The organism is Spirosoma panaciterrae DSM 21099 (assembly GCF_000374025.1).
In the GTDB taxonomy this organism is placed as follows: domain Bacteria; phylum Bacteroidota; class Bacteroidia; order Cytophagales; family Spirosomataceae; genus Spirosoma; species Spirosoma panaciterrae.
This window is the reverse complement of sequence record NZ_KB893172.1, coordinates 608,221-665,891: the sequence shown is the minus strand read 5'-3', so window position 1 is coordinate 665,891 and position 57,671 is coordinate 608,221. Positions and strand designations below refer to the sequence as shown.

51 protein-coding genes (2 of these 51 only partly in view) are annotated in these 57,671 nt (G+C 48.1%); 22 read left to right on the top strand and 29 right to left on the bottom strand.

What is annotated here, in order from left to right; genetic code table 11:
- From B153_RS0102730 to B153_RS0102720, 3 genes are all read right to left on the bottom strand, one after another.
- Window positions 1-742: the beginning of an ABC transporter permease gene (locus B153_RS0102730; protein WP_020595131.1), read on the bottom strand. The gene continues 1,925 nt to the left of window position 1, outside the view; only the first 742 of its 2,667 coding nucleotides appear in the window; its start codon is at window positions 740-742; its stop codon lies off the left edge, out of view.
- A gap of 162 nt (window positions 743-904) precedes the next feature.
- A complete protein-coding gene (locus tag B153_RS0102725; RefSeq protein WP_020595130.1) occupies window positions 905-1,834 on the bottom strand; it encodes a bestrophin family protein in 930 nt (309 codons plus the stop codon).
- 125 nt (window positions 1,835-1,959) lie between these two features.
- Window positions 1,960-3,450, bottom strand: coding sequence for an aminotransferase-like domain-containing protein (locus B153_RS0102720; protein ID WP_020595129.1), 1,491 nt, complete (start codon window positions 3,448-3,450; stop codon window positions 1,960-1,962).
- Between the two features lie 167 nt (window positions 3,451-3,617).
- Here B153_RS0102720 and B153_RS0102715 point away from each other — a divergent pair, with 167 nt between their 5' ends.
- The 4 genes from B153_RS0102715 (at window position 3,618) to B153_RS0102700 (ending at window position 5,889) form a co-directional block, all read left to right on the top strand.
- Window positions 3,618-4,241 (top strand): pyridoxamine 5'-phosphate oxidase family protein, encoded by a 624-nt coding sequence (locus B153_RS0102715; protein WP_020595128.1) that lies wholly within the window; start codon window positions 3,618-3,620, stop codon window positions 4,239-4,241.
- Between the two features lie 42 nt (window positions 4,242-4,283).
- On the top strand, window positions 4,284-4,928 hold the full coding sequence (locus tag B153_RS0102710) for a LysE family translocator (RefSeq protein WP_020595127.1): 645 nt from the start codon (window positions 4,284-4,286) through the stop codon (window positions 4,926-4,928).
- 26 nt (window positions 4,929-4,954) lie between these two features.
- Window positions 4,955-5,296, top strand: a complete 342-nt coding sequence (locus B153_RS0102705) for a cupin domain-containing protein (RefSeq protein WP_020595126.1) — start codon at window positions 4,955-4,957, stop codon at window positions 5,294-5,296.
- Between the two features lie 104 nt (window positions 5,297-5,400).
- Entirely contained in the window at window positions 5,401-5,889 is a 489-nt protein-coding gene (locus tag B153_RS0102700) for an OsmC family protein (RefSeq protein WP_020595125.1), read from the top strand.
- Between the two features lie 126 nt (window positions 5,890-6,015).
- Here B153_RS0102700 and B153_RS0102695 read toward each other — a convergent pair whose 3' ends face one another.
- From B153_RS0102695 to B153_RS0102665, 7 genes are all read right to left on the bottom strand, one after another.
- Window positions 6,016-7,002, bottom strand: coding sequence for a glycosyltransferase family 8 protein (locus B153_RS0102695; protein WP_020595124.1), 987 nt, complete (start codon window positions 7,000-7,002; stop codon window positions 6,016-6,018).
- 230 nt (window positions 7,003-7,232) lie between these two features.
- Complete coding sequence (locus tag B153_RS0102690; RefSeq protein WP_020595123.1) at window positions 7,233-7,970, bottom strand: universal stress protein; 738 nt, start codon at window positions 7,968-7,970, stop codon at window positions 7,233-7,235.
- Window positions 7,971-8,050: 80 nt separating this feature from the next.
- Window positions 8,051-9,001 (bottom strand): SPFH domain-containing protein, encoded by a 951-nt coding sequence (locus tag B153_RS0102685; RefSeq protein WP_020595122.1) that lies wholly within the window; start codon window positions 8,999-9,001, stop codon window positions 8,051-8,053.
- Between the two features lie 96 nt (window positions 9,002-9,097).
- A complete protein-coding gene (locus B153_RS0102680) occupies window positions 9,098-10,273 on the bottom strand; it encodes an MFS transporter (RefSeq protein WP_026261866.1) in 1,176 nt (391 codons plus the stop codon).
- A 256-nt stretch (window positions 10,274-10,529) separates the two neighbouring features.
- On the bottom strand, window positions 10,530-12,272 hold the full coding sequence (locus B153_RS0102675) for a serine hydrolase (protein WP_020595120.1): 1,743 nt from the start codon (window positions 12,270-12,272) through the stop codon (window positions 10,530-10,532).
- 138 nt (window positions 12,273-12,410) lie between these two features.
- Window positions 12,411-15,470 (bottom strand): DNA polymerase I, encoded by a 3,060-nt coding sequence (polA, locus tag B153_RS0102670; RefSeq protein ID WP_020595119.1) that lies wholly within the window; start codon window positions 15,468-15,470, stop codon window positions 12,411-12,413.
- A gap of 214 nt (window positions 15,471-15,684) precedes the next feature.
- A complete protein-coding gene (locus tag B153_RS0102665; protein WP_020595118.1) occupies window positions 15,685-16,686 on the bottom strand; it encodes a fasciclin domain-containing protein in 1,002 nt (333 codons plus the stop codon).
- Between the two features lie 228 nt (window positions 16,687-16,914).
- Between B153_RS0102665 and B153_RS0102655 the strand changes: the two genes are divergently transcribed.
- Window positions 16,915-17,430, top strand: coding sequence for an acyl-CoA thioesterase (locus B153_RS0102655; RefSeq protein ID WP_020595116.1), 516 nt, complete (start codon window positions 16,915-16,917; stop codon window positions 17,428-17,430).
- A 105-nt stretch (window positions 17,431-17,535) separates the two neighbouring features.
- On the opposite strand, the gene B153_RS0102650 is transcribed toward B153_RS0102655, so the two are convergent.
- The gene (locus B153_RS0102650; RefSeq protein ID WP_020595115.1) at window positions 17,536-18,018 is read right to left on the bottom strand and encodes a nuclear transport factor 2 family protein; all 483 of its coding nucleotides are present in this window, start codon (window positions 18,016-18,018) and stop codon (window positions 17,536-17,538) included.
- Window positions 18,019-18,156: 138 nt separating this feature from the next.
- Window positions 18,157-18,657, bottom strand: a complete 501-nt coding sequence (locus B153_RS0102645) for a hypothetical protein (RefSeq protein WP_020595114.1) — start codon at window positions 18,655-18,657, stop codon at window positions 18,157-18,159.
- Between the two features lie 223 nt (window positions 18,658-18,880).
- Between B153_RS0102645 and B153_RS0102640 the strand changes: the two genes are divergently transcribed.
- Entirely contained in the window at window positions 18,881-19,315 is a 435-nt protein-coding gene (locus B153_RS0102640; RefSeq protein ID WP_020595113.1) for a hypothetical protein, read from the top strand.
- 14 nt (window positions 19,316-19,329) lie between these two features.
- Here the strand turns inward: B153_RS0102640 and B153_RS0102635 are convergent, their stop codons facing one another.
- Window positions 19,330-20,658, bottom strand: a complete 1,329-nt coding sequence (locus B153_RS0102635) for a rhamnogalacturonidase (RefSeq protein ID WP_020595112.1) — start codon at window positions 20,656-20,658, stop codon at window positions 19,330-19,332.
- Window positions 20,659-20,909: 251 nt separating this feature from the next.
- On the opposite strand from B153_RS0102635, the gene B153_RS0102630 reads away from it, so the two are divergent.
- From B153_RS0102630 to dnaE, 4 genes are all read left to right on the top strand, one after another.
- On the top strand, window positions 20,910-21,938 hold the full coding sequence (locus B153_RS0102630) for a PD-(D/E)XK nuclease family protein (RefSeq protein ID WP_020595111.1): 1,029 nt from the start codon (window positions 20,910-20,912) through the stop codon (window positions 21,936-21,938).
- Window positions 21,935-22,231 (top strand): DUF6922 domain-containing protein, encoded by a 297-nt coding sequence (locus B153_RS0102625; protein ID WP_020595110.1) that lies wholly within the window; start codon window positions 21,935-21,937, stop codon window positions 22,229-22,231. Before B153_RS0102630 ends, B153_RS0102625 begins: the two co-directional genes overlap by 4 nt.
- Window positions 22,232-22,239: 8 nt before the next feature.
- Window positions 22,240-22,800, top strand: coding sequence for a nucleotidyl transferase AbiEii/AbiGii toxin family protein (locus tag B153_RS0102620; RefSeq protein ID WP_020595109.1), 561 nt, complete (start codon window positions 22,240-22,242; stop codon window positions 22,798-22,800).
- 166 nt (window positions 22,801-22,966) lie between these two features.
- Complete coding sequence (gene dnaE / locus B153_RS0102615; protein ID WP_020595108.1) at window positions 22,967-26,602, top strand: DNA polymerase III subunit alpha; 3,636 nt, start codon at window positions 22,967-22,969, stop codon at window positions 26,600-26,602.
- A gap of 5 nt (window positions 26,603-26,607) precedes the next feature.
- On the opposite strand, the gene B153_RS0102610 is transcribed toward dnaE, so the two are convergent.
- On the bottom strand, window positions 26,608-27,369 hold the full coding sequence (locus B153_RS0102610) for a hypothetical protein (protein ID WP_020595107.1): 762 nt from the start codon (window positions 27,367-27,369) through the stop codon (window positions 26,608-26,610).
- 51 nt (window positions 27,370-27,420) lie between these two features.
- On the opposite strand from B153_RS0102610, the gene B153_RS0102605 reads away from it, so the two are divergent.
- Both B153_RS0102605 and trxA read left to right on the top strand, forming a co-directional pair.
- The gene (locus B153_RS0102605; RefSeq protein WP_020595106.1) at window positions 27,421-27,759 is read left to right on the top strand and encodes a XisI protein; all 339 of its coding nucleotides are present in this window, start codon (window positions 27,421-27,423) and stop codon (window positions 27,757-27,759) included.
- 128 nt (window positions 27,760-27,887) lie between these two features.
- Window positions 27,888-28,232: a thioredoxin gene (trxA, locus tag B153_RS0102600; RefSeq protein WP_020595105.1), complete on the top strand. Its 345-nt coding sequence runs from the start codon at window positions 27,888-27,890 to the stop codon at window positions 28,230-28,232.
- 93 nt (window positions 28,233-28,325) lie between these two features.
- Here trxA and B153_RS0102595 read toward each other — a convergent pair whose 3' ends face one another.
- Both B153_RS0102595 and B153_RS0102590 read right to left on the bottom strand, forming a co-directional pair.
- The gene (locus B153_RS0102595; RefSeq protein WP_020595104.1) at window positions 28,326-30,053 is read right to left on the bottom strand and encodes a pyruvate dehydrogenase complex dihydrolipoamide acetyltransferase; all 1,728 of its coding nucleotides are present in this window, start codon (window positions 30,051-30,053) and stop codon (window positions 28,326-28,328) included.
- Between the two features lie 214 nt (window positions 30,054-30,267).
- On the bottom strand, window positions 30,268-31,461 hold the full coding sequence (locus B153_RS0102590; protein ID WP_020595103.1) for a class I SAM-dependent rRNA methyltransferase: 1,194 nt from the start codon (window positions 31,459-31,461) through the stop codon (window positions 30,268-30,270).
- Between the two features lie 140 nt (window positions 31,462-31,601).
- On the opposite strand from B153_RS0102590, the gene B153_RS0102585 reads away from it, so the two are divergent.
- Window positions 31,602-32,471, top strand: coding sequence for a sugar phosphate isomerase/epimerase family protein (locus tag B153_RS0102585; protein WP_026261863.1), 870 nt, complete (start codon window positions 31,602-31,604; stop codon window positions 32,469-32,471).
- A 99-nt stretch (window positions 32,472-32,570) separates the two neighbouring features.
- Here B153_RS0102585 and B153_RS0102580 read toward each other — a convergent pair whose 3' ends face one another.
- Window positions 32,571-33,596 carry a zinc dependent phospholipase C family protein gene (locus B153_RS0102580; RefSeq protein WP_020595101.1) on the bottom strand — a complete coding sequence of 342 codons (1,026 nt, stop codon included), beginning with the start codon at window positions 33,594-33,596 and terminating at the stop codon, window positions 32,571-32,573.
- A 91-nt stretch (window positions 33,597-33,687) separates the two neighbouring features.
- Between B153_RS0102580 and B153_RS0102575 the strand changes: the two genes are divergently transcribed.
- The 3 genes from B153_RS0102575 (at window position 33,688) to radC (ending at window position 35,324) form a co-directional block, all read left to right on the top strand.
- Window positions 33,688-34,086, top strand: a complete 399-nt coding sequence (locus B153_RS0102575; RefSeq protein ID WP_026261862.1) for a Dabb family protein — start codon at window positions 33,688-33,690, stop codon at window positions 34,084-34,086.
- Between the two features lie 104 nt (window positions 34,087-34,190).
- Complete coding sequence (rpsT, locus tag B153_RS0102570) at window positions 34,191-34,457, top strand: 30S ribosomal protein S20 (RefSeq protein WP_026261861.1); 267 nt, start codon at window positions 34,191-34,193, stop codon at window positions 34,455-34,457.
- 171 nt (window positions 34,458-34,628) lie between these two features.
- On the top strand, window positions 34,629-35,324 hold the full coding sequence (gene radC, locus B153_RS0102565) for a RadC family protein (RefSeq protein WP_020595098.1): 696 nt from the start codon (window positions 34,629-34,631) through the stop codon (window positions 35,322-35,324).
- 48 nt (window positions 35,325-35,372) lie between these two features.
- Here the strand turns inward: radC and B153_RS0102560 are convergent, their stop codons facing one another.
- The 3 genes from B153_RS0102560 to B153_RS0102545 form a co-directional block, all read right to left on the bottom strand.
- On the bottom strand, window positions 35,373-35,951 hold the full coding sequence (locus B153_RS0102560; protein WP_020595097.1) for a pseudouridine synthase: 579 nt from the start codon (window positions 35,949-35,951) through the stop codon (window positions 35,373-35,375).
- Window positions 35,952-36,011: 60 nt separating this feature from the next.
- The gene (locus B153_RS0102555; RefSeq protein WP_026261859.1) at window positions 36,012-36,788 is read right to left on the bottom strand and encodes an exodeoxyribonuclease III; all 777 of its coding nucleotides are present in this window, start codon (window positions 36,786-36,788) and stop codon (window positions 36,012-36,014) included.
- Between the two features lie 654 nt (window positions 36,789-37,442).
- The gene (locus tag B153_RS0102545) at window positions 37,443-38,663 is read right to left on the bottom strand and encodes a nucleoside permease (RefSeq protein ID WP_020595094.1); all 1,221 of its coding nucleotides are present in this window, start codon (window positions 38,661-38,663) and stop codon (window positions 37,443-37,445) included.
- A 189-nt stretch (window positions 38,664-38,852) separates the two neighbouring features.
- On the opposite strand from B153_RS0102545, the gene B153_RS0102540 reads away from it, so the two are divergent.
- Entirely contained in the window at window positions 38,853-39,572 is a 720-nt protein-coding gene (locus B153_RS0102540; protein WP_020595093.1) for a LolA-like protein, read from the top strand.
- Window positions 39,573-39,716: 144 nt separating this feature from the next.
- Window positions 39,717-41,906 (top strand): M28 family peptidase, encoded by a 2,190-nt coding sequence (locus B153_RS0102535; RefSeq protein ID WP_020595092.1) that lies wholly within the window; start codon window positions 39,717-39,719, stop codon window positions 41,904-41,906.
- Between the two features lie 579 nt (window positions 41,907-42,485).
- Here the strand turns inward: B153_RS0102535 and B153_RS37535 are convergent.
- From B153_RS37535 to mutS, 4 genes are all read right to left on the bottom strand, one after another.
- Entirely contained in the window at window positions 42,486-43,052 is a 567-nt protein-coding gene (locus B153_RS37535) for a T9SS type A sorting domain-containing protein (protein ID WP_211221646.1), read from the bottom strand.
- 180 nt (window positions 43,053-43,232) lie between these two features.
- Window positions 43,233-43,817 (bottom strand): DUF6242 domain-containing protein, encoded by a 585-nt coding sequence (locus B153_RS34510; RefSeq protein WP_020595090.1) that lies wholly within the window; start codon window positions 43,815-43,817, stop codon window positions 43,233-43,235.
- Between the two features lie 1,068 nt (window positions 43,818-44,885).
- Entirely contained in the window at window positions 44,886-45,389 is a 504-nt protein-coding gene (locus B153_RS0102520; protein WP_020595089.1) for a Rad52/Rad22 family DNA repair protein, read from the bottom strand.
- Window positions 45,390-45,410: 21 nt separating this feature from the next.
- On the bottom strand, window positions 45,411-48,071 hold the full coding sequence (gene mutS, locus B153_RS0102515; protein WP_026261858.1) for a DNA mismatch repair protein MutS: 2,661 nt from the start codon (window positions 48,069-48,071) through the stop codon (window positions 45,411-45,413).
- A 136-nt stretch (window positions 48,072-48,207) separates the two neighbouring features.
- Between mutS and B153_RS0102510 the strand changes: the two genes are divergently transcribed.
- A complete protein-coding gene (locus tag B153_RS0102510; protein WP_020595087.1) occupies window positions 48,208-48,972 on the top strand; it encodes a DUF7003 family protein in 765 nt (254 codons plus the stop codon).
- Between the two features lie 88 nt (window positions 48,973-49,060).
- Here B153_RS0102510 and B153_RS0102505 read toward each other — a convergent pair whose 3' ends face one another.
- Complete coding sequence (locus B153_RS0102505; RefSeq protein WP_020595086.1) at window positions 49,061-49,357, bottom strand: helix-turn-helix domain-containing protein; 297 nt, start codon at window positions 49,355-49,357, stop codon at window positions 49,061-49,063.
- Window positions 49,358-49,367: 10 nt separating this feature from the next.
- Window positions 49,368-49,718 carry a type II toxin-antitoxin system RelE/ParE family toxin gene (locus B153_RS0102500; protein ID WP_020595085.1) on the bottom strand — a complete coding sequence of 117 codons (351 nt, stop codon included), beginning with the start codon at window positions 49,716-49,718 and terminating at the stop codon, window positions 49,368-49,370.
- 67 nt (window positions 49,719-49,785) lie between these two features.
- On the opposite strand from B153_RS0102500, the gene B153_RS0102495 reads away from it, so the two are divergent.
- From B153_RS0102495 to B153_RS0102485, 3 genes are all read left to right on the top strand, one after another.
- Complete coding sequence (locus B153_RS0102495; RefSeq protein ID WP_020595084.1) at window positions 49,786-50,319, top strand: RNA methyltransferase; 534 nt, start codon at window positions 49,786-49,788, stop codon at window positions 50,317-50,319.
- 73 nt (window positions 50,320-50,392) lie between these two features.
- Complete coding sequence (locus B153_RS0102490; protein WP_020595083.1) at window positions 50,393-50,842, top strand: hypothetical protein; 450 nt, start codon at window positions 50,393-50,395, stop codon at window positions 50,840-50,842.
- A 284-nt stretch (window positions 50,843-51,126) separates the two neighbouring features.
- On the top strand, window positions 51,127-51,921 hold the full coding sequence (locus B153_RS0102485) for a sensor histidine kinase (RefSeq protein ID WP_245564818.1): 795 nt from the start codon (window positions 51,127-51,129) through the stop codon (window positions 51,919-51,921).
- A gap of 83 nt (window positions 51,922-52,004) precedes the next feature.
- Here the strand turns inward: B153_RS0102485 and B153_RS0102480 are convergent, their stop codons facing one another.
- The 3 genes from B153_RS0102480 to B153_RS0102470 form a co-directional block, all read right to left on the bottom strand.
- Window positions 52,005-55,775 carry a PVC-type heme-binding CxxCH protein gene (locus tag B153_RS0102480; RefSeq protein ID WP_020595081.1) on the bottom strand — a complete coding sequence of 1,257 codons (3,771 nt, stop codon included), beginning with the start codon at window positions 55,773-55,775 and terminating at the stop codon, window positions 52,005-52,007.
- Between the two features lie 89 nt (window positions 55,776-55,864).
- Window positions 55,865-56,980 carry a Gfo/Idh/MocA family protein gene (locus tag B153_RS0102475; RefSeq protein WP_020595080.1) on the bottom strand — a complete coding sequence of 372 codons (1,116 nt, stop codon included), beginning with the start codon at window positions 56,978-56,980 and terminating at the stop codon, window positions 55,865-55,867.
- Between the two features lie 65 nt (window positions 56,981-57,045).
- Window positions 57,046-57,671, bottom strand: partial view of a sugar phosphate isomerase/epimerase family protein gene (locus B153_RS0102470; RefSeq protein ID WP_051097202.1) — the 3' portion only. Its footprint extends 241 nt past the window's final position; only the last 626 of its 867 coding nucleotides appear in the window; the start codon falls outside the window, past its right edge; its stop codon occupies window positions 57,046-57,048.

Here is a 57,671-nt window from a genome sequence, read left to right as displayed (position 1 = left end):
ATAGCGTTTTTCCCATCGGGTCGTCGGTTCCAAATACCGCCTTGGCCATGTCTTCGCTAATCACGATACTGCTCAGATCGTGCAAGGCGCTGGTACGGCTTCCTTTGATCATCGGAAATGAAAACATCGTCAGAAAATCCGGATCGGTCAGCGTAATCAGCTTGTCGTAGTAATTGCCTTTGTATTCGACCAGACTTTTCCGGCCCTGAACCACCTGGGCTCCGGCTTCCAGTTCGGGGAAATCAGCTTTTAACGCGGGCAGTAACGCCAGGGGCATGGTGCCCGATTTGCTGGGTTTTTCAGGGTCGTTCGAGAAAAAATAGGTTTGAAAAAGCTGGTCGCCATCCTCGTGAAACGAATCGAAGGTGAGTTGCAAATAGCTCGTCAGGAACAAAAACGTACAGATACAGAAGGCTACCGCCAGCCCAACCACGTTGATGGCGACATGACCTTTACTTCGCCAGAGTGTACGCAGCGCAATTTTGAGATAATTCGATACCATAGACGGATGGAGTGATGAGGGTTGTGGGTATTCACTTGACTGTGAACGTCGGCACCGAACGAAGGGAGGAACAGCCGAAATTACATTCAGCACGTATCGCAAACTAGCCTGTGGCTCACCCGCCCGCTGATACCAGTAGGTGTAGAGTTCGTCCAGATCGCCCTGTACTTCTTCCAGGGTTTCGGATGGATGTAGCCAGATCAGTAGCTGCTCAACCCAGCGCGGTGGTGATCGACGCATAGTACTAAATCATTAGTCTATATTTTATCGTACAAATCAATTGCCAGAAATAAAAACAGTCTTATACTGGCTAAAAAAGCCTTTTACGCCATCATGCTCAGGTTGAGCCTGTCCGTAAGCGGACAGGTTTCGTCCCGAAGCGGACAGGGGCAGCAACCCCTATTAATTGACTTTTATGAAGTCGACTTCCTGTTTGGGGGCTTCGCTGGTCAGAGGGGGTACGCCCAAAATCTCATGCATATTTCGGCGAATGGTCTGGGCGATCTGGTTAAGGGGAAGGTCGTTGCAATCCAGACCGAATGGTTCTTCGATTTCGTCGCCAATCATCTCAATCCCGATCAATGCATAGGCAGCCAGGGTAGTGGCCGGTATGGCAAAATACCCATACGATTTTACCAGAACGAACGGAATCAGCAACACATAGACCGTAATGAATAGCTTAATAAAAAAGCTATATGAGAACGGAATCGGTGTTTTTTTGATGCGTTCGCAGGCCCCGGTTATGTCGAGCAATGCCTGATGATAGAGCCGAATCGTGATCAGGTCGGCATCGTTCACAAGATTGTCCTGACGCAATGCCTGGGTCCGGCGAAGGATCAACGCAGCAATCCGACTCGGAACGTGAGTATATTGAGATAATGATTGACCTTCATTGCCATTGTCCGTATCATCCAGTTCGGCAAAATCTACACCAGCCCGTAAATGGCCTTTCAGTGCCAGCGCAAAGTTGGACAGGGAACGGGCGAAATAGGTACGGTTGGCGGTAGCCTCGTCGGGCAGCAGCGAATCGAGCAAAACGGCCAGGTTTCGGCTATAATTGACCAGGGCTCCCCATTGCCGACGACCCTCCCAGAACCGATCATAGGCGGTATTGGTACGAAAAACCAGCAGTAAGCTGAGGGTGATGCCCAATAGGGAAAACAGGGTACCGTCGAAGGGTAAGTGAACATCTATAACGTGCTGATCGACCAGCGTGAGCAAAACTCCGTAAACACTGACAAAGCCCACCCGCCGTAACAAGACCTGAATGCTATAACTCGTATGGAAATGCCGTAGGGCGCCTGCCCAATCTTTAGCCTGATAAATGATCACGGATTCTAATGGAAGAAGGTTAAGTCGTAATATACTCACGTAGCCGAAAACTCAGCTCGCTTTCCTCTGAAAAGCGTTTCGAAAGATTAGTGAATGGCCAGTAAATTCCAGGGTATACCTCGCCCCTACTCAAGCACTTTCTTCAGAACGGCTACACTTTGTTCCAGTTCATCGTCGGTACTCGACGCAAAGCCTAACCGTGTGCCGTTGAGCTGTTGACCCGGCGGATTATGGAAGGTCCCACTAGCCATCGATAGCCCCTGCCGACTCGCCCGAAGGGCCAGCGCATCCATATCGATGGATGAATCGAAAGTTGTCCAGACGGCCATTCCACCATCGGGTTTCGTAAACTGAACTACATCCTTCAGTTCGGTTGAGAGCAAATCACAAAAATGGTCTCGTCGGGTATGGTAGGCCCGGAGCGATTTCCGGAAATGGCGTTTCAGATCACCCGTTTTAAACAACTGTCCGATGGCAAATTCGAGCATGGGGTCGCCCTGTCGGTCAATGATGCGTCGGAGTTGAGCCAGCGCATCGATCAAGGCTGTTGGTGCTACGACGTACCCGATGCGAAAAGCGGGCGCCACCGATTTGGTCAACGATCCCACATAAACGACCATGCCCCGCTGATCGGCACTGGCCAGCGGCAATATCGGTCGACTGAGGTAATGAAAATCATAGTCGTAATCATCTTCCAGAATCGCAAACCCATACTGTTCAGCCAGTTGCAGCAACCTCACCCGTCGATCAGCGCGTAAGGTTACGGTTGTCGGGTAATGATGATGGGGAGTCACAAAGACCATCCGGATGGGCCGGGCGACGCTTTGCTGTTTCTGACAGAGATCGGCCAGTGCATCTACATCCATACCATGCTGATCGACGGGAACGGTTTGGATCGCCCCCCCCGTTTTGCGAATGTTTATGGTGGCCCCGAACCAGGTCGTTTCGCCCGTTACGACCACATCACCAGCCTGCAGAAGCGTCTGACAGGTCAGGTGCAGGCCCATGATGCTCCCCCGCGTAATCAGGATGTTATCTGGTTTGGTACGCAGCCCACGAGTTTCGTTCAGGTAGTTCGACAGTTGTTCCCGCAAAAGTGGATGCCCTTTGGTATCGGCATAGCCAAAGTGTTGCTGCGGATTGCCCCATCGAAAATACGAACGGTAAGCGCGACCTAATTCTTCCATCGGTGCCAGCCGAATATCGGGAAAACCATCGTCCAGATGAAGCCCTGCCGAATAGGTTAACAAAGGCCGAACTAGCAGTAGGTTTGTTTCGAATGAGTATCCGGGTCTATCGAGCGATGAATCGGCAACAGCTACGGGCTGATTAGGCAGCAGCGGTAGTGGCTTTAGGTCGGTAAAATGCGTCGCTACATACGTGCCACTCCCCGACCGACTTTCGAGCCATCCCTGCGCCATTCCTTCCTCGTAGGCCGCTACAATGGTCTGGCGATTCAACTGGAGCCAGTCAGCCAGTTGGCGCGTACCCGGTAGTCGTTGCCCCGGTGCCAGTGTACCCGCCCGTATGAGTTGCCCCAGTTGATTACTCAGTTGCACAAACACCGGCGTTGTCGAGGCTTTATCGATTTGAACAAGGGATTTGAACGGCAGCATAACCGGACTAGTACGATTCTAAAAACTGGACGAGATCAATAGTCCGGTAAAGAACGACATTTGTTTCGAAAAAGTAATGTAGATAGCTGACGTTCCAGTCCCTCGTCGGCTCTGTTTTTAACCATGCGGACAAGAGGCTGGAACCCCAGCCCGGCCGCTTTACTTATATGCAAACTAACCGCACAACACCCAGCCGCCTAGCAAAACGCGCTCAGTATGATGAAGCCACCATTCATCCGATTCTGGACGAAGCTCTGTTTTGCACAGTCAGTTACGCCATTGATGGACAACCGATGGCGATCCCTACCGCTTTTGCGCGGAAAGATGATAAACTTTACATTCACGGATCGGTAGGTAGTCATTTTATCCGAAGCATCGAACGGGGAGCGCCCGTTTGCATAACGGTGATGCTGGCCGATGGGCTGGTACTGGCCAAGTCGGCCTTTCATCACTCGGTCAATTACCGCTCGGTTGTCATTTTTGCCAATGCCGAAAAAGTGACCGACGAAGCCGAACGGATGGAAGCCCTGGCACTCATCACCGACCACCTGATTCCGGGTCGCTGGGAAGACCTCCGCCCGACTACCGATAGCGAAATGCGTAAAACCACCGTGCTGTCGTTCGCGCTGAATGAGGCATCGGCTAAACTTCGAACGGGTGGCCCCAACGATGATCCTGAAGATGAGCAATTACCTACCTGGGCAGGTGTTGTACCCCTGAAAATCGTTCGTCAGACCCCCATCCCTAAAGAGGGTGATGCACTCCTGCCATTACCCGATTATCTTGTGTAATACTTATCCGGGCCAGGTTCCGGCTTGGCCCAGACACTTCTTATGCTACCCATCAACGAATTACTGCTATTTAGTTTAGCGGCTCTGGGGCTTGTCTTAACACCCGGCCCGAACATGATTTACCTGATCTCCCGCTCCATCACCCAGGGCCGACGGGCGGGCATTGTGTCATTGGCTGGTGTATTAACAGGATTCTGGGTGCATATTCTGCTGGTTTCGGCAGGCCTTACCGCCATTTTTATGGCGATTCCTATTGTTTATGAGCTTCTGCGATGGCTGGGTGTTGGCTATCTTTTGTATCTGGCCTGGGAAGCTATTAAACCGGGAAGCGTTTCTCCATTTGAGGTCAAAAACGTCGTTGGCACTTCCTCCCACGATTCCACAGGAAAGCTTTTCCGAATGGGGTTTCTGACCAATGTGCTCAATCCAAAAGTGGCGGTATTTTATGTATCCTTCTTTCCGCAATTCACCCGCCCTGAGTATGGCTCGTTATGGACGCAGAATGTTCAGTTAGGCATTACCCAACTGCTCATCAGCGCGACCGTCAATCTACTAATTGTCTTGTCGGCAGCTCGGATGGCCCGTTGGTTTCAAGCTCGTCCGTCTTATATTAAGCTCCAGAAATGGCTGATGGCCAGTATTTTGACTAGCCTTGCCGTTCGGATGGCTATTGATAAAGGGAAATGAGTTATCTCAGCAAATCAGAATCGTGTATGACTCAACTAACCAACATCTTGTTTTCGCCCGAAGATGGCGTTCGTCAACTCAAAACGGTTTCTACCGAATTTGTCGAATTATTCCGGCATGGTAGCTTGGTGGTTGAATACTACAAGCCTGATCGGATCGACAAGCAGCAACCTCATGAGCGCGATGAGGTGTATGTGATCACCTCGGGTAACGGTACATTCGATTATGCAGGTCGTAAAATGTCTGTAAAATCGGGCGACCTGCTTTTCGTTCCGGCGGGGGTAGAACACCGATTCGAGAATTTTACCGATGATTTTGCCACCTGGGTATTATTTTATGGCCCTATTGGTGGCGAAAAAAATAACTAGTCATTTGATCGTCGTACAGGGGTTATTGATGGCCATTCAATTGTCACTAATGGTTAACCGAATCATACTGAATGACTACCAAAAAACAACCTAACAACCACTGAATGACCATTGTTATGGCGAAACAACATCAATACGAAATCAAGACTACCTGGACGGGAAACACCGGCGAGGGCACCAGTGGTTATCGGGGATACGAACGATCGCATGTGATCTCGGCAGCCAACAAGCCCGACATTCCCGGTTCATCGGACCCGGCTTTTCGGGGCGATAAAACCCGCTATAACCCGGAAGAATTATTAGTGGCTTCCCTATCTACCTGCCATATGCTCTGGTATCTGCATGTATGTACGGATGCAGGCGTTGTGGTAGTCGACTATACCGATACGGCTAAAGGTACGATGGTCGAAACCGCCGATGGAGGAGGCCATTTTACGGAGGTTACATTGTATCCGTCGGTCGTGGTGGCCGATGCGTCGATGGTTGAGAAAGCCAATGCGCTTCATCAAAAGGCCAATCAGCTTTGCTTCATTGCCAATTCCTGTAATTTCCCGGTTCATCACCAGCCAACCTGTCGCGCCGTAAACCCATAAATCATCCCAATGACTATCCGTCCGTTTACCCAGGCGATATTGATCCACGTCTGGCAATTTTTTCGGAAGAATGTGCCTACAGCCTTCGGAGAAAACGAACAGGACGAACTCAATCACACCTCCCAATCAGCAGGCCGCTACAGGATCATTCCGTTTGCCGAGGTAATTCATACGAACCACTTGCTGGTTCTGTCTTTCTTTGGCGCTCTTAAATGGGTTCAGTCGATCGATCAGATGATAGAATCGTTTGCCCACTTTGCGGCTTTGCTTGAGCAGCACATGATGCCAACCGCTAACGGGTGTATAGCCTCGCCAGGCGGTCTGGTTCAAATATGAAAAGAACTCCTCCTGATAGGCTTTATTAAACGTGTAAGTGCGATAAATAGGCTTTGTTCCTGTAAAATGAATCACATACGGATCGGCTTCATCGCTTTGTGCGTAGGCGTTCCAACGCCTATCGAGTTCGAACCACTGATTCGCCAGAACAACATTCAACCCATACTGATCAGCAAATACCGCATATTTGGCATTCTGCGCGAGGCATGTCAGTACCCGCTCAGTGATGTGCTGCTTTCGCCAGCGAATGGGATCAATCACCAACAATCCCGAATTAAAAATGGGAGTTTGCGGATGTAAACCCAGTTCACGATAATTTTGGTAGCCTCCCCATGAGCTACTAATCAATTCGGCCCGATCGCGTACAGCCCCCAGCAGTTTATCCCCCAGATCGATTGTCCATAAGGCGGTAATGTCCTGGTGAGCAATCATATCTACATCCAGATACACAACTCTGGTTAGGTGCTGCGGAATAAAAAACGGGATAAACAGCCGAACATAGACATTTAGAGGAAACGTAGACTGGTCGATGGGCAAAGCCATACCGGCTGGCACGGCTTCATCGATGGTTAACCAATGTACGTTAAAAACCGCTGGATTTATAGACTGTAGCAGTTTCTCCCGGTTTGCCGAATCGATACCATCATTGACCAGATAAAGATCAAATTGAGCAGGTGCTGACAGGTTGATTTCAATCGATTTGAGTAACGCGGCTACTAAGAGGACAAACCTATTGTCGCAAATAGTAACAAGCGGTAGAGGTTGATTCGATGACATGCGTGGATCAGGTTACTATGTAAGGCAATCAGCAGCGCATCGGCATGTAGATGTTTAATACTCTTTATCAGATCAAACAACCAGAATTATCTTTTGCGCTAGCATTCATCTGTTAGACCCCCGATTCCAGAAATAGATACTTTATATTTACTAAAAGGCATAAGCAGGCACAATGCCATATGGATTACCAAGGCGAAGTAGTCATCTTACACTCTCAGCCACTCCCTACTCTATTCGGGCTGATGGTAAACCAGCACAGGAACGTCCGACTTCTCGATCAGCGACGCAACAGGATTGGGATGCAACAGCTTATCCAGAAAACCGCCTTGCTGGTATAACTGAATAACAAACAGATCGGCATGAACGGTATCGAGCTTATCGTCAGTTACAATCAGCAACTCAGCTCCAAAGGCATCTACCAGCGATTCGGTCTGGTCTTCTACCCGTGCCCGCGTTGTTTGTGGTTGCATGGCGTATACGATCGTACGCACCTGCACGGGCCGAATAGCCTCACCCTGGTCCGTAGTTGGCACGATCAATACGGGGCATCGGGCTTCGCTGGCCACATCGGAAACGGCACTTCCAGCCAGCCGGTCGAAGAAGGTGCTTAAATCACTTCGGCCCATCACGATTAAATCGGCCGAGTGCTCACGAGCGGCTTCCAGAATACTGTCGTCCACCAACCCAATTCGCCAGTCTGCCTCAACCGACAACCCGTCAGCCCGTAATGTATTGGCCAGTTCATTCAGTCGCTGTCGGCTTAAATCTTCCAGTTCCACGGCAGCCACAGCGCCCAGCCCCGGATCACTAATACCGCCAACCGTTGGAAAGGTGGTATCGGGAACCATAGGTTGATAAACATGCAGCAAGATGACCGTAGCCCCCGTTTTATGGGCAAACAGTCGCACCCATTCCTGAGCAGCTATCGTATTGGTTGAAAAGTCGGTAGGGAAAAGCAGGTTTGTCATAGAATGGTCGGTTTACTGTTTACAGTAGTTTGTAAGACGAACAGTTCAGTAAACAGTAAACCGTATACTATAAACTATGTTCAACGTTTTCCTGTCAGATTGGCCCCGTTGGTATCATCGCCGTTTAGCTTTTGAATGGCCATGAGTTGCTGCATGGTTTTTTCCATACCGTCGGTCGATCCATCCAGGAAAATGACATTACCTTTTCCATTTTCGGCAAAATGCTTGATCGCTTCCGTCCAGATCGAGAACAGAATCAGCGACGCATCCAGTTTAGCTTCGTTCATTACCCGCGCTGATTCGGCCATCCCTTTGGCCACTTCTTCACGGAATAGAGCCACCCCCTGCCCACGCAGTTGTGAAGCTGTTTTTTCAGCTTCGGCCGAAATTTGAATGGCGTTTCCTTCGGCCTGAGCGGCTTTGGTCTTGGTAATCAATAAAGCCTGTCCTTCGTTTTCGGCAGCGGCTTTGAGGTTCGACGAGGCTACCACCTGCGCCATCGAGCGCATGATAACTTCATCAAACGCGATGTCGTTTAGTTGCAGATCGATCAGGTGATACCCCCAGCTTTCGAGCAGGGTGTCGAGTTGGGCTTTTACGTGTTCGATGATTTCGGAACGTAGCCCCAGAATTTCCGACTGCCGTTTGGTCGCCACAAAACTGCGGATCGATCCTTCGATAGTCCGAATCAATGCCTGCATAAACGAGGCTTCATCGATAAACTTAAACGCTACGTTCTTGATGGTTTCTTCGGCCTGATTCAGTACCGAATAGACCAGCATGGCTTTGAAATTGACATTGGCCTGATCGGAGGTGATGGCCTGGAACGCCAGTTCGACGGATCGGTTCTGAATGGAAATACGGCGGTAGATAAATTCGATAAACGGGATTTTGAAATTCAGACCCGGCGTCATAACACGGGTGTACTTCCCAAAAACCGTAACAACAGCCACCGTACCCTGGCGGACAATCACTACCGAAAGATAAAGGACGATAATCGCCAGAATAAACAGCACTAACAGAAAGTCCATGTAAAGGTGAAAAAGGGGTTAGACAAAAAACGGATTCCGTCTCAATGTACGGAATCCGTTGATGTTGTGTGCAAACTATTGCTCAAACGGTAAGCCCTAATGGCCGGCTGCCAGCGCATATTCATCTGCGTTTTTATGGCGAAAATAGACCATCATGGCCATGCCAAAGCCCGTCAGTGCAAGCATGGCGCCAACCCACATGGGTGAGGTATAGCCCATTCCGGCCGCAATGGGCAACCCACCCAGATACGCCCCCAGTGCATTACCCATGTTGAAGCCAGCCTGACTTACCGACGAAGCCAGCATTTCGGACCCATTGGACGCCCGAATCATCAGAATCTGAATTGGCGCCCCCAGCGAAAAGGCAATAGCGCCCGTCACAAACGTCATAATCAGTAACGGAACTTTGAAAGGAGCCACAAAATAGACAATCGTCAGTGAAAGCACCATCAGCAGCAGAAACAATGCCGTGGCTTTACTGGGCGAAATTAAATCGGCGGTGCGTCCTGCAATCAGGTTTCCGACAGCCATACCCAGCCCCGCCAGCACCAGAATCCAGGTGATCTGGCTGCTTTCAAAACCCGCAACTTCGGTCAGCAAGGGAGCAATGTAGCTGAACCAGGCAAACAGCCCACCCGTACCGATAGCCGTAATACCCAGAATCAGCCAGGGTTCTACGTAAGTGAATAATTTCAGGTCTTTCCGTAGGTTCGATTCGCCCACTACCGGCATAGCCGGAAGCAATTTATAGATGCTGGCCATCGTAACCAGCCCAACACCGGCAATGATCAGAAACGTAATTCGCCAGCTCAGGGTATGCCCAATGTACGTTCCGAGCGGAACCCCAATGATATTCGCGACAGTAAGTCCGGCAAACATCATCGAAATGGCCTGCGCTTCTTTACCACGCCCCGCCAACCGACTGGCTACTACGGCTCCAACGCCAAAGAAAGCACCGTGGGGTAGGCCCGACAGCAGCCGCGTAATCATCATGGTTTGGTAGTTCGGGGCAAAGGACGAAAGCGCATTACAGAACGTAAACAGCGCCATAAGGCCCAGCAGAATCTTTTTGGGCGGGTAGTTTCCGGCAATACCGACCAGCAAGGGAGCCCCCAGCACCACACCCAGCGCGTAGGCCGAAATCAGGTGACCCGCCGTAGGGATCGAAATATGTAACGAAGTGGCAATATCAGGCAGAATCCCCATCATTACGAACTCAGTCATACCGATTCCGAAGCCTCCGATGGAGAGAGGCAATAAGCTTTTTTTCATTTTGCAGCGTTCTATTTTCTAACAGCTCGTGAGTATGTCATCTTAAAAAAACTCACACAACTACCCGCACAGCGAACAGTATACTATCAGGCAAATAGAAAAAGTACAAAATCGTTCCTCAGCCTACGAATGTTCAAATTTATTGGTCAGTGAATCCAATTATGAGACCGTAATAGAACCCAGATTTTTATGATCGTTATGATTGATTAAGCCTTACCTCAAAAACTCCGTTTTCTGAGCGTCAACAATATGCATTTTAGTTTTTAGCCACTCGTTTCCCCGGCATATCACGGCCATTCTGATGAAGAATCAGTTGATCGATTTCGCCCTTTTCGTTCCGAACAAACGACACCTTGGCCTCCACGACTTTCAGGTAAAATTTGGTCTGGGATTCGGGGAAAAGTTCAAATCGCTGCTGCCCGGTTGCCTGGCCAAACAACTTGTTTCCCTCGCGTGTGATGACTATAGCAAAGGTCGGAGCTAGTTGATACGTTCCTACATACGATTCCAGCGTGGCTTCGTCCACAGTTGCGTCTTTGGGAGCGTCTACGATTTCGCCTAACTCCTTCAGTTTGTCGATACCGCCCGTGTTGCGGGGGTTAAGCTCCAGCGATTTTTTGTAATCCCGAATGGCAGCCGCTTTATCACCCAGTTTCATATAGGCTTCGCCCCGACTGTCATACACATTGAACGATTGCGGAAACGACTCTACGTTAAGCGTAAACACGTTAATGGCTTGCTGTACCTTGCCATCACCCAGTAGTTCGTACCCCAGACCGTTTAGTTCGTTTTCGCTCAGGCTATAGGCTTTATCGGCCTTCAGGGCCATAAATGTAGCTCGCAACTTATCGAGCGGATCAGTCAAAGCGGGTTGACGTAATGCGTCGGCAATCGGTTTTTTAGGGGCTTCAACAGGCTGATCGTAGAGAATGTTCAGGATATTTTTCCGAATACTTCCCAGCGGTGCACCACCTGTATTGTTCAGCAGTACCACCAGCTGTTTATCTTTAGGTATCCGACTAATGATGGTGTTGAAGCCATTGATTCCTCCCGTGTGTTCGAGCAGGAGCAGACTGTCTTTCAGCGAGCCAATTTTTGCTTTACTCACTCCCCATCCATAGGCGTAATGGCTCAGGAATGGCGTAAACATGACCGTTTTCGACTTGGCCGACAGCAGTTTTTCGGTATACAGGGCCTGATCCCAGCGGTACAAATCGTCTACAGTAGAATACATCGACCCAGCCGCGTAGGGAATCGTCATGTCCAGGTACGGGGCATTCACATAACTACCTCCCCGTTTTTCGTAGCCCGATGCCCGTTTCGGAATAATTGGGTCGGCCAGGTCATAGCCCGTGTTCAGCAGTTGCAGGGGTTTCAGTATGTTTTCCTGCAACACATCAGCATAGGATTTCCCCGTCACTTTCTCGATGATAACGCCCAGCAGGAAGTAGCCTGAGTTATCGTACGAAAACGTTGAACCCGGCTCAAATTCGAGTGGCATATCGGAGAACTTCTTCACAAAGGCATCGGGCGTATACGGGTCACGGCTCATCTTCTCAAAAAACCCAGGAAACCCCGTATAACTCGGGATACCGGATGTATGGGTCAACAAATGGTGAATTGTCACTTTATCACCCGTTGCTTTCGGGTATTCGGGTACATAATCGGTCACTTTCCCGTCGAGCTTGATCTTTCCTTTTTCGACCAGTTGCATGATCAGCATCGACGTAAACTGCTTGGTGATGGAACCAAGCCGGAATTTGGTATCGGGCGTATTCGGAATATTCCACTCCATGTTGGCCATTCCGTAGCCTTTTTTGAAAATTACCTTACCCTGTTCAGCCACCAATACCGTTCCGTTGAACTGGCGATTGGCTACGTATTGTTTGATCAAAGCATCGATTTTGTCAGCTTTTTGCTGGGCCACTACGGGCAAGCTTACCAGTAGAACAATTGCGATCAGGAGCTGAATAGGCAGAAGCTTCGTTTGGTGTTTCATATAATTTGGGCGGGTACGTGAAGGCCCCCCAAAATAGTCTTTTTATACGTGTCGACCTCGGTGCGGTTATTTTTCGGCAATAAAAAACCTGCTCTAACACAGAGATTAAAGCAGGTTTTGTTTTCGTTAAAGCAATAGCTAGTGTGCCAGCAGCCAGTTTTCACCTACGCCGATGCCGGTTTCCATCCGAACAGCCATAGGGATGGCGTTTTTCATGATGTCGTCAACGTGCACACGGAGCAGGTCGATTTCGTCGCGGTGGGCATCGAATACCAATTCGTCATGAACAGTTAGGATCATTTTGGATTTTAGGCGCTCCTGTAGCATAAACTCGTGAATCCGAATCATGGCTATCTTGAGCATATCGGCAGCACTTCCCTGAATGGGCGCATTGACGGCATTTCGTTCGGCAAACATCCGGTCGGTCTGGTTGCGGGAATTAATATCGCGCAGGTACCGTCGACGCCCCAGAATCGTTTCGGCATAACCGAATCCGCGTGCTTTTTCGATGCACTGATCGATGTAATCCTTGACGGCCGGAAAACCCGCAAAATACTCTTCGATGATCTGAGCCGCTTCTTTGCGCGGAATCTTTAACCGTTGCGACAGACCGAACGACGAAATACCGTAAATAATCCCGAAGTTGATCGTTTTGGCCTTCCGGCGCATGTCGCTCGTCACCTCGTCTAAACCTACATGGAAGACCTTACTGGCCGTTTGGGTGTGAATATCAACACCATTGTTGAACGCATCCAGCATGGTCTTATCACCACTGAAAGCCGCCATGATCCGCAATTCAATCTGCGAATAGTCGGCCGACATAATCAGAAACTCCGGTCCACGCGGCACAAACGCCTTTCGAATTTCCTGTCCACGTGGCGTACGGATTGGGATGTTTTGCAGGTTCGGGTTCACTGACGATAAGCGCCCCGTGGCCGCTACTGCCTGGTTAAAGGAGGTATGTATTCGGCCAGTCCGTTTGCTAATCAAGGTCGGCAACACATCGACGTAGGTATTTTTGAGCTTGATCAGTTCGCGATAGTCCAGAATCTTCCGGGCAATCTCGTGTTCCACTTCCAGCTTCGACAGGATTTCTTCGCCCGTAGCGTACTGGCCTGTTTTAGTTTTTTTAGCGTTCTTATCGAGCTTCAGCTTCTCAAACAGGACTTCGCCCAACTGTTTCGGCGACCCAATATTAAACGGATCACCGGCAATATCGAAGATTTCCTGCTGCACCTGCCGCATATCCGTTTCCAGCGTTGCCGACAGGTCGGCCAGGGCATTGGTATCAATCGTTACGCCTTCCAGTTCCAGATCGGTCAGCACCCGAACGAGTGGCATTTCGACCTGATCGAACAGCTTATGCAGGTTGTCTTTTTCAAGCCGGGGGGCAAAGGTTTCTTTCAGTTGCAGGGTAATGTCGGCATCTTCAGCGGCATAATCAACCACTTTCTGGACGTCTACTTCCCGCATGGTAAGCTGGCCTTTACCTTTTTTGCCAATCAGCGATTCGATCTCGACCGGGCTATAGTTCAGGTACGTCATCGCCATCATGTCCATGTTATGGCGCATTTCGGGCTCGATGAGGTAGTGGGCAATCATGGTATCGAACAGTTTACCCTGTACGTCCACACCGTACTTTTTCAGCATCAGCAGGTCATATTTCAGGTTTTGCCCAATCTTGCCGATAGCTGGGTTCTCTAGAACTGGTTTAAACTGATCGACAATAGCCTGGGCTTCGGCCCGATCTTCGGGTACGGGTACATAGAAAGCCTCACCTGTGCGGTAGGCAAAAGATAACCCAACCAGGTCGGCCTCCACAGGGTCGATAGCGGTCGTTTCCGAATCGAAACAGATGCTTTCCTGAAGACTTAAATAATGTACCAGACTGGCCCGTAGCTCAGGAGTATCGACTAATCGGTAATCGTGTTTGACCGACAGAATCGTTTTTCGGCGTTCGGGTTGATTCTCATCCAGTTCGTAGTCGGGATACACATCCAGATAGGCGGGTTCTTCCGTCACCTCCGCACCGGGCTTATCATCCGTCGTAATGGTCTCGGTAACCTTGGCTGGTGTAGCTTCTGAGCCTGATGCGACCGGCACCTTAACCGACGTTCGTCTTCCCTTCTCCTGTTTGGGTAGATCCGATGTGGTTTTACTATCAAAATCAAACGGCAAATCATCCGCTCCCGATGGATTTACCGCACTCATATTAGGAAACGGCAGAAACGCAGGGCGGTCCGGTGAATCGAACAGATTCATCTGACCCGGGTTCCCAGTGGCTTTGAAGGCAGCAGGTAACGGTTTTTCATCGTAATCCCCTCCCAGCAACCGGGTTTTCATCTGCCGGAATTCCAGCTCATCAAGCAAAGCCGACAATTTCGGTTTGTCGTATTCCGTATGTCGGAGCTTGTCCTCATCGAAGTCGACAGGAACGTCCAGATGAATGGTAGCGAGTTGTTTCGACAGCAAGCCTTGCTGGGCAAAGTTGACAACGTTTTCTTTTTGTTTACCTTTCAGTTGATCGGCGTTGGCAATCAGGTTTTCAATCGATCCGAAATCGGCAATAAGCTTCTGCGCTGTTTTCTCGCCAATGCCTGGAATACCGGGAATATTATCGACCGAATCACCCATAAGGCCGAGCATATCCGTCACCTGCTCGATCCGTTCGATCTGCCATCGGTCCAGCACGTCCTGCACACCCAGCTTTTCGGCTGGTTTTCCCATGAAAGCAGGCTTGTAAATATGAATATGCTCCTCGACCAACTGGCCGTAGTCTTTATCGGGCGTCATCATGTATACCTCGAAATCGGCCAGTGCCGCCTTTTTGGCAATGGTACCGATAATATCGTCGGCTTCGTACCCCTCCAGAATCAGAATCGGGATATGCATGGCCTCCACGATCCGTTTGATATACGGCATGGCTACACTAATATCCTCTGGCTGCGACTGACGGGTGGCCTTATACAACGGAAACTGCTCATGCCGGAAGGTCTTTTTGGCCGAATCGAAGGCGACACCGATATGGGTAGGTTTTTCTTTGGTTAGTACCTCGATCATGGCGTTCATAAAGCCGAACACAGCGGAGGTATTGACACCCCTCGACGAAATCCGGGGTGCTTTATTAAAGGCAAAATGAGCGCGGTAAATCAATGCCAGCGCGTCTAATAAAAAGAGTTTTTTCTGTGGTTTGGCCATTCGACAGGGATCACAAATCAATTCACCAAAGGTCGAAAGTCTTACGGATAATCACGCGCTTTCGAGTAAACAAATTGATGAATTCAGGCGAGAAATTACGTACTCATAAAACACCTTCCGGCGGATTTTGATTCCGCCAAAAGCAAACGAGCCGCCCAAATTGAGCGGCTCATTTCATAACGCGAACAGCCTATCGGAAGGCTGTAACAAGGCATTACTGAGGTAATAACAATCGGTCGATGATATGCACTACACCGTTGGTAGCGGTAATATCGGGCCCCGTAATATTGGATGCCGTGCCTCCATTTCCTTTACCCGTTACGGTCAAGGCCGTTGTGCTGATACCAGCCGTAATCGTCCCACCCTGCAAAGTTGACAGGCTGGAACCGTTGGTGATCAGCGGTGTATAGGTGCGACCACCGATCAGATGATAACTCAGAATATTGGTCAGGGCCGGAACGGTAGCCTTCGCAATAGCGGCCGAATCAAAGCCAACCGCTTTGAAGGCGGCATCGGTAGGCGCGAAAACAGTGATCGGCCCAGTGGCTGTCAACGAACTCACGGCCCCCGTTTTGGCCACCGCAGCCTGAAGCAATTTAAACGACGCCGAAGGAATCAGGAGTGGAATATTCTGAATCGTGGCCACAACATTACCAAAAGCAGGTGGTATCAACACCCGATCAATGGCATAAACCACCCCGTTACTGGCCTGGCCGTCGGCCTGCAAAATATGCGCTCCATTAACCGAAATCGTACTAGATGTGACGGATGTGGTAGTCGAAGAGGCCGACGTTACTTTCGAAATATAGACAGGTGCGCCAGACAGCGTTTGTTGTGGTGAATTTATGCCTACCGGCAGATCGGCGGAGGCTAGTCGGGTGTTGAGTACGTGGTATTGAAGAATGGTTTTTATCAGGTCTGTCGGAGCAGCGTTAATGGCATTGACATCACTGTATCCCAGCAATTTAAAGGCGGCATCGGTAGGCGCAAATACGGTATAGGTTCCGGCCTGATTCAGCGTAGCATCAAACCCAGCCTTGGCAACAGCCGCTTTCAGCAAGGTAAACTGACTGCCCGTACTTATCAATTCATTGATGGTCGAAAGCGTCGGAGGGTTGCTGTCGTCTTTTTTGCAGGATGAAAAGAAAATGGTCAGAACGATGGTGAAGGTGCCTAATAAGCCCCAGCTTCGCAGAAAGGGTGCCTGCCGTTGCATGCGCATGATTGATTTGGAATTGGTGAATATGATCAAAACAGGGTATTCGTATTCAAAGAACGACAATCCACTAGTTTTGTTTGGTAGCCAGTTATTGATTATAACCGTTTTATAATTGCTTTGTACTACAGAAGCGAGGAGTAAGAATGGCTGACGCATCAACAGGTTTTGTGCGTGAGCCATTCTCGCTCCTCACTCCTCGCTTCTAATGACTAACGACTACAGAAAATGCCTCAACCAAAATTTGCCCGCGAATCCTTGACGGTGATGACCGAAATGGTTTTGCCCAATGATACCAATACCTTAAACAATCTGATGGGCGGGCGGCTGCTACACTTCATGGACATTGCCGCAGCCATTGCGGCTCAAAAGCATTCCAATCGTATTGTGGTGACGGCTTCGGTCGATAACGTTTCGTTTTCGGAACCGATCCGACTGGGCAATATCGTTACCATGAAAGCGCAGGTGACCCGTGCTTTCAGTTCGTCGATGGAGGTATTTATCGAAGTATGGGCCGAAGACATTCCAGCCGGGATTCGAGTCAGCACCAACAGCGCGTTTTATACCTTCGTAGCTGTCGACCAGAGCGGCCGCCCCATCGAAGTACCCGCTGTAATTCCTGAAACCGATGATGAGAAATCCCGCTATGAAAGTGCGCTCCGCCGACGGCAGCTCCGGCTGGTTCTGGCCGGGCGTATGAATCCACAGGATGCTACGGAGTTAAGGGAGTTTCTTAGAGTCTGAACCGGGATTTATGTGATTTAACTGACTGACTTTGATTTTTCTAACAGCCTTCGAAGAAGGCATAATCAAAGTCAGTCAGTTAAATCACATAAATCCCGGTTCAGACTAGTTAGCCAGTCGAAGCGACTGCCAGGCAACCATTTGCCACTGCCCGCCTTTTTTTACGTAGACGGATAGATAACGGAGGTGATTATTGATTTCATTGCCATTGCTGGTGGCTTTGAGCAAACATACACCATTAATAACGGCCGTGTTGCCGTAAATGCGTGCGTTTTGTTCTTCTATGTCAATGGCGCGGTAAACCGTTTTTCCACTCCGAATCGACTCAACAAATGAAGCTTTGGTATCCGAGGCACCGCTTGAGTGGTTATAAACCAAATCATTGGCTAGTACACGATCCAGAACCGTCATATCCTTATCGATCTGGGCCGTAAACCGTTTCTTTTCAGTATCGATAACGGCCTTTTCATCAGCCGATACGGCTTTGGTAGTCGTTGAGGTAGTCGCAGCAGCCGATGGCGCTACGGGGGCTTGTGCCCATAGGCAATGGAAACAAACTGCTAAACAAAAACTTAAAATGTATTTCATAGCGAATAGTCGATCGGTTAAAACGGATTGGTTCGTTTCCCTTCAAAGGATCCCCCCCGGCGATTCTACCGTCTTCCCCGAGCTGCATAAAAAAACCGGCCATTGGCCGGTTTGTAATCGGGTATCCGATGGCTCCAATCATTTCATGGTGCCCGTAACGTCTCCTCGTTTGGTGAGCGTCACTCCGAGTTGAACGGTTTCGGCTGTTGTATTCAACGTAAACGTTTTCTCTTTTACCACAAACTGCCCCTGCGCTACATATTGAGCGTCGTAGGTTTTACCACCAAAGGCAAGCGGTTCACTGGTTTTATTCACAATCGTAAACGTATCATTGGTCAATTCGGCCGTAAGGGTCTGTTTAGTAGCCCCATTGAAGAGCATATCCAGCGTAACCTGATTGGCTTCCTGTGCTTTAGATACGGTAACCTGTACAGTCCCGACTTCAGGATCACCGGCAGGCAGCGTATTATTTATGTACAGGGTTGATCGGTAGTTTCCCGTATACACCCCCTGGTATTGATCGCGGGGATCAACCACGTCAGTACCTCCATTTTTTTTACAGGATGTGGCCAGAAAACCAATAGCGAATAAGGCTATTAACGTAGTGCAAAAGGATCGAACGGCGTAGCGAGTAGCCATGATAATAAAATTATAGTGATGGGTTTGTTCACAGCTTTTCTATCAAACGCTGTGCCATGTTTTTTAGGTATAAACAGGCCTAAAAAGTGTGAATTTACGGACAATTTTAAGATTATAGCCCACGTGTATCAACGATCACTAAGAATGAATGGGCCACTGTAGACCGTTTCAATAGACATTTTTATACGATCAGCGTTATCTTATTAAAACCATCTGTACAACGATGAAAACGGCCCTATCCATCACGCTTTTTCTGGTAAGCACCCTGTTTACGAATTGCCGGAAGTCGGCGAACGATCCGCAAATGGCTGTGTGCCAACCACCTGCAACCTTGGTAGCCAAGGCTCCCTGCGAGAGCGGCTACCCAGGTGCCCTACTGATCGCTTCTGAGTATCAGGGCAACGCGTCCAATCAACTTATCTACGACATTTATGTCCAGAAAGACACGCTCGCTAATGATCTGACCAAAAGCACGTATAAAAACGCGTCCAATGAGCGGATTATCATCTCCGAAACCATACTCCAAAATGCCCCCAAATTCGTTGTTCAGGTCTCTATCAACTGCAGTGGCAAAGACGCCCCATCTCAATTGTTCGCGTTTGTGAAACGCCCCACAGCCAGTACAGGCTGCTACGTATGGGCCTTACAGAAACAATAATCTGGCCGCCCTTTTCACTCAACAAGGGTATTATTTACGCGCACATTTTTGAGTGTAAAGCCCCAGACAAGGCGTTTGTCGATGGCGGTATTTTTACTTTCTACGTTGACATTTTCAAAAGTAAAGTTGGTCAGTTTGTCGTTTTCGGAGATCGCCACATCAAAAAACGTATCACACGTCAGCTCGATATTTTTGAGGGTTATGTGATCGGAATACGAGATTGGTATGTCTTTACGGCCCTGTAAGTCAAAAAACTGTGTCCAGGGTTTTGCATACAGCAGACTATGGGCCTGCCCTTTTATATTTTCTACGGTGATGTATTCATAAAGCTGTGGCGTATCGGGCCGCATCTTAAGCCACAACACCCGACTGGCTTCACGGACATGGCAGTTGCGCATGAGGATGTTCCGGTTGTGAATGGCCTCACTGCCGCAGGTCAGGGCCGAATGGCAAAATCCAAACTCACAATCTTCAATGATAATGTTGGTATTAGCGCCATTGTTTGGTACCTGGTCGGCCCAGGGGCCTTTGCCCCCTTTGAGCGCAATCGCATCATCGTTTACCGACATATAACAGTCTTTGATGAGCACATTCGTACAGGCATCAATGTCAATCGCATCGGTACTTGGGGCTTTTACAGGCTTGTAGGGCGAATAAATATGAGCATTTAACACTTTCACGTTCTGGCACTGGTAGTAATGGCTCGTCCAGAAACCTGCATTGTGCAGCTTGACATCCTGCACCTGTACGTTATTACATTTCCAGATAAATACCAACCGAGGACGCGACACTTCCAGATTGGTGCAGTTCGGGTTTTCTTTGCGTCTGTCCCAGAAAGCCTCCCAGAACCGCAATCCATTGCCATCAATTTTGCCTTTTCCAGCGATGGTAAAGCCATTGACCTGATAGGCATTGACTAGAGCGGCAAAATAATCCAGGCTTTGCCCTTCCATTCGGGATGGCAGTTTCGGATAGTCGTCAATGTTGTTGGACCCTTTCAGAACCGCCCCCTCGGATACGTACAAGTGCGTTTTGGGTTTGAAGAAGAGCGCTCCACTCATAAAGGTTCCCTTCGGTATCACCACCACCCCTCCTCCCCGTTGAGCGGCTGCATCGATAGCCTTCTGAATCGCGCCGGTCTGAACCAGCGTACTGTCCGATTTTACGCCATAGTCTGTAATCACATACGCTTTTCCAAGCTGCGCAATGGATACTTTTTTTACCGTCCTGAACCAGTTGCTTATTACGGTCCCGTCAGGAAAAGCTTCTTTGCCGGGTGTTTGAGCCACATTCCGTGTACTTCCGATAAGGGTAAAGGCGAGTACAACCAGTAGTTTTTTCATAACGAATCTGTTCTGTCCGTACGACCTACGGCTTTTCAAGCTGCAAGATGCACAGCCTTACTGAATCAGCCATCCTGCACTTTCGGGTAGCTTATCATAATGGTTGTAGGGTGAGATAGCTAGCCCTTGTGTTTTACGAATGCAGATGAATACCAAAGTGCTTGCTGAAAGGTACATAGAGATTGTATGTAAAAATAGGTACTTTGGGTAATCCTTTACGAAACTTAAACCCTCAATTATATATTTCAATCATGTCCCACCAAACTCAACCTAATTTATTTTCCTACGCAACCAGTGAACTATCGCAGGACGCATTTATTTGTTGGTTAGCTGCTTGGGCTGATCCAATATTTGGAGGCTTTGAGCTACATCAAATCGCTCGTGAATTCCTACTCTCTCTCATTCATAAGCATAAGACAAATTACACTCTGGAAAAGATTCAAACAGTTACGGTACTACGTCAGGTTGAAAAATTAGATATACTCATTGAAATCAATAAGGACAATAGCTATGAAAAACTGGCCATTTTGATTGAAGATAAGACTCATACTGACCACCATTCAGGTCAATTGGGTCGTTATTATGATAATGCAAAAAAGGATTATACTGTAGAGCAGATAATACCCATTTATTTCAAAACTGGTTATCAGTCAAAATTTGACGTAGGACAGTATAAAACGTACCTACGAAAAGAATTTTTAGAGCTTTTACAAGTAGGTAAGTCAACGATTAAAAACGCCATTTACTGCGATTTCCTTTCCCACTTGGAAAACATGGAATATGCTGTTAATCAATATTCAAACACAAGTCTGTCTGATTGGAGCGACAATGATTGGCGAGGTTTCTTCATGCAGATATATAATAGCCGCGAGCAATTTTATACTATTGGCGAAGATGACAGAGCCAATTGGAATTACGTAGCAAATCCAGCCGGGGGCTTTTTCGGCTTCTGGTGGTATTTTAAACCTCTTCAAAACGAATTATACACACCATATTTACAGTTAGAGAACAATTCTCTATGTTTCAAGATTGAAGTCAATGACGAAACAAAGCGCTCAATGGCTCGTGAAAAAGCATTCCAGAAATTAATGGCCGCAGCTATTCAGCTCAATAGTATTCGAGTCGAACGACCTAAGCGTATGGGCAATGGCCGATATATGACCGTTATGCGTTGGGATGGTGATTATCGACAGAAACGAAACGGCCTTCTTGACTTTCAAGAGACATTAGAAAACCTGAAAAAAGCCCAAGAGGTTCTAGATAAAACATTTCCACAATGACCATTCCTCCCAACCTCTCCCCCACTGCTTTTTGGGATGTGGATATAAAGAAACTGGAGTATGAAACCAATGCCCGGTTTATTATTGAAAAGGTCATGAACTACGGACTCTGGGCTGATATCCTTGAAATCCTGCGCTATTACGGTCATGAACGAGTAAAAACAGAGGTGATGCAAGCTGCCTATTTAAAGAAGAAGTCGCTATCATTCTGCTGCGCTATTTTTGATCTCAACCCCCAACAGTTCCGATGCTACACCCGTCAACAGTCGAGCCAGATACCCTGGAATTACTAAAGCGGCTTATGAGCCTGCCCTTTCTCGAGCAGTTTGCTTTGGCTGGTGGTACAAATTTAGCTTTACAATTCGGCCATCGTCTGTCCATTGACATTGACTTATTTACAAACCAGTCTTTTCCTGAACAAGAGATTTTTGATGAGCTATTAGCCGTATTCCCTACCTTGATTAAAACGGATGAAGGCCGTAATACGCTCAGTTTATTTATAGAAGGCGTTAAAGTTGATCTTCTGGCTCATCGTTATCCATTGCTTAAACCTTTTACATTCGATGAAGGCATACGTTTCTGGTCGGTTGAAGATGTTATTGCCATGAAGTTAGGGGCAGTTAGTGGGCGGGGAGCAAAAAAGGATTTTTGGGATATAGCCGAACTGCTTAACCACTTTGCTTTGACGGATATTCTCCAGTTTTTTGTAGCTAAATATCCGAATAGCGACCCCGGCTATGTGATTCGTTCACTCACCTATTTTGACGATGCAGAGCCACAGGCAGACCCTGTTACCGTAAAAGCCATCACATGGTCGCAAGTGAAAGACAAAGTCCTACAAGCTGTTCGCTCTTTAGTATAATTTGACAAGAACGCTTATCAGAATCAGACGCTTATCAGAACCTGCCCAAAAATCCTTACGTTTCTTCGTCACTCTCCCCGTCAGATTGCCTATTTTTACCAAAGGAACAAAATCAGTTTATCCTTAAATTTGATAAATCCCGCCGGGTTGCCGGTGCTATTCAACTATGCAATTCTCCCATCTCCACTGCCATACCCAATACTCCCTGCTCGACGGTCAGGCCGACATTAAAAAGCTGATCAAGAAGGCAAAAGCCGACAACATGCCTGCGGTAGCCATCACCGACCACGGCAATATGTTTGGGGTGTTCGAGTTTGTGGCTGAAGCCAGTAAGCAGGGCATCAAACCAATCGTCGGGTGTGAGTTTTATGTAGTGGACGACCATACGCGCAAACAGTTTACCAAAGAGCAAAAAGATATTCGCTATCACCAGTTGTTATTGGCGAAGAGTCCACAGGGCTACAAAAATCTGGTAAAACTCTGCTCGCTGGGCTATATGGAGGGTCTCTATGGTAAATATCCTCGCGTAACCAAGGCGCTGATTGATCAGTATAAAGAAGGGCTCATTGCCACCACCTGTTGCATTGGGGCCATCGTACCGAAAACGATCCTGAAAAAAGGGGAAGAAGCGGGTGAAGCCGAATTCAAGTGGTGGCTCGATCGCTTCGGCGAAGACTATTACGTCGAATTACAACGTCACGAAATTCCTGATCAGATCAAAGCCAACGAGGTACTGGTCAAGTTTGCCCGAAAATACAACGTCAAGATCATTGCGTCGAACGATTCGCACTATGTAGACCGCGACGATTGGGTGGCCCACGATATTCTGCTGTGCGTGAATACGGGTGAAAAACAGAGTACGCCGTCGATGAAGGAATTCAACGACGACGAGGCTATGCCTAAAAACACCCGCTTTGCGTTCTTCTCCGATCAATTCTATTTCAAGAATACCCAGGAGATGAGTACGTTGTTTCATGATCTGCCCGAAGCCATCGACAATACCAACGAGATTGTCGATAAGGTCGAGATCCTGAAACTCAAGCGGGATATTCTGCTGCCCAACTTCCCGATTCCGCAGGAGTTTCAGCTCCATGCCGATGATGTGGCCAACCAGTGGGAATACCTCAAACACTTAACCTACGAAGGGGCCCGAAAGCGATATGGCGAAATTGAAAGCCATGTCCAGGAACGCCTTGACTTTGAGCTGTTCACCATCAAAACGATGGGATTTGCCGGTTACTTTCTCATCGTATCGGACTTCATTAAAGCCGGTCGCGATCTGGGGGTAATGGTCGGTCCAGGCCGGGGGAGTGCGGCTGGGAGTGCCGTGGCCTATTGCATCGGTATTACGAACATCGACCCGATCAAATACGACTTGCTGTTCGAGCGGTTCCTTAACCCCGACCGGAAGTCGATGCCCGATATCGATACCGACTTTGACGATGAAGGTCGGCAACGGGTTATCGACTATGTAGTCGACAAGTATGGGAAACAGCAGGTAGCGGCTATTGTCACCTATGGTACGATGGCTGCTAAATCAGCGATCAAGGACGTAGGCCGGGTGATGGACTTACCCCTTCCCGATGCCAATGCACTGGCCAAGCTAGTTCCCGACAAGCCGACCTACAACATGACCCTCAAACGAATCTTTGAGGACCCAATAGACGGGCCGGGCGGATTGGCGAGCGTGATTCAGCCTGAAGAGGTCGAGAATGTGAAGCGGATGCGGGCTCTCGAATCTGGTGATCAGAACGTAGGTCGGTCGATGAAACTGATCGATACAGAAAAGGTTCAGAACGTATTGCAGCAAGCGCGTCGACTGGAAGGAACCGTACGAAACACGGGCGTTCATGCCGCCGGGATCATCATTGCTCCCGATGATCTGTCGAACATCGTTCCGGTATCAACATCAAAAGATACCAACCTGATTATCACCCAATATGAGGGGAAAGTAATTGAAGATGCGGGGGTTATCAAGATGGACTTTCTGGGTCTGAGAAACCTCACCATCATCAAAGAATGCCTGCGGCTTATCAGGCAAAACTATGGCGGCTTTGTCATCAACGGAGTAGAAACTGACATTGACGACATTCCACTCGACGATCCAAAAGTGTACGAACTGTTCCAGCGGGGCGAAACTAACGCCATTTTCCAGTTCGAATCCGACGGAATGAAGAAATACATGAAGGATCTCAAGCCTGACCGTTTTGAGGACCTCATTGCGATGAACGCCCTGTATCGCCCTGGCCCGATTCAGTACATTCCGACGTTTATCAACCGGAAGCATGGCCGCGAGCAGGTTGTTTATGACCTTCCTGAAATGGAGGAGTACCTGGCCGAAACCTTCGGGATTGCGACTTATCAGGAGCAGATCATGTTGCTGTCGCAGAAATTGGCCAACTTCACCAAAGGCGATGCCGACGTGCTGCGGAAAGCCATGGGGAAGAAGGACCGGGCCACACTCGATAAGATGAAGAGTAAGTTTATGGACGGCTGCGGAGCCAATAAGCTTCCTCTTAAAACGTGCGAAAAAGTCTGGACCGACTGGGAGGCCTTTGCTTCGTACGCGTTCAATAAGTCGCACTCGACCTGTTACGCTTTCGTAGCTTATCAAACCGCTTACCTCAAGACATATTACAAAGCCGAGTACATGGCGGCCGTCTTGACGAGCTGTCTGGGCAACATCGAAAAAATTACCTTCTTCCTCGAAGAGTGTAAGAATATTGGCATCCCCGTACTTGGCCCCGACGTAAACGAATCCGAGCGGGTATTTGGCGTAAACAAAAAGGGAGAAATCCGGTTTGGCCTCGGCGGTATTAAAGGGGCTGGCGATGCGGCAGTAGAAGCCATCATCGAAGAACGCAAAGCCGGCGGATCGTTTAAAGATATTTTCGATTTCGCCATTCGGGTCAATCTCCGCACTGTCAACAAGAAAACCCTCGAATCGCTCGCTTATGCGGGAGCGTTCGATGCCTTAGATGAATACCATCGGGCGCAGTATTTCGAGATTCCGGTCGGGGAAACCAGTGCGTATCTGGAGAAAATTATCCGTTACGCCAACAATTACCACGCTGAGAAAGCCGCAGCCCAGCAATCACTATTTGGCGCTTTAACAGGTGGCGGACCCATGTTACCCCGCCCTAAACCGCCAGTAGTACCTGAATGGAATCAGATCGAAAAGCTGAAATTCGAGAAAGATGTGGTTGGGTTCTATATCACCGGCCACCCGCTGGATGAATTCAAACTCGAACTGGAAGGGTTTTGCAATTGCACACTCGACAAAATTTACGAAGTCAAGGCTCCCGAAATTAAAGTGGCGGGTATTGTATCGGCCCTGCAAACGAAAATTGCCAAAAACGGTAATCCCTTCTGTATCTTCAAGATTGAGGATTACAGTACCTCCATCGAGATGGCCCTTTTTGGCGATGATTACGTTCGGCTTGGCCAGTATATTGAAGTCGGGCGGTTTCTGCACATTACAGGTAAAACGCAGAACCGCTGGAATTCCGAGAATCTGGAGTTCAAACCCATCACCATCCGGCTATTGAGCGAAATGCGCGAAAAATTCTGCAAGGAAGTCCGCGTATCTCTAACGCTGGATTCGGTGAATGCCCAGTTAATCAGTCAGATCAATGAATTGGTTAATGCGCATCCAGGTACATGCTCCCTATCGCTCAATGTAATTGATCCCGACGAACGAATCGAGGTCAGTTTACAGGCACGAACCCTGAAGGTCTTCCCGGCTAACACCTTCCTGCGAGCACTGGAAGCCATGGACGGGGTGACGTGCAAGGTGGCGTAAAAACTTTAAGTAAGGTCATCTTTTAGTATGGTTTTAATTAAATCAACTTCCTGCTGAATTCTAAATTCTCTTTTTTGATTGCTCATGTAGTGTGTAAATTGACTACTTAATACTACAGGGACTTTTAACGTTTTGTAATGGACTACGATTACATTAGGTGTGTCGGTACTTTCAACAGTAAATTGAGAGAATAATCTATTTAGCAGTTTAGAACGTTTTGTAAAGAATCGAGTTACTTCTCCATTAGCGGCAATAATAATTCGAGGAGCTTGAATTACAAGCAACTCAAAAAAAAGCCGGATCTGATCTGCGGCAAATTCTCGCTGCTCTAGCTGCGTAATTAATTGCGTAAACTCATGTTGTACTGACTGGCGAAGCTGAAATAGATCCGCTTGCTCCCAAGGCATATTAAGTAATTGTGCCGTCTGACGATGTCTATCAAAATACCTTAAACTATCGTGATGTAAACGTTGAATTTCCTGAAAGTCAGATATTTTTGAGCGAATTGTAAGAATATCGAATCTAAAAAAATTATCAACGTCATTATTAGTCATGAGACTATCAGCAAAACGAGAGCCTTGTAGAACTCGGCGAATATGTTGAGCATTATAAGATGGATTTATACCCACAAACAGTAAAGAATTGACATTCGGCTCAGGATAAATCATCGGGACAATCATTGATTTATCCTGAGCAGACCATTGTTCAAATAATAGATTGTGCCATTCATTTAATAAAGGCGAAGAGCGTTCATAATTTTGCTTCATATTTAATATTCGGTTTTGATAGATCTATTTTAATAAAAAAACGGTAGTGCGATGGATAAAGTAGCAAAATATCGGCAAATCATCGAAGAGCTTTTACATGAGTATGCTTCTGTTAAAGGAAGCCTGACACCTGGTATTAAATCGCAGCCCATTATTGACCGTCCAAACAATCATTATCAACTTTTGAGAACAGGCTGGCATAATAATCGATTTGTGTATACCATACTCTTCCATTTCGATATCATCGACAGTACGGTTTGGATTCAGCAGAATAATACTGATATTTTAATAGCTGATGAATTAATTAGTCGGGGAGTCGAAAAGGGGGATATTATCTTAGGATTCATATCTGAACAAGCACGCCAGCACAGTAAGTTAATCACAGCTTAAATTAGTTGTAGCTTAACTCTGCGAGCACTGGAAGCCATGGACGGGGTCGTGTGCAAGATTCGGAACTAATCGGGCTGAAAACGGTTTATGTGGGAGAAACAAGTTAAACTAATAAACTATTTTCACTCATGGCAGCAGGATCACTTGCCGTAGAAGCAACCGACGCGAACTTCAACGAACTCATAAATTCTGATAAACCTGTTTTAGTAGACTTCTGGGCTGAATGGTGCGGTCCCTGTCGGATGGTGGGCCCGGTTGTTGAACAACTCGCCAGCGAATACGAAGGGAAAGCCGTTGTCGCCAAAATGGACGTAGACCAGCATTCGCAGGTTCCAGCCAAATTTGGTATCCGTAGCATCCCAACGCTGATGATTTTCAAAAACGGTCAGTTAGTCGATAAAGTAATCGGTGCTGTTCCCAAGAACGTACTGGAGCAAAAACTGCAAGGTGCTCTGGAGCCCGCAGCGATATAATTAGAAGAGGAGAAAAGGGAAGAGGGGGAAGAAAGGGAGTAAGTGGTATGATCCATCCTCCCTTTCTTCCCCCTCTTCCCTTTTTCTCCTTTTTTATACCAGCATCCGCATCGGGTCTTCGAGGAGTTGCTTCACCGTTTGCAGGAAAGCCGCCCCCGTAGCACCATCTACTACACGGTGGTCACAGGAAAGCGTCACTTTCATCACATTAGTTGGTTTAGCCACTTCGCCTTCGAATTTCACGGTCTGCTTGATCGTACCAATGGCCAGAATGCAGGAATCTGGTGGATTGATGATGGCCGTAAATTCGTCGATGCCAAACATACCCAGGTTCGAGATCGAGAACGTGCTCCCCTCCCAGTCTTTGGGCTGTAGTTTTTTATCTTTTGCTTTACCAGCCAGATCTTTCACTTCGCCCGAAATGGTCGACAGCGTTTTCTGATCGGCATTACGAATGACCGGCACCAGCAGCCCTTCATCGACGGCTACTGCAACCCCAATATTAACATACTTATACTTACGGATTTTATCGCCCAGCCACGACGAGTTCACGTTGGGGTGTTGTTTCAATGCCAAAGCAGCCGCTTTGATCACGAAATCGTTGAACGACACTTTTACGGGGCTTACGGTGTTGACGGTTCCACGCAGTTCCATCGCCTTGTCCATGTTGATTTCCATGGTCAGGTAGAAATGCGGAGCCGTGAACAGACTTTCACTCAGGCGACGAGCAATGGTTTTCCGCATCTGGCTAACCGGAATATCCTCGTACTCGCCCCCTGCTGGCGTTGGTACAGACGGAGCAGCAGGCGCTGGAGCCGCAGCCGGTGCGGAAGCAGGCTGTGCCGCTGGTTGAGCAGGTGCAGGCTTGGCAGCCGGAGCAGTTCCGGGAGTAAAGGCTTCTACATCGCTTTTCACGATACGGCCTTCGGGGCCAGTTCCATGAACCTGCGACAGATTGATCCCTTTATCGGCCGCAATCGCTTTGGCTAATGGAGATGCCTTAATCCGACCATTTGAATCGGCTACATCACCAGCCCCCCCTGCCTGCGACAGATCTGTATCGGCATTGGCGGGTACACTGGCCTGCGGATTTTGTTGAGCGGTAGCGCTTCCTCCTTCGCCCGTTGCGGCTGGGGCAGGCGAACCACCGCCTTCCAGCAGTACTTTGAAGTTGGCTCCTTTTTCACCAACAACGGCAATAACATCGTCAACAGCAACTGACGATCCTTCTTTTACGCCAATATAGAGCAACGTTCCCTCTTCGTAGGCTTCAAGGTCCATCGTTGCCTTATCGGTTTCAACTTCGGCCAGTACATCGCCCGATTTCACGGTATCGCCCTCTTTTTTATGCCAGGCTACGATGGTTCCCTCGGTCATGGTATCGCTCATCTTCGGCATGCGTATAACCGAAGCATTCACTTTCTCGGCTGGAGCGGCCGAAACCGCCTTCTGGTCGGGCAGGCTGGTAGTTGCTTCGTTGCTGGCACTGTTGGCCGGAGCAGGCGCTGGAGCCGGACTAGGGGCTGGAGCCGACTGCTGGCTTCCCCCACTGGACCCGTTGAGTAATGCTTTATAATCTTCACCTTCTGCACCAATAACGGCCAGTACGCCATCGACGGGAACAGATGCTCCTTTTTCAACACCAATATAGAGCAGGGTACCTTCCTCATACGATTCAAGGTCCATCGTTGCCTTATCGGTCTCAACTTCGGCCAATATATCGCCGGACTTTACTTTATCGCCCACTTTCTTGTGCCACTCCGCAATGACGCCTTCGGTCATGGTGTCGCTCATTTTGGGCATTCGAATTAATTCAGCCATAATTTAGCTATGTGTATATCGGGTTATACGAAACGATCGGCCGTGCTGGAGCGTACGTTCAGCGCCCCAGTTCAAGGTCAAAATTAAGGGAAAGCAGGAAAGGAAAAAAGGAAATGAAAGGAGGAAGGGGAAGAAAGGGAGAAAAGGGACAAAAGGGGTATAGAAAGCATCCCTTTTCTCCCTTTCTTCCCCTTCCTCCCTCTACTCCTTTTATTCATTCTACCCAAAGCACCAATCCTTTTAAATAGCCTCCTTCAGGATGAAATAAACTAACAGGATGGTCGGCAGGCTGACTCAAATGGTGGAGTACACGAACCTGTCGGCCCGCTTCGATGGCAGCCGCTACGATCGTATTATAAAACAGTTCGCGGTCGACTACCTGCGAGCAGGAGAAGGTAAATAAGATTCCTCCCTGAGCTACGCGTCGAAATCCTTCGGCATTCAGTCGTTTATACCCTTGCACAGCACGGTGCCGAGCAGACAGGCTCTTGGCAAACGCTGGTGGGTCGAGTACCACTACATCATACTGGTGATCGTGGCCTTTCAGATAGTGCATGACATCTTCCGCAAAAGCTTCGTGGGGGCTGTCTTCACCGAAATTGGCCACTACGTTTCGATTTGTCAGGTCAATTGCTTTCTGCGATACATCGACCGAATGCACGGAACTAGCTCCTGCCTTGAGAGCATATACCGAAAACCCACCTGAATAGCAGAACGCATTCAATACTTTTTTACCGTGTGCGTATTGCGCCAGCAAAGCCCGATTGTCGCGCTGATCCAGAAAAAAACCCGTTTTCTGCCCCGTTATCCAGTCGACCAGAAAGGTATTGCCATTTTCCAGAACCGGATGCGGTACGGGTGTTCGTCCATATAAATAGCCGTTGGTAACGGTAGCCCCATACTCGTCGGGTAAGGTATCGGCGCTTTTATCATAAACCGCTTTCAGTTCATCGCCGAAAACGACTTTGAGCGCTTCGGTAATTAAATCCCGCTCCCGGTGCATCCCAATCGAGTGGGCCTGCAGCACAATCACCCCATTGTACATATCCAGGATAAGGCCCGTACAGCCATCGCCTTCACCGTGAACGAGTCGGTAACAATTTGTATCACCCGTCACAATCGTTTGGCGAATGCTCCGAATATGCGTTAATTTCCTGGTCCAGTAATCAACATCTGGCACGATGGGTCCACCGGCTGTGGCACCGAATGAAAACAGCCGAACAGCAATACTACCATCATGGTAATGCCCTGTAGCCAGATAGCGCTGCTTATTATCGTATATTTCAACGACATCGCCATCTGCCACATGCCCTTCATAGCGGCTAATGGCCCGTGAAAACACCCAGGGGTGAAACCGACGAACCGCTTCATCGCGCCCAGGCTGCAAATAAATTTTGGAAAAATTCATGCACAAAGATAAAGAGCGAAAGAGTGAAAGAGCGAACGAGTGAAACCGTCAACATTTTTTTCACCCTTTCGCTCTTTCACTCTTTCGCTCTTTTTTTTCTCATCTTTACAACTCAAACCTGCAAAATCATTTTTCAACCTATGCAACGACGTAGTTTCCTTAAGCAATCCGGCCTTCTTACGGCGGGTGCTTTGACCCTTAACCAGACCGACCTATTCGCTAACGCTCCTGCCAAGATCATTAATCCGTTTGGCGCTCAATTATACAGCGTCCGTGATGTAATGCCTAAAGATCCCAAAGGCGTTATGACGCAACTGGCGCAGATGGGCTATAAACAATTCGAAAGCTACAGTGGTCCACAAGGCTTTTTGTGGGGCATGCAACCAAAGGAGATTAAGTCATTTCTTGATGGGCTGGGCGTAAAAATGGTAAGTACCCACTTCAATTACCGAGCCGAAGTCGACAAGCCGGACCAGCTTAAGAAAAGCATTGAAATGGCACATGATGCCGGACTGACCTACCTGCTTTGTCCATTTTATGGCCCACAAAAAACCTGGGACGAGTGGAAAAAAGTAGCTGATCAATTCAATACAGTTGGTGAAGAAGTCAAAAAAGCGGGGCTGAAATTCGGGTACCACAACCACGACTATTCGTTCCGCCCACTCGACGGTAAACTTCCTCAGGATTTCCTGCTGGACAATACCGATCCTAAGTATGTGATGTTTGAACTGGATTTGTGCTGGATCGATGTAGCGGGCGTAAACACCGAAGAGCACCTCAAAAAGTATGGCAAACGCTACGAACTCTGCCACGTAAAAGATTATACGGTAAAAGATGGCAAGCCCGTCCAGAACGACCTTGGCAAAGGCAATGTCGACTTTAAAAAGACTCTGCGCATTGCCATGAACAGTGGCATTAAATACTTCCTGGTCGAGCAGGAGCAATATCCTGAATCATCGATCATCAGTATGAAAAATGACGCAGAGTATATGAAGCAACTCAGTGTCTGAACCAGGATTTATATGATTTAACTGACCGACTGTGATTATGCTTTCGAAGAAAGCTACGATAAAATCATAGTCGGTCAATCAAATCATATAAATCCCAGTTCAATTTTCCTCCCTTGCAGAAAACAGCCGTTTTAGCCAGTTTTTCTTCTCTTCTACTTCTTCTTTCTGCTCATCGTCGGTCAATTGATATTTGACCAGAGCCTTCAAATCGGGTTGACCTGCATCGACCCAACAGGTGTACCAGAAATCACCGACCATCTTCACCGACGCCCGCATCTGCCGCTCCACCTGCCCTTTTAGGTGTTCGTGATAGCGTCTGGAAAAACCGGCCGAATAAACTTTGGTCGTAACACCGTTCCGTTCTTCAAAACCAAACTTCTGCGTTTCGCCCACTTCATCGGTTAACTGCCGTTCAAAACGTAGTACAGAGTCCAGAGCTGCATTTGCTTTAAAAACCGCCCGCCAGGCCGCTTTTTGTGGCGAATACAGGTACTCCGCCTGCCCCGTCAGAAAATCATAATCGATACTGAACAGTTCCGGCAACCGAGACTCCCAGAACCCATGTATCCCCTGCTGATTTGTTAGCTGACCATTATAATTATGCGTTGTATGCAAGGGTACATTGGCATCGGCAATATAATGACCCAAATCGGCCGCAACTCGTAAAATCCGACGAACATTCCGCTCTTTAAAGGCTTCGGTCAACTGGTATTTTGTGAGTTGAATCTGCCACGGAACAATGCCGTGTAAAGCCAGTGTGTCGGCCCCATACCGATCGGTAGCCTCCTTATAAAAGCGCGGTAGCGTAGCCGTAGTCGTATCTGAGTAAGCATCCAGATCGATGAAATGACGGGGTGCTTCGCCAACCACAGCATATCTGCGTTTATCAGGATTTACGGCATTGTCGCTCAGGTAGGTTATGTACTTTTTAAAGAATGGCATCATATCCGTTGGCAAGGTAAAAACAGCCAGTCTATTGATCTGCTGGTGGGCATAAAAACCCCACACTGGCCGCTTTTGGGGCGTTTTTTTCAGTACGATGGGGGTACCGCTCACTAAACTCGCCAAAAAAATATTGGACAGGATACACAACCAAATAATTCTATAGTACATTTGGTAAAACATGGTACTTTACAGCGAAAAATAGTAACTATTCAATTAAAGCTCCATGTTATTCAAAACAAAATTTCGAAAAACAGAAAAATATCGAATAATCATGAATGCTAAATCAAGAGGGTACGCCCTTGTCGTTGTGTTGATGTGTGCGTTTGCTTTAACAATCTACGGTGCTTACTCACCTGCGCGAAAAGCCCAGAAACAGCAAATTGTGTGCATAAAATTTAAAAAAGGGGTCGAATCTCAAGCTGTTGAACAGCATATGAACGGTTTTGCGGCTCTAAAACATGAAATTCCACAGATCGTCAATTACACCTCTGGAAAGACAATTATGCCCAATCAGGCGGTTTCTGATTATGACGTAGTACATTATCTTACGTTTCAATCGGAAGGTGATATAAAAACTTTTGAAAAAAGTGAAGCCTACAAACAGTTCGTGGCCGAGAACCAGGGAATCTGGGAAAAAACGTTGATTGTCAACGCTGATATTCGTCCCTAACAATTGGACAAAGCAAAGAAATTCGGCTGGTACGCTTGGTTGTTCCAGCCGAATTTCTTATTTTTGCGCCCTCATATCGCGACAACGATCTCATTTATATACCAATGGCAAACCATAAGTCATCAAAAAAAGCAATCCGGTCGAGTGCCAAGAAGCGGCTCCAGAACCGTTATCAGCATGTAACCACCCGGAACATGGTGAAAAAACTCCGTGCAACTACCGACCACGCTATGGCCGTTGAGCTGTTCAAATCGGTTTCGTCGGCACTGGACAAACTCGCCAAACGGAACATCATCCATCGGAACAAAGCAGCCAATAACAAGTCGAAACTGGCTCGTTTGGTGAACAGCCTGAAAGCTGCCAACGCTTAATTCCATCGGACCTATCCAGATTCTCTGGATTCTATCGATTCGTTTTATGCCATTGATAGAGTAGAGAATCCAGAGGACCTATCCAACTTCATTTAGAACCTTACCTATTTGTGGGTAAGGTTTTTTTGTGCATTTTGTCGACGAAAAATACGCCGTAACATACTTGCACGAATGAACTACGAAAATTCCGGCACCATTCAAAGCTGGGCTGAAGAAGACCGCCCACGCGAAAAGCTGATGCTAAAAGGGAAAGCGGCCCTATCAGAAGCCGAACTGATCGCTATATTGATTAACTCAGGTACGGTAGATCTGACAGCCGTTGATGTCGCTAAAATTATTCTGAAAAGCGTCAACAACAACCTCAACGATTTAGCAAGACTGAGCATTAAAGACCTGTCGAAATTTCGGGGTATTGGCGAAGCAAAGGCCATCAGTATTGTAGCCGCCCTTGAACTGGGCCGTCGGCGTAAAGAACAGGATCGTCCCCAACGGGCTCGCGTAACCTGCTCCCGCGATGCTTACAATGAAATGATTCCACACCTGATCGACAAACCGCACGAAGAGTTCTGGATTTTGCTGATGAACCGGGCCAATGAGATTCTCCGGCCTGTACAAATTAGTTCGGGGGGTATATCGGGGACGGTAGCCGATCCCAAGATCATTTTCAAGCAGGCCATCGAGTATCTAGCTTCATCGATTATCCTGTTCCATAATCACCCTTCCGGCAACCTCATGCCCTCTCAGGCCGATAAGGACCTGACCCGAAAGCTAAAGGATGCCGGGCGAATTCTGGACATTCCGGTACTGGACCATCTGATTTTCACTGACAAAGCCTATTACAGCTTTGCCGACGAGGGTATATTATAAATTCATTTGGTTATCATTGACCGGGAGCAAAAGCGATTAATGTAATGACTATAAGTTTAGCCCTCGCATCACGTCATTACGACTCAACTCGCGAATATCACCGGATTGCATGCCTTCGGCTGTCAGCCTTTCGATAGCCCAACGGACTAGTCGAAGTGTGGGATAGCCAACCGAAGCGGTCATTTTGCGCACCTGCCGATTTTTACCTTCATGCAGCGAAATGGATAACCAGGATGTGGGAATGTTTGCCCGGTATCGAATTGGTGGATTTCGTTCCGGTAATGCTGGTTCGGAAATAACGTGAGCGTTGGCAGGCAGCGTGTGGTACGGTTTCCCATCTACCGAAATCGTTACGCCTTGCGTTAGTTGAGCACACGCCTGTTCGGTAAGCGCCCCATCTACCTGTACGTAATACGTTCGATTATGCCGAAACTTCGGATTCAATAGCCGATGGTTCAATTGCTTATCACTGGTCAGGAGCAGTAAACCTTCGCTATCGGCATCGAGCCGCCCTACTGGATACACATCTTTCGGAAACGCAAAGTCCAGATCGGCCAGCGTAGGCTTATCACCCTCCCGCGAAAACTGCGAGAGCATGAGGTAAGGTTTGTAGATGAGGTAATACATGATTTAAAAGAGCGAAAGAGTGAAAGAGCGAATGGCTGACGCAGGCCATTTTTCGCTCTTTCACTCTTTCACTCTTTCGCTCATTGATAACCACACTGGACAGTGATCGGCATGGACGGCGTCGGGGAGCATCTGACAATCGAGAATTTGATCGCGGAGGTTGTCGGTTAACGATGCATAATCGATACGCCAGCCCTTGTTATTACCCCGCGCGCCCGCCCGATAGCTCCACCAACTGTAGGCAACCTTGTCGGGATTTTTAAAGCGGAATCCATCGGTCATACCGGAACCAAACCAGCTATCCATCCAGGCCCGCTCTTCGGGCAAAAACCCGGTTGTATTTTTATTCCGAACCGGATCATGAATGTCGATGGCGTTGTGCGCAATGTTGTAATCACCAACAACGATCAGTTTAGGCCGCGTTTTACGTAGGGTATCGATATACGTATAGAAATCGGTCAGGAATTCCATCTTCACACCCTGCCGAATCTCACCCGATGTGCCTGAGGGGAAATAACAGTTCAGCAAGGTCAGATCGCCAAAATCAGTACGAAGAATCCGGCCTTCGCAGTCGTACACAGGCAATCCACAACCCAACACAACATTGGTAGGCGCAATTTTCGAGAACGTTGCTACTCCAGAATAACCTTTCTTCTCGGCGGCATGCCAGTGGTATTGATAACCCAACTCTTCAAATGGCTTCAGGTCAACCACATCGGCAGTGGCTTTCACTTCCTGAAAACAGAGAATATCGAACGATTGAGTAGCCAGCCAGTCGATCAGACCATTGCGCATAGCCGCCCGGATACCATTTAAGTTATAGGATATAAGTTGCATTGAAAGAAGGAGAAAAGGCTAAGAATCAGCCAATTTATCTTGCTTTTTAACGGCGTCAATGATTTCATCGATCATCAAAATATCATTCAAATCCTTTGTACGACGAGCCAATATCTTTGCCTCCCGAAGATCATTTATGTGTAAAAAGTAAATCGTATACCCTCAATATCACTATCTTCATAACCAAAAGCCGAAATAGCTTTTAAAAATCGGTCTCTATTCTCATTTGTGGGTCGAAGCCAATATCCGCATCTTAGGTAAATCGAATAGCTCCATTCAGAATTAGTGCCAACCCACCGATCAGGATATACTCTACCTTCTCGACATCAGCCGCTACAACAAACTCAAGAAATTCGGTACTATCTACATCCATGAGGGCTTTTCCAGCGTGATTCGTTTGGGTAATTGTTCTGGATTTCCTAGCAGTCCGTAATACATACGTCTGAGCTTAATGTAAACAGCCCAACGTTCCTCAGGCGTCATCATAGCATTTTCTCGTACCTGGTCTTTATGGGGACCATTCAAGTCTGTATAAAAGCTAATCCGCCTTCTCTTTTCCATATATAATAGCAAACTGAAAGAAGGTAAAAAGGGAGGAACGAAACGAAGCAAAATAGTACAGTCAAACCCTTCCTCTCCTCCCCTTTCTCCTTTTTATAAATTCCCAGCAACCAATTCGCCTTCCTTGGCCTGCGTTCTCTGTTTATCGGTAAACAACAGTACAAACAGAATCAGGACAACAGCCGCAATACCCGCTGGAACCAGCCATACGTTTAGCCAGTCTTTGGTGCCATCGGGTCGGGTGTACATGTCCAATACAATGCCCGAAATTTTGGAACCAATGCCCATGCCGATGCCGTAAGTAGCCAGCGAGATCAACCCCTGGGCCGACGATTTAATTTTTTCACCGGCCTTATTATCGGTATAAATCTGCCCGGTAACGAAGAAGAAATCGTAACAGACACCGTGTAGCACAATCGCCAGGTAAAGCATCCACTCCGACGACACATCACCGTATCCAAAGCAGATGAACCGAATAATCCAGGCAATCAGGCCAACAATCAACATTTTCTTCACACCCAACCGAGTATACGCCAGCGGGATGAGCAACATAAAAATCACTTCCGACGCCTGGCCCAGCGACATTTTGTTCTCTACATTCTGCATCCCCCCATCCGTCAGCGAGGGGTTGGCCATAGCGTAATAGAACGAAAGTGGGATACAGATCAATACCGACGACAGGAAGAAGATAGCAAATGACCGATCTTTAAACAGCTTGAACGCATCTAGACCTAGTATCTGCGAAAACGAGGTAGAGGTAGTAGCTTTCGGTGGCGTATCGGGCAGGAAGAAGGCAAGCACACCCAGGATAGCCGCTGAATACATTGACAATTGAAAAATCGTAACCTTATCGCCAAAACCATAGTAGCCCACAATGTTGGTTACGATAATCCAGGCTACTGTACCCAATACCCGTATACCAGGAAATTCATTTTCGGGGCTGCTCATTTGCTGCATGGCAATGGACGAGGTCAACGCCAGTGTAGGGGCAAACGTAAGGCAATAGGCCAGGATCAGGTAGAAAAACTGCCCGGGATCGGTATTCTGGGTAATAAAATATAAAACGACTGCACCCAGCAGATTCAGAACGCCCAGCACCTTCTGAGCCGCAAAGTAGCGGTCGGCAATCATCCCAACGAAGAAAGGCGCAATAATCATTGCCAGCGAAAAGGCAGCATACGCATTACCAACCTGATCGCCAGTAGCATGTAATTGGGTTAAAAGGTATTTACTCATTTGACCGTACCAGGCTCCCCATACAAAAAACTGGAGAAACATCATGACGGAAAGTTTGACGCGGGTCGTAGGCGACATTGTCTGTTTTACTAGTTAAGGTTTCAACCGATGAAGGTAGCCAACAGCCGTCAGCCCTGCAAGCCGATAGACCGCGAAAGTTGCCGACTGTGCAATAATGTATCCATTTCTCGTTTGTTATAACGAAACTCGTACGCACTTTCTGCACCAGAGGTCTACCTTTGGTGTAACTTCTGACTAAACTAGTAGATGAAAACACAACTGAAAACCCTTATTGCCCTGGTGGCGTTTCCGGCCTTAACCTTCGCCCAGACAGCCGATGAAGTGATCGATAAAAACATTGCGGCTTTAGGCGGAGCCGACAAATTGGCCGCCGTCAAAACGTTGCAGTATGATCAGAGCCTGAGCATAGCAGGTATGGATCTGTCGGGCAAATCGTCCATCGTTGTTGGTAAGTCGATGCGTCAGGATATTTCTGTTATGGGCCAACAAATTACAAATGTTGTTGACGGCGATAAAGGCTGGACCATTAACCCCATGCAGGGCGGCTCAACCCCGACGGCCCTTCCTGAGGATCAGGTGAAAATTCAGAAAGGAAATACCAGTGTGATGGGAGCTGACCTTCTAGTAGCCAAAACGCAAAAATATCCGGTTGAATTGGTCGGAAAGGAAAAACAGGGCGAAAAGGATGTTTATAATCTGAAAGTGACCCGCCCCGAAGGCGTTGCCAATTATTACGTTGATGCGTCGACCTATCAAATTACCGGCATGAAAGCCACCGTCAATGTACAAGGCCAATCGGGTGATATAAAACTTAAATACGGCGGCTATAAAACCATTGAAGGACTTACCGTGCCAACCACTATTGACATGGAAACACCAGGTGCCCCCGGCCCGATCACAATCACCATATCTAATATTGTTTTCAACCCAACCATCGATCCGTCAACCTTTGCTATGCCTAAGTAAAGCAACCGTATTCAGAGTTCATTACCCAGTACCCAAAGAGACGTATCAAATGCGTCTCTTTTTTATTACTCCAAATATTCATCGGCACATTTTCGGCTTTGCCATAGCAAATGTCGATATTTGAGAATCATCAACCTGATTCTTATGAGATCATTAAAACTACTCACAACCTCCAGTTATACCTTAACGCTATTGCTGGGCGTAACAACTGTACTGGCACAGAATTTATCGGGGTTCACCCCCACCCGCCAGACGACCCAGCTCAAGCTTGAATCGGAGTTTAAGACCAAACAATCGTCGGCTGCGTTTAAGAACCATCTTGAAAAACTGAGCAGTGTTCCGCACATTACGGGCACGAAGGAGAACGAGCAGGTACGCGACTACATTGCCGAAACCATGCGCAAAGCAGGTTGGCAGGTTGATATTTACCCACACGATGTACTATTACCCAAAGGGCCGGGTGAGATTGCCGTTGAACTCGTAGAGCCGATCCGCCAGCCACTAAACATCCGGGAGTACCTTTTCAAAGAAGATAAATACAGCACCGACCCACGCCTGACTCCCGGTTACAATGCCTGGTCGGGTTCGGGCGATGTAACGGCCGAAGTTGTGTACGCGAATTACGGCCGTAAGGAGGATTTTGAGCAACTGAAAGCAATGGGCATTTCGGTGGCGGGCAAGATCGTACTGGCTCGTTACGGTGGAAATTTTCGGGGTTATAAGGCGCAGTGGGCACAGGCTTCGGGAGCCATTGGCGTTATCATTTTCACCGACCCGGCCGATTCAGGCTATATGCGTGGGCTTACCTTTCCCGAAGGCCCTTACTATAGCGAAAGTGTAATTCAGCGTGGCTCATTACTCACCACACCCTACACAGGTGATCCATTGACACCGGGCGAACCAGCCTTGCCTATGGACGCTAAAAATACCCCCAAACGACTCGATCAGAAAGATGTAGCTTTTCACAAAATTCCCGTTACACCCCTCCCCTATGGCTCAGCCACCGAAATCCTGAAACGCATGACAGGCCTCAGACCTGTTCCGGCAGGCTGGCAGGGCGGTTTGCCCTACACCTATCGGCTCGAAGGGGGCAGTGACCTGAAAGTGCGGCTGATGGTCAAACAGGAAAAAACCATCCAGCGAATTTATCAGGTAGTTGGCACACTCACTGGGGCTGAATTTCCTGACGAATGGATCATTGCCGGCTGTCATTACGACGCCTGGTCGTACGGGGCCACAGATCCCAACTCGGGCACGGCTATGCTGCTCAGCATGACCGAATCGCTCGGAAAGCTGGCAAAAGCCGGGCAACGACCACGGCGCACAATCAAAGTCTGCCACTGGGATGCCGAAGAACCGGGTGTGATTGGTTCGGCCGAATGGAGCGAACAGTTTCGCGATGAACTGACCCAGAAAGCAGTAGCCTATATGAACTACGATGCCGCTGTTTCGGGACGTCGATTTGGGGCCAGTGCATCGCCCTCGATGAAGAAGCTGATTATTGAGGCTACCCAGTCAGTCCAGTACCCTGACTCGAACCAAACCGTTTATCAGCACTGGCTAGGCCATACAGCGGCTGGCAATCCTACTCGGGTCACAGGTTCCTCGGCTCCGGCCACGCAGGCTGGAGAGCCAACAATTGGCAATCTAGGAGGTGGCTCCGATCACATTGCGCCTTACATGCACATTGGCATTCCGGCACTCAGCGCGGGAACAGAGGGTCCTACGCTGTATCATTCGCAATACGACGACCTGTACTTCTACGACAAATTTGCCGATCCAACGTACAAAATGGGACCGATGATGGAACAGGTTGTCGGCACTATGACCCTTCGCCTTGCCAATGCCGATCTGGTGCCTTATGACCTGGCCCGGTATCCGGCTGATCTGGAAGTCCATTTAAAAGCTGCCGAAAAAGCCATTCAGACGTATGCACCGACCTATTCAATAGCTCCCTTATTGACTGCCGTTGCTGATCTGAAAAAGAATGCGGACGCCTGCGAAACGGCTCGGCAAACCTACCTGAAGTCGGGCCGTACTGATAAACTAGTGGAGCTAAACAAAGAGTTACGCATGCTGGAACGATCGTTTATTGATCCCAAAGGCAACGCATTTGGCAGCTGGTATCGTTCGTTGTACGCATCTTCCGACCCTTACAGTGGTTACGCATCCTGGATGTTACCAGGGCTCCTTTACGAAGCATCGCTGAAATCTACAGCTAATTTGCCTGATCTGGAAGCACGCTATAAAAAGGCCATCCAAACGCTCAGCGATAAGCTATTGGTAATTTCACAAGGGATGGGTTCTCCTGCCAGTGTAGGAAGTGGTAAATAACTGTATAAAAAACTGATTTATATATCAGAAATATTGCTCCATCATTCGAAGTTTATCTGATACCCTCTGCTCCCCAAAGCCATGAAATGCCCTCTAATGATAGACCTCCATGTTTAGAGCATTGTATTCGTATATCCATCCCAATTTACATACATCATCAGTAGTCAGATAAATCAGTTTATTTGAACCACCTGAACGAGCAAGCTCGCTTGATTTAAATAGTGTCGGAGTAATTTTGGAGCTTTTTATAATTTTTTACGATATATCCTCTTAAAACCTCATTCGGAGATATGAGAGGATATATCGTAAAAACAGGTTTGAACTCAATTCGTATACTTGGCTTATCCTTTACACTATGATGCAAGAGCGGGCGAACCAAGAGTCAAGTTATCCAAAGTAACCCGGTAACTGATAGGTATTACACCCAAGTACTACCAAAGCCATCGGTGCTAGAGCCAGTCTTTAAGGTTAATTTACGGATATTACCCAACACCTTCAGCTTAGGACTCAGATAAGACTTCTTCACTGGGCAAATAGGCCCATTTATTTTTTTTGATTGCATGATTGAATGATTTAATACTATTGAACCACTAGCCGATACTGACGCGACTGCCCTCGCTCCTCAACGGTTAACAAATACGCTCCTGCCGATAAATGGCCAGATGACCGTAATAACAAATTACCCGACTCAACGCCTACTTTCTGCAAAGGTACCATCTGACCATTAACCCCATAGAGCTTCACTGAGGCAGTTTGCGGTTCATCTAAGCTGAGAGTAAAAAGCTCTCCGGTGGTCATTGGGTTAGGCCACACGCTGTACGGTACATCGCGTAGTATAACGGATACGGCTGGGAACGTGGTGCGTTGCCCACTTAGGTCGGCTTGAGTAAGTCGGTAGTAGCTAATGCCCCGAATAGGCTTCTGGTCAATAAAAGTATAGCGGCTTATAGCCTGGATATCACCTGACACATCCGTTATCTGACCAACACTTTCAAACTGTCGCAAGTCTGTACTTCGTTCAATGTAAAAGGCCTTGTTACTGTTTTCCCAGGCTGTAGACCAATTGAGCTGTATAGTATTGTTGTCTAGCGTTTTGGCTGAGAAGGAAACCAGACTGACAGGCAATGTAGAAATATTTGCTATCATGATTGTGCCGACATCATTAACAATGTCGCCCGATACTGCTGCAAATACACCATTACCAAAGGTTATCGAAGTCCAGGGATCTGCCGGCGCTCCAGGGCAAGCGGTCCAGGTAGTACCATTGGTTGAGATCATTACCTGAGTAGCAGCCGTATTACCAGAAACAGCAATAAATAATCCGCTTCAGTAGGTTACTGAAATTGCTCCTATCGTTCCTGCTGTTGTATGACTCCAGGTAATGCCATCGGTCGAAGTTATTACATCCCCTTCAGCAGAAACGACGACAAACTTTCCTCCACCATAAGTTACTTCAGTCCAAGTTGGCGATACCGGAACAGTTACATCGGTCCAGGTAATCCCATCGGAAGAAGTCATTACCCCTCCATCAGTACCAACAGCGACAAATTTCCCCCCACCATAACTTACTGAGTGGAAAGCATGCGCCTGCGTACTTGCGGTTGTAACATTAGTCCAAGTAGTTCCATCTGGCGAGGTCACTATATCACCCGTAGTACTAACGGCAACAAACTTCCCTCCCCCATAAGCTATGGAGACCCAAAAAGCGGATACAGAGACTGATCCAAGTGACCAGTTAATACCATCGGATGACGTCATTATCTGGTCACTTGGATCGGCAGCAACAGCGACAAACTTTCCTCCACCATAGGCAACTGAGTTCCAGTCATAGGAGCCAGCCGCCGTTCGATTGGTCCATGTACTGCCATTAGGTGAGGTTTGTACAACCCCCTGACCAACCGCAACAAACAAGCCCCCGCCATAGGTTACATCATTAATGAAACTGCTGTTAGCAGGCGTTGGCTTCGTCTAGGTTGGGCAGGATTGGGCGTCCGTAGACCGATAGCTACCTAGCAATAAAACAGGTAAAAGCCAACCAACTAATGATGACTTACGTGTTAAGCAGATTAACTGCCTATTGAAAGTGCATAAAATTTTTATCATAATTCAACTTGTCATTTAAGCATATATATCTTATCAGTGACAAATATATATATTTGTTTGTTTTATGAGTATATAATATAATCTACTAAAAATTTTTTATCTATACTTAATATATTAAAGATTGAAATTTTCGTGGCAACAAAGCCTAACTTGATTAACAACTAAATACTTCATTAGCAATTCAGTCGTAGGCATCGAAGTAGATTATTCTTTACCTGCTCAAGGAGTTCCCCGGCTACTGGATCAGTGGAGCTTGGCGCAGATACGCCAAACGGTGGATGAGTGGTTAATCGAATACAATACAGAGTGACCTCATTAGGCATTGAAGTTCATGAAACCCGTCGAATATCGACAGGCTGACCTCCAGCCAAAACTGATCCTCCAAACGGGGTAAGGACAAGTGGGCCGTTTAGGATGCTTTTGTCTGTTGTTGGAAAGTAAAGTAGAACGACCGTCCTTTTTCAGCGGCCTTTTTAGATAGATTATCTTGAAAAAAAGGTGGCTCCCCTTCTTGAAGCCACCTTTCTCACTTTCCATTTAAGTCATGCTGCCACAGCCACTTATCTTACAAAGATATACATTGGTTACACGCATCAATCAACTCGATATAGAGCACAAAATACAAAGCGCTTTTTCGGAGAATTGTCCTAATATCAAAGACTTCTTCTAGCCATAGAACCCATACTCTCAAGCTCCAACCTGTAGATTCGAAGTCATTTTGGGAGGATACCCACAACTGTGTAGAGTCCAAAAAGAGATTTCATCCTCTCTATAATTATGAGGTAGGCTTGATTGAATGCATCAAGATTGCCCAATACAGCAAGGCGTTCAAAAGCATTGATTATACTATAGCAAATGCATCGATTTACTCACCAATCAGACGGCTTTAGACGTTGGTTTAGCGTGTTCGGGCCTCAGGACGACTACATCGCGAACCACACCGCCAGAGTTGATTTTATCGACCATCTTATCCAGCAAAGGGCCAGCCCATTCAGGAATGTATTTATCGGTGGTCTGGATCATCACCTTAGGAAAATCATATAAGGATCGACCCAGTCCAAACTGAACGGCGCAACGCTTCATGGCGTCGCTAATGCCGCCTTTTACAGGTTCAACAGTTGTACGGCTGGCCCCATCAGTTTTCCGGACGATTTCGCCACCGGGCAGAACGACCGTGATCGTACAGAGGAAACCACCATCGATTTCCTTGATTTCGTTTTGCCAGCCCGCCCAGCCAAACTGTTCGTCGAATCGCTGCATCACACAACGGTTGGTGATATACGGAACGACCACTATTTTCTGGCCATCTTTGGTCTGGCTCTGCACGCGCCACTCAATTTCCTGCACCGTCAGTGGCGCATTTAAAACGGCTAAATCCATTTTGATTGTTGTTTACTTGTTTTACTCCACTAACTTCAGCAACTCATTCAGTTTCAGCAGTGCTTCGATGGGCGTGAGCCGATTGACGTCGATAGCCCTAAGTTTTTCCTTGATGGCTTCTGATCTCGGATCGCCCGATTCGATGATGCGCAGGGCCAGTTCGCGCTCCTGGGGTACGGCCTCCCGTATTTTCTCCCGGTTCGTTTCGCGTCCGTGCGAGGATTCGAGTTGTTTTAAGATTTCATTGGCGCGGCTTACCACCTGTGCAGGCATACCAGCCATTTGGGCCACGTGAATCCCGAAACTGTGCTCCGAGCCGCCCTCCTTCAGCTTACGCAGGAAAATGACCTTATTACCCATCTCCTTCACCGCTACATTGTAGTTTTTGATGCGGTGATTATCCGTAGCCAGATCGTTCAGTTCGTGGTAGTGGGTGGCAAACAGAGTCTTGGGCCGACAGTCGGTTTTATTATGCAGGTATTCGGTGATGGCCCAGGCGATCGATACACCATCGTAGGTGCTCGTACCACGCCCGATTTCGTCCATCAACACCAGGCTTCGCTCGCTCAGGTTATTCAGAATACTGGCCGTTTCGGTCATCTCGACCATGAACGTACTTTCGCCCCTCGATAGGTTATCGCTGGCTCCCACCCGCGTAAAAATCTTGTCGATGATGCCGATCTCGGCCAACGAGGCAGGAACAAAGCTACCCGACTGCGCCATCAGTACGATCAGGGCTGTTTGCCGCAGCAAGGCTGATTTCCCCGCCATATTGGGGCCCGTAATGATAATGATTTGCTGGGTTTCGTCATCCAGATAAATATCGTTGGGAATGTAAGGTTCGCCCGGAGGTAATTGCTGCTCAACGACCGGATGTCGACCATCTCGGATGTTCAACACCTTACTTTCATTGATCTGCGGACGAACATATCGGTTTTTGACCGCTATCCGGGCAAACGACGCCAGTACATCCAGTACCGACAGAACACGGGCATTTTGCTGAATAGCGCCAACATATTCGCCAGCCGCCATCACCATCTCGTTGAACATTCGGGCTTCGATCTGAAAAATCTGTTCCTCGGCGTTCAGGATTTTATCTTCGTATTCCTTCAGTTCGGGGGTAATATACCGTTCGGCATTTACCAGGGTTTGCTTCCGAATCCAGTCGTCAGGTACTCGACTCTTGTGCGCGTGTGTCACTTCAAGGTAATACCCAAACACTTTATTATAGGCCACCTTGAGCGAGCCAATGCCCGTTCGTTCTACCTCACGCTCTTGCAGTTGCAACAGGTAATCTTTCCCCGAATACGCAATCGCCGTCAATTCATCCAGCTCTGCATTTATTCCGGGTTTAATCATACCGCCCTGGTTCGAAAGCGTCGGCGGGTCTTCGCGCAGTTCGGCTTCAATCCGGTCGAGCAGAAACGCTACGGGATTAAGCTGATCCGCGTATTTTTTCAGCGAAGGCGACTCGGTCTGGCTGAGGGCGGTAATCAATAATTCTTTGATTGGTAAAACGTGTTGCAGCGACCGCTTCAGTTGGAGTAGTTCGCGCGGATTGATCCGTCGAACGGCCACTTTTGAGACCAGCCGCTCCAGATCGCCAATCTGTCGTAAGTGATTTACCAGCGTGTCGGTCAGGTCGAGTTCGTTCACCAATAACTCAACCATGCTGAGCCGCTCATCGATCAGAGCTTTCTCTTTCAGGGGAAGGCTCAACCATTTACGAAGCAGCCGGGCGCCCATTGGCGTAACGGTCTGATCAAGAATTTGAATGAGCGGAACGCCCCCTTCCTGCTGTGCTGTTGTCAGTTCAAGGTTTCGGATGGTAAATCGGTCGAGCCAAACGTAGCGATCTTCTTCGAGTCGGGTTACTCGGGTAATATGCTGAAGGTCTTTATGCTCCGTTTCATTCAGGTAGTGGAGAATTACCCCGGCCGCTATAATCCCGTCGGGTAATCCTTCAATGCCGAATCCTTTCAGGGAGGTAGTCTGAAAATGCTGTTTCAGAAAATTATAGCCGAAATCGTAGGTAAAGGCCCAGTCTTCGAGCGTAAAGGTGTGAAACTTATCGCCAAACAAAGCCCCAAACTCCTGCCGATTGCGCTTGCAATAAAGTACTTCCGACGGATTGAAACTTTGAAGTAGTTTATCGACATAAGCCGCATTCCCCTGCGAGGCCAGAAACTCGCCTGTCGAAATATCCAGAAACGATACGCCAAACTGTTCATCCGAATGGCCTGCCCCACCTTTTCCAAAATGAACGGCTGCCAGGTAGTTATTCCGTCGGGTATCGAGTACGTTGTCGTTGAATGAAACACCGGGTGTTACCAGCTCGGTAACCCCACGTCGAACAATCCCTTTGGCGAGTGCCGGGTCCTCCAACTGGTCGCAAATGGCTACACGTTCGCCCGCCCGAACCAGCTTGGGCAAGTGTGTATCCAGCGAATGATGGGGAAAGCCAGCCAGCTCTTCATTAGAGCCTCCATTGTTGCGTTTGGTAAGCGTAATACCCAGAATCTTACTGGTTTTTACCGCATCTTCGCCGAAAGTTTCGTAGAAATCACCGACCCGAAAAAGCAGCAGGGCACCGGGATATTTGGCTTTGATCTGGTTGTATTGGCGGTTGAGAGGAGTTTCGTTCTTCTTCGTTTGTGGCTTTGCGGCATTAGCGGTTTTCACTGATTTCCGTCGGATTGTACTAAACAAATCTACTGATTTTTGAGGATAAAACCACATAGTAAGCATTCTCTCTTGGACATAGATTCTGATTATTTATATTCCCATATTGTCCTACTACCAATTGACCATCACCTATATGCCTTCGTATTTAAATAGCTCTTATTCGGTTGCTGATATTTTAGCAATTCTTGACGAGGCTGATTTTAATGACCCTTATAATAATTTCTTCAATCTTGAGCACCCCTATGTTTACACTGCTGGTAGTTCTTTGACTTTATTTGCCAACGACGAACATTGGGCAATTGTCTTTGAAAAGTCGGGCTTCTCTCCAAGGTCGGGCTATCCAGGTATTGAATTATACTATTTTGGCAATTGTCTGATAAATCTCGACAAAGCTGGAGCTTATAATCAGTTCACTCATAACGTAAAATATATACCTCTTATCGACCCTGAAACCGTATGTGATATTACGGAAGGCGAGGGACACTTAAATAGCTCCGTCAAAAGTATTAAGATTCATGGGAATCTTGTTCCGGTAAACCAAAATCCAAAAGATTATGAAAGACTAGGCATTATGGTCAATAATTTTGAAAACCCCCACAAATTAATTGATTACCGTAGCCTAGTACGGTATTTAGCAGATACAAATTCAGAAAGTCTTCTCGCTCCTGAATACAAACTACGGATGTGTTTACCCGATAATCTTCCTCGTATTATACGGATTAACAAATGGCATCATAAGCAGTACCTTCCCCAGTTTAAGGAGGGAATAAAGCCAAGCGACTATGAAACCTATCGGATGATTGCAGATGTACTTGTAACTAAAAATCCAGCTTGCTGGAAACCCACCTTACCGCCCAACAATGATTGGCGTAATTGGCCAGAAGCTGGCAGGCTTTAACCATATTCTTGATTCTTGCTTTTGTTTTTTTATATTCCTTGTACGCAAAAGCGAATTTCATTGCGCATTCAACCCAACCCATTTCTAATCAATCATTTAATACAAAACCTTTTCCAAAACCTGCTTCAAAAAGTACATTGAGCATAGTAGTTGAAAGTTCTATTTGCCCCCGTTCGAGCCGGGCGATCAGGCTTTTCTTCGTACCCGTTTTATGGGCTAATTCTTCTTGGGTTAGTTTAGCCAGACGGCGCTCTTCTTTAAGCATTTCGGCAATCATAAAAGCGCGGGCTTCTTCTTCGAATTGCTTACGACCAGCCGTTCCTTTAGGCCCATACTGGCCAGTAAAATGCTCGTCGATATTTGCCAAAACAGGTTTATCAGCCATAGCTCCCAAGTTACTTCTTCTTTTTATCACTAAAATACTGAGTCATCAATTTCTCCGCCAGTTCAAGCTCGCTCTTAGGTGTCTTCTGCGATTTTTTCTGAAATCCGTTGTAGAGAATTATTAACCTACCTTCATCAAAACAAGCAAATATGCGATAGATGTTCCCCTGCACTTCCACGCGTATTTCATAAAGCCCTGTACTTCCTTCAATATGTTTTAAAAATCTCTCTGGTATTCGATCTACATGTTGTAATAGGTAAAGAACATAGTCAATTTTCTTCTGAACTATTGACGGCTGAAGTGTGTAAAATTCATCAAAATAATGCTTATATCGAAAAAGTATCCTAATTGACTCTTCCATCGACAAAGCTAATTATTTCTCACCTTGTTACGTTCTTTGCCATAAAAATTACGTTTGAATCCAATCTATGCATCCCCGAAAACTCTCACTCGATGAATTGAACCGCCTGTCGGTCGATGACTTCAAACAAGCCGAAAAATTCTCATATTGCCTCATTCTGGACGATATACGCAGCCTCAACAATGTGGGTTCAGTGTTTAGAACAGCCGATGCGTTCCGGGCTGAAAAACTCTACCTCTGCGGCATCACAGGCCAGCCTCCTCACCGGGATATTACCAAAACAGCGTTGGGCGCTACGGAGTCGGTAGATTGGCAGTATACAGCCGACATTGTCAGCCTAATTCAGCAATTGCGCATGGATGGCTGGCTTATCGTGGCTGTTGAGCAGGCCGAAGGCAGCGTACTGTTAAATGATTTTTCCCCACTTATAAACAAACCGTACGCTTTTGTGTTGGGTAATGAGGTAACGGGCGTTCGGGATGAAGTTATACAACTGGCCGATATTGTATTGGAAATCCCCCAATTCGGTACAAAGCATTCGCTCAACATTGCCGTTACAGCAGGTATTATCTGCTGGGATTTCCTGCAAAAAAGTCGGTAAAAACTTAACATTCATGTTTTGACTGTCCCGGAAATTCCGTATTTATTTGTACATTTTTACTCTACCAAGTCATATGGCAAACAAAACCCTGAAAACGAAGCAGAAGTCGCTGGCTTCCGAAATCGTAAGCACGATTGAAACCAAACTCAGTGAAGCCGGTGAAGCCACCAAAAAAATGAAAAAGTCCATCGAGAAATCGGCGGACAAACTGGCCAAGAAGCTCGCCAAATTGATGCACAAAGCAGAAAAGAAAGCCGCAAAGCCAGCTAAAAAAGCAAAGAAGACGGCTACAAAAGCGAAAAAGAAACTGGTTAAAGCCGAACAGAAAGTTGAACAAACCGCAGCAAAAGCCGTTGACACGGTAGCCAAAACAACAACGGCAGCAGCCGCCAAAACAACGAAGCCAGCCGCCAAACCAGCCACCGCCAAAACCGCACCTGCCAAAAGCCCACGGACAACGCAGCCTAAGGCTACAGCTTCCAGCTCGCCAGCCCCAGCCGAACCCGTAGCTGATAATGCTTAATTTGCCTCGTTATTTTATACTGTAACATAAAAAGCCCACCTGTCGTGGGCTTTTTATGTTAAAAACTATTGCTTTTTAGGGTATTTTGTTGTGACATTTACATAACTGCGTCGTCCATGTATCACTATTGGATTTTGCCTTTTACTAATCCATAAAAGGAGTTCAGCAGTATGCCGCCACGTTCAACCGCTTATCTGCTGATTGCGACTGCCAGTTTGCTCGTACTTCTCCTGGTCGGCTTACTATATGGCAGTTGGTCATCAGCCCATGAAAACCCGCAAACTATGAATTCAGTTTTAGAGGGAGCGACTTTACTTACGCTGTTTCTGGTGTTGCAGGGACTCATTGGCTTCACGATCTGGTGGTTTTTACGCCAACGCCAACAACCGCCCGCTCAAACCGAGGTTTTGCACTCTATTGTTCATGAATTTCAGACGCCCATTTCGGCCATTCGCATGGCCGTCGATATTCTGGATTCTCCTATTGCCCGAAATCATCCAGAACGCACTGAAAAATACGTTCGGATAATCCGGGAGGAAACCGAGCGGTTACAGCATCAGGTCGAAACCATGCTGACCCTGGCGCGGGCCGACCGCAATACGCTGGTATTAAATCCAGAACCCGTTCATTTACAGCATTTGCTTCGATCGGTAGCTGAGCGGCATGGTGACTATTTAACCCTACAACTGGTAGCCAAAGACACCTATATTCTGGCAGATCGGCTGCATTTAACCAATGTACTGTATAATCTGCTGGACAATGCCATCAAATACAGCGCAGATGACCCGGTTATCACCTTGCTTACCAAGACGGATACGGATGGACTGACGATCACCATTAAGGACAAGGGGGTCGGTATTCCTCCTAAGTTGGTGGCTAATATCTTCCAGCCCTTTTTTCGGGTTCATGACCGGAATCAACCCAGTGTCAAAGGGTTTGGTCTGGGCTTGAGCTATGTACAGCGAATTGTACAGGCACACAACTGGAGTATCTGGGTAAAAAGTGCCGTTGGGCAGGGCAGTGAGTTCATGATTCAGGTGCCCCCGAAATCAATTTTGCCTTCAACAGAGCAGGGATAGGAAAAAGCTCTCTAAAGAGCAGTTTCTATATAAAGTGGGCTAATGCCGGTTTCTGGTGCATTAGCCCACTTCAACTTCAAAAACTATTTAGCGTTGACAGCCTGGGCCGCCTTCGTTACTTTCATTACACCGTTCATAATACGCCAGTGGCCTGGGAATGTACACACAAACGGATAATCGCCGGGTGTAGCAGGAGCAGTAAATTTCAGGCGATATGTTTGATCGGGGTTCACTAACGGCGTAGCAACAATAACCTGCGGAATCGACGGCACGTAATTCTTTTCAGCCCCGTCTTTTGCCGTTATGAGCTTGTCGGCAGCCGCTCCAATGATTTCCATGCTCTTCGGCTTGCCAATCACCAGATTATGCTGCATGGCATCGGGATTCTCCAGAACAATTTCAACCTGTTTACCCGCTGTAACCGTAAACTCCTTCTTATCATACCGCATCTCTTCGCGCACGGTCTTGAGCCGAACAACTTCTACATTCGGGTCGACAGGCTCGGCTTTGGTGATTCCCCACAATTCATACAGGCGGCTCAGGCGGCTGCTGTTGTCGGCAGATACTGAGCTGTTCAGACTCGCCAGGAACGATTTATCAGCTTCCTGAACAGTAGCTTTTTGACGGGGATTCCAGCCTTCAGACACGCCTTTTACAATGGCCTCTTTTTGAGTAGCATCCAGCTTTTGTGTCTGTTTCAGTAAGGCAATTACGTCATCGATAGGTGCTACAGACGCATAGCTACGTATGGCCCGTTCCAGCGCATAAGCACTCAGGCTCTGGGGAGCACGATAGGTTAGGGCTACCGTAGCGTTATTGTTCTGCTCATTACTTTCTGCAATTTTATTCTCCCGGTCGAGCATGGCTGTAATGGTGTACTGGCCTGCCCGCTCGAACTGAACCGCCATATCTCCTACCCAGGGCCCATTGTTCGATTTGCTGATGGTAACGGTTTCGCCGGGTTTGATACCTGTGTTGTGCGTTACACTGACAAAATCAATTTTAGGTCCATCAAGAGCCCCTTTAGGCCCCTCGATCCGAACCGATAGCGGAATCGGAGTTCCATCCGGAATAGCGACACCCCCTGCATTCATCACATCCACAAACAACATGGCTCGCTCCCGAACCGAAGGGGACTCGGGCGTTGTCCGAATTGCCTTAATCACCAGATCGGGTTTATCGCTGGCTGAGGCTGTTATTGTAGCTGGCTGGCTGGCGGCTGTTACCCCAGCGTGGTCGTGATGATTCATATCGTGCCCCTGCTGGCTATGTCCGGCCTCCGAAGTGGCCAACTGAGCCAGATAGGTTTTCAGCAACCGCCCATCGTTTGCCGTCAGCGCACAGGCGAATGCATCGGGCAACCAACGGTCATTCGCTTCGGTTGCTTTTGCAAGACGAGTCAGAATTACCTTATCTACTTCGGAGGACGACGGTGCCTGTGACAACGCCAGTAAGGCATTCAATACAACCAGGGGCTCTTGATCCTGAAGCAGGTTATTCTGCAGAATGGCCTGAGCAGCCTCAGAAACAGGCATCACCTGAATGGCCGCTTTACGAACTGCCGAAGCGGGATGCTTCAGCGCACCGACTGTGGCCTGCATTACCTCGGGCTGGCTCCCTGCACCAAGCCCCTGCAAGGTCCACAAGGCGTGAATAGCCGCCGGATTGTTGCCAATCTCGTCCAACGACTGGTCGTTTACCAGAGCAACGAGTTTTGGCACAACGTCTTTGTTTGCCCGCTCAATCAGCAGCCGCTGGGCCGTCATCCGCCAGAACATATTCGTATTTTTCAGGGCAGCAATCAGTTCGTCCGGGCGATCCTTGCTCAACGCCATTGGCGTGTAGGCAGGTGCATTTTTGTAAGCAACCCGGTAAATCCGCCCGTGAGTAAAATCACGTAGGGGGGTCTCATAGGCATTCCCCGAACCATTCGAAGCACCTTTGGGCGTCGGATTATGCTGGATAATGAAGCTGTACCAGTCAACCACCCACACGGCACCATCGGGCCCTACTTCGGCAAAGACCGGCGCAAACCACTCATCGGCCCCCGCCATCAGGTTAAATCCATCCACGTCTTCGTAGTCGGTGCCTGACTTTTTCATCACATTCTGGTGCAGAATATGCCCGGTCGGCTCCGATACAAAGGCCACTTTATTCCAATACGGTTGTGGGAATGCCCGGGCCGTATAAAAATTATGGCCTGCCGCTGCCGTGAACCCACCGAACACATCCACCTGTCTTACCTTAGGCGTAATGGGTTTCATGTCTTTATGGGTATCGGTGCTGCGGCTGCCATTTTCGCGCAGGTGCGGGGCACCGTGAAAATATTGATTCGGGATAGCCATGTACCAACCGTGCGAGTTGTTGGCGGTCGACCCGAAAATGTCGCCGGTTTCGGTAAAGCCTAGCCCCCAGGTATTGTTGGAGGTAGCCGTCACATATTCGAGTTTCGACCCATCGGGCTTAAACCGGAAGAAGCCCTGACTAAACTTGACACTATCGGCTCCGAACTTGCCCTTAAAGCCCGAATACCCAACGCTCCCCCAAATCCAGTTGTCGAAACCATAGTGCAGGTTGCTCGGGCCAGCATGCGTATCGAAGGTACCAAAGCCTGTAAAGAGAATTTTCTTGACATCAGCCTTATCATCGCCATTCGTATCCTGCAAAAACAGCATGTGTGGGGCCTGCGACACATATAGCCCACCATTGGCAAATACCATCCCGGTCGGTATACTAAGACCCTCGGCAAAATTGGTGAACTTATCGGCCTTCCCATCTTTATCGGTATCCTCACAGATAACGATGTAATCGGAGCCGCCTTCAGGCTTTCGCTCGTTTGGGTAATCTTTGGTAATCAGCACAAACAATCGACCGCGTTCATCCCAACTCATGGCAATCGGGTGCATTACGTTAGGCTCATGGGCAAACAGTTCGAGCGTAAAATCGACAGGCACCTGAATGTGCTTCATCGACTCTTCGGGCGAGAGTGGCTCCTGTTCTAACTGCGCACCAGGTCGCTTTTCGTAGTTTGGCAGGTTGGCTTCATGGTAGGCAAATGGCTGGGGTTTCAGGTCGTCATGCAATTTCTTTACCTTGTCGCCTACCGCCCACAGAATACCCCGCTCCAGCAACTGCTGAAAACCGGGCTGGCTCCAGGTGCGTTCATCGTGCCCATAAGCGGTATAAAATACCCGGCCTTTGCCGTACTGTCGTGTCCAGGTGTAGGGTTCTTCGGTTTGCCCTGGCTTATCCTTGGCCTGATCGGCCTTGATGTCCCGTACGGCCAGCACATTATTATCGGCCTGTAGATGACTGTGCAGATAGGTTTCGTCGTAGGCTTTGAACGATGGCAGGCCCGCTACAATCGGATTGTTGGGCTGCGTAAAACGCGTCTGGATGGTATCCATCCGATGCCGCCAGAACTGACCGCCCACGACTTTATCGACGTATTCCGCCGAATTTCGAAAACAATACGACGCACAGTGAACCGGAATCAGTCCGTGGCCTGACGATACATACGCCAGTAAGGCCTGTTCCTGCGGTTTGGGAATACTATCCCAGTTGGCAAAAATCAACAGCCCGTCGTACTTGTTCAGGTTATCGGTATTCAGGTCTTCAAGCTTATCGGTATAGGTAATGTTGATACCTTTATCGCCAAGAGCCGCCATCAATTGAGGCACACGCTCGCTTGGTCGATGGTGGCCGTTGTCGCCCAGAAACAGGATTTCGGTCCGGCGTGGGCGGTCATTACCCGATGCTCCGCCAGTCTGTCGAACAGAAGTTTGTGAGCCCGATTGGCGAGCGCACTGGGCAAGAGCCAGTACGACCCCAACAGCGATGAGTAGTTTTTTCATGTTAACCACAGAGATAACGGAGGCTAACAAGGAGGGCACGGATCAACGATATGCTCCGTGCTTCCCTCCGTTATCTCCGTGTTTAATCGTTATACGTTTTTGAAATCAGGCAATTGAATGAGCTTGCCTCCCTGTAGCGCCGACTCGTGCGCCAAAATTCCCACGCTGGTCCAGTTGGCCGACTGAGCCGCGTTGGGGAATGGGTCGCGGTCTTCAATAATGGCCGATACAAATTCATGCACCATATGCGGGTGCGATCCACCATGACCGCCCCCCTGGGTAAACGAAAGGTGTTGCTGCTCGTCGGCATCATAAACGCCTTTGGTTGTAAATCGCTGGATGGGTTCGGGCAGGTAATGCGCATAATCAGGAACCGTTACCTTCTCCGGAATTTCCGGTTCCGGTTTTTTGGCCGTATGAATGACCGGAAGTTCTTCCTCGATCAACTGCCATTCAAACGATTTCTTATCGCCGTATACTTCAAAACTTTCCCGATACTGCCGCGCTACATCGAACAACGACCGATAGACGTAGGCCGATAAATCGCTGTCTTTAAATTTAATATGTGCCGACTCGACGGCAAAGGGCGAATTGTGAATCTTGGCCAGTTCTTCCCGAATTGTTCCCGATCCAAAACAGGACACATAATCGGCTTCGAGTTTGAGTAAACCAGCCACGGGGCCTACGCAGTGCGTAGCATAATGCATAGGAGGCAAACCTGGCCAGTAATCGGGCCAGCCGTCCATATCCTGTTGATGGCTGGCTTTCAGAAACTGAACTTTTCCCAGTTCTCCTTTTTCGTACAGTTCCTTCACAAACAGAAACTCGCGGCTATACACCACCGTTTCCATCATCATGTATTTTTTGCCCGTCTCTTTGGTAGCCTTCACAATTTCCATACAATCTTCTACACTCGTTGCCATCGGCACGGTACAGGCAACATGCTTACCGGCCCGCAGGGCTTTCAGGCTTTGCTCAGCATGATTCGGTATGGGAGAGTTGATGTGTACAGCATCGACAGCCGGATCGGCCAGCAGTTCATCAAAACTGCTATACCGTTTTTCAATACCGTACGCATCCCCAATCTTGTTCAGACTGTCGACGTTACGCTGGCAGATGGCGTACATCGTAGCGTTCGGATGCCGCTGGTAGATTGGAATAAATTCGGCCCCAAATCCAAGGCCCACAATAGCGATGTTTAACATATTTAAAGAGCGAAAGAATGCAAAGAGTGAACGAGTGACGTAGAGAATTCGGAGTAAAAAGCTGTTCAGACCGGAACACTCTTTCGTCCTTTTGCTCGTTCACTCTTTATAAATTTTAGTCCATCTACGGCCAATTGCTCCGGCGAATCGAACATGGGCCGGAAAATATGCGTAGCGGCTGCGAGTTCAGGCGGATTCGGACCAAAGGCTTCGATAGCCATGGGCCCTGTATAGCCTACCTCATCCAGCACAGCGAATACTTCGTTGAAATTGATATGCCCCTGCCCTGGCGTAGAGCGATCGTTTTCCGAAATCTGAATATGAACCAGATACGGAGCGCACTTACGTAAGGCGTCGGCTATGTTTTTCTCCTCCATATTGGCATGGAATGTATCGAAGGCAGCCTTGCAATTCGGGTGATTGACATCGTTCACGTAACGAACCAGTTCGTCGGCGCAGGTCAGCAGATACGTCTCAAAGCGATTCAGGTATTCCATAGCCAGTATCACGCCTTTGGTTTGTGCATACTCGGCTACTTCTCGCATGCCCGTCACCGACCAGTTCCACTCGGCCTGAGTGGCGGGCTTGCCTGTGAATGTTTTGAAGCCTGCATAAAATGGGCCCATCAGAATCGTGGCTCCTACAGCGGCTGCACAATCGACAATTTGCTTTAAGTATGCAACCCCAGCCT

Excerpts from the sequence above, each read along its gene's own strand:
- B153_RS0102645 (WP_020595114.1), bottom strand. The coding sequence starts at position 18,657 with ATGGCTACTCGCTACGCCGTTCGATCCTTTTGCACTACGTTAATAGCC.
- rpsT (WP_026261861.1), top strand. The coding sequence starts at position 34,191 with ATGGCAAACCATAAGTCATCAAAAAAAGCAATCCGGTCGAGTGCCAAG.
- B153_RS0102605 (WP_020595106.1), top strand. The coding sequence starts at position 27,421 with ATGGATAAAGTAGCAAAATATCGGCAAATCATCGAAGAGCTTTTACAT.
- B153_RS0102685 (WP_020595122.1), bottom strand. The coding sequence starts at position 9,001 with ATGGACTTTCTGTTAGTGCTGTTTATTCTGGCGATTATCGTCCTTTAT.
- B153_RS0102490 (WP_020595083.1), top strand. The coding sequence starts at position 50,393 with ATGGCAAACAAAACCCTGAAAACGAAGCAGAAGTCGCTGGCTTCCGAA.
- B153_RS0102555 (WP_026261859.1), bottom strand. The coding sequence starts at position 36,788 with ATGCAACTTATATCCTATAACTTAAATGGTATCCGGGCGGCTATGCGC.
- B153_RS0102635 (WP_020595112.1), bottom strand. The coding sequence starts at position 20,658 with ATGAAAAAACTACTGGTTGTACTCGCCTTTACCCTTATCGGAAGTACA.
- B153_RS0102695 (WP_020595124.1), bottom strand. The coding sequence starts at position 7,002 with ATGTCATCGAATCAACCTCTACCGCTTGTTACTATTTGCGACAATAGG.
- B153_RS0102710 (WP_020595127.1), top strand. The coding sequence starts at position 4,284 with ATGCTACCCATCAACGAATTACTGCTATTTAGTTTAGCGGCTCTGGGG.
- B153_RS0102610 (WP_020595107.1), bottom strand. The coding sequence starts at position 27,369 with ATGAAGCAAAATTATGAACGCTCTTCGCCTTTATTAAATGAATGGCAC.
- B153_RS0102480 (WP_020595081.1), bottom strand. The coding sequence starts at position 55,775 with ATGAAAAAACTACTCATCGCTGTTGGGGTCGTACTGGCTCTTGCCCAG.
- B153_RS0102560 (WP_020595097.1), bottom strand. The coding sequence starts at position 35,951 with ATGTATTACCTCATCTACAAACCTTACCTCATGCTCTCGCAGTTTTCG.
- B153_RS0102680 (WP_026261866.1), bottom strand. The coding sequence starts at position 10,273 with ATGAAAAAAAGCTTATTGCCTCTCTCCATCGGAGGCTTCGGAATCGGT.
- B153_RS0102690 (WP_020595123.1), bottom strand. The coding sequence starts at position 7,970 with ATGACAAACCTGCTTTTCCCTACCGACTTTTCAACCAATACGATAGCT.
- B153_RS0102655 (WP_020595116.1), top strand. The coding sequence starts at position 16,915 with ATGCCTCAACCAAAATTTGCCCGCGAATCCTTGACGGTGATGACCGAA.
- B153_RS0102540 (WP_020595093.1), top strand. The coding sequence starts at position 38,853 with ATGAAAACACAACTGAAAACCCTTATTGCCCTGGTGGCGTTTCCGGCC.
- B153_RS0102535 (WP_020595092.1), top strand. The coding sequence starts at position 39,717 with ATGAGATCATTAAAACTACTCACAACCTCCAGTTATACCTTAACGCTA.
- B153_RS0102640 (WP_020595113.1), top strand. The coding sequence starts at position 18,881 with ATGAAAACGGCCCTATCCATCACGCTTTTTCTGGTAAGCACCCTGTTT.
- B153_RS0102485 (WP_245564818.1), top strand. The coding sequence starts at position 51,127 with ATGAATTCAGTTTTAGAGGGAGCGACTTTACTTACGCTGTTTCTGGTG.
- B153_RS0102590 (WP_020595103.1), bottom strand. The coding sequence starts at position 31,461 with ATGAATTTTTCCAAAATTTATTTGCAGCCTGGGCGCGATGAAGCGGTT.
- B153_RS0102595 (WP_020595104.1), bottom strand. The coding sequence starts at position 30,053 with ATGGCTGAATTAATTCGAATGCCCAAAATGAGCGACACCATGACCGAA.
- B153_RS0102665 (WP_020595118.1), bottom strand. The coding sequence starts at position 16,686 with ATGCAACGGCAGGCACCCTTTCTGCGAAGCTGGGGCTTATTAGGCACC.
- B153_RS0102715 (WP_020595128.1), top strand. The coding sequence starts at position 3,618 with ATGCAAACTAACCGCACAACACCCAGCCGCCTAGCAAAACGCGCTCAG.
- trxA (WP_020595105.1), top strand. The coding sequence starts at position 27,888 with ATGGCAGCAGGATCACTTGCCGTAGAAGCAACCGACGCGAACTTCAAC.
- dnaE (WP_020595108.1), top strand. The coding sequence starts at position 22,967 with ATGCAATTCTCCCATCTCCACTGCCATACCCAATACTCCCTGCTCGAC.
- B153_RS0102580 (WP_020595101.1), bottom strand. The coding sequence starts at position 33,596 with ATGTTTTACCAAATGTACTATAGAATTATTTGGTTGTGTATCCTGTCC.
- B153_RS0102705 (WP_020595126.1), top strand. The coding sequence starts at position 4,955 with ATGACTCAACTAACCAACATCTTGTTTTCGCCCGAAGATGGCGTTCGT.
- B153_RS37535 (WP_211221646.1), bottom strand. The coding sequence starts at position 43,052 with ATGATAGCAAATATTTCTACATTGCCTGTCAGTCTGGTTTCCTTCTCA.
- B153_RS0102500 (WP_020595085.1), bottom strand. The coding sequence starts at position 49,718 with ATGGAAGAGTCAATTAGGATACTTTTTCGATATAAGCATTATTTTGAT.
- B153_RS0102475 (WP_020595080.1), bottom strand. The coding sequence starts at position 56,980 with ATGTTAAACATCGCTATTGTGGGCCTTGGATTTGGGGCCGAATTTATT.
- B153_RS0102620 (WP_020595109.1), top strand. The coding sequence starts at position 22,240 with ATGAGCCTGCCCTTTCTCGAGCAGTTTGCTTTGGCTGGTGGTACAAAT.
- B153_RS0102720 (WP_020595129.1), bottom strand. The coding sequence starts at position 3,450 with ATGCTGCCGTTCAAATCCCTTGTTCAAATCGATAAAGCCTCGACAACG.
- B153_RS0102625 (WP_020595110.1), top strand. The coding sequence starts at position 21,935 with ATGACCATTCCTCCCAACCTCTCCCCCACTGCTTTTTGGGATGTGGAT.
- radC (WP_020595098.1), top strand. The coding sequence starts at position 34,629 with ATGAACTACGAAAATTCCGGCACCATTCAAAGCTGGGCTGAAGAAGAC.
- B153_RS0102505 (WP_020595086.1), bottom strand. The coding sequence starts at position 49,357 with ATGGCTGATAAACCTGTTTTGGCAAATATCGACGAGCATTTTACTGGC.
- polA (WP_020595119.1), bottom strand. The coding sequence starts at position 15,470 with ATGGCCAAACCACAGAAAAAACTCTTTTTATTAGACGCGCTGGCATTG.
- B153_RS0102545 (WP_020595094.1), bottom strand. The coding sequence starts at position 38,663 with ATGTCGCCTACGACCCGCGTCAAACTTTCCGTCATGATGTTTCTCCAG.
- B153_RS0102575 (WP_026261862.1), top strand. The coding sequence starts at position 33,688 with ATGAATGCTAAATCAAGAGGGTACGCCCTTGTCGTTGTGTTGATGTGT.
- B153_RS0102630 (WP_020595111.1), top strand. The coding sequence starts at position 20,910 with ATGTCCCACCAAACTCAACCTAATTTATTTTCCTACGCAACCAGTGAA.
- B153_RS0102585 (WP_026261863.1), top strand. The coding sequence starts at position 31,602 with ATGCAACGACGTAGTTTCCTTAAGCAATCCGGCCTTCTTACGGCGGGT.
- B153_RS0102520 (WP_020595089.1), bottom strand. The coding sequence starts at position 45,389 with ATGGATTTAGCCGTTTTAAATGCGCCACTGACGGTGCAGGAAATTGAG.
- B153_RS0102675 (WP_020595120.1), bottom strand. The coding sequence starts at position 12,272 with ATGAAACACCAAACGAAGCTTCTGCCTATTCAGCTCCTGATCGCAATT.
- B153_RS0102650 (WP_020595115.1), bottom strand. The coding sequence starts at position 18,018 with ATGAAATACATTTTAAGTTTTTGTTTAGCAGTTTGTTTCCATTGCCTA.
- B153_RS0102700 (WP_020595125.1), top strand. The coding sequence starts at position 5,401 with ATGACCATTGTTATGGCGAAACAACATCAATACGAAATCAAGACTACC.
- B153_RS0102510 (WP_020595087.1), top strand. The coding sequence starts at position 48,208 with ATGCCTTCGTATTTAAATAGCTCTTATTCGGTTGCTGATATTTTAGCA.
- B153_RS0102495 (WP_020595084.1), top strand. The coding sequence starts at position 49,786 with ATGCATCCCCGAAAACTCTCACTCGATGAATTGAACCGCCTGTCGGTC.